The 57,671-nt window shown below is 36.2% G+C and carries 65 protein-coding genes and 3 pseudogenes (1 of these 68 running past the window's edge); 10 read left to right on the forward strand and 58 right to left on the reverse strand.

The genetic code is table 11. The features are described 5' to 3' along the window. The 10 genes from MKY94_RS10695 to MKY94_RS10740 form a co-directional block, all read right to left on the reverse strand. Positions 1 to 376: the 5' portion of an NUDIX domain-containing protein gene (locus tag MKY94_RS10695; protein WP_144536319.1), read on the reverse strand. 47 nt of this gene lie to the left of the window's left edge; the window shows 376 of its 423 coding nt (coding positions 1-376); the start codon lies at positions 374 to 376; its stop codon lies beyond the left edge, outside the window. Continuing rightward, positions 363 to 911, reverse strand: coding sequence for a histidine phosphatase family protein (locus MKY94_RS10700; RefSeq protein WP_191697132.1), 549 nt, complete (start codon positions 909 to 911; stop codon positions 363 to 365). Before MKY94_RS10700 ends, MKY94_RS10695 begins: the two co-directional genes overlap by 14 nt. A gap of 21 nt (positions 912 to 932) precedes the next feature. Next, a complete protein-coding gene (locus MKY94_RS10705; protein ID WP_144536314.1) occupies positions 933 to 1,550 on the reverse strand; it encodes an NUDIX hydrolase in 618 nt (205 codons plus the stop codon). A gap of 558 nt (positions 1,551 to 2,108) precedes the next feature. Beyond that, entirely contained in the window at positions 2,109 to 2,639 is a 531-nt protein-coding gene (locus MKY94_RS10710) for a PadR family transcriptional regulator (protein ID WP_340844442.1), read from the reverse strand. Between the two features lie 64 nt (positions 2,640 to 2,703). Further along, positions 2,704 to 3,444: an ABC transporter permease gene (locus MKY94_RS10715; RefSeq protein ID WP_340844443.1), complete on the reverse strand. Its 741-nt coding sequence runs from the start codon at positions 3,442 to 3,444 to the stop codon at positions 2,704 to 2,706. Beyond that, positions 3,438 to 4,148 (reverse strand): ABC transporter ATP-binding protein, encoded by a 711-nt coding sequence (locus tag MKY94_RS10720; protein WP_340844444.1) that lies wholly within the window; start codon positions 4,146 to 4,148, stop codon positions 3,438 to 3,440. Before MKY94_RS10720 ends, MKY94_RS10715 begins: the two co-directional genes overlap by 7 nt. A 122-nt stretch (positions 4,149 to 4,270) precedes the next feature. Next, positions 4,271 to 5,347: a metallophosphoesterase gene (locus tag MKY94_RS10725; protein WP_144536303.1), complete on the reverse strand. Its 1,077-nt coding sequence runs from the start codon at positions 5,345 to 5,347 to the stop codon at positions 4,271 to 4,273. 84 nt (positions 5,348 to 5,431) lie between these two features. After that, positions 5,432 to 5,986: a GNAT family protein gene (locus MKY94_RS10730; RefSeq protein ID WP_144536301.1), complete on the reverse strand. Its 555-nt coding sequence runs from the start codon at positions 5,984 to 5,986 to the stop codon at positions 5,432 to 5,434. An 84-nt stretch (positions 5,987 to 6,070) separates the two neighbouring features. Next, entirely contained in the window at positions 6,071 to 6,490 is a 420-nt protein-coding gene (locus MKY94_RS10735) for a universal stress protein (RefSeq protein ID WP_191697136.1), read from the reverse strand. Positions 6,491 to 6,504: 14 nt separating this feature from the next. Further along, positions 6,505 to 7,938, reverse strand: a complete 1,434-nt coding sequence (locus MKY94_RS10740; RefSeq protein WP_191697210.1) for a SulP family inorganic anion transporter — start codon at positions 7,936 to 7,938, stop codon at positions 6,505 to 6,507. A gap of 92 nt (positions 7,939 to 8,030) precedes the next feature. On the opposite strand from MKY94_RS10740, the gene MKY94_RS10745 reads away from it, so the two are divergent. Beyond that, positions 8,031 to 8,576 (forward strand): recombinase family protein, encoded by a 546-nt coding sequence (locus MKY94_RS10745; RefSeq protein ID WP_154310763.1) that lies wholly within the window; start codon positions 8,031 to 8,033, stop codon positions 8,574 to 8,576. A 74-nt stretch (positions 8,577 to 8,650) separates the two neighbouring features. Here MKY94_RS10745 and argH read toward each other — a convergent pair whose 3' ends face one another. Next, complete coding sequence (gene argH, locus MKY94_RS10750) at positions 8,651 to 10,024, reverse strand: argininosuccinate lyase (protein ID WP_191697137.1); 1,374 nt, start codon at positions 10,022 to 10,024, stop codon at positions 8,651 to 8,653. Next, positions 10,021 to 11,229, reverse strand: a complete 1,209-nt coding sequence (locus tag MKY94_RS10755; RefSeq protein WP_144536290.1) for an argininosuccinate synthase — start codon at positions 11,227 to 11,229, stop codon at positions 10,021 to 10,023. Before MKY94_RS10755 ends, argH begins: the two co-directional genes overlap by 4 nt. A 204-nt stretch (positions 11,230 to 11,433) precedes the next feature. Between MKY94_RS10755 and MKY94_RS10760 the strand changes: the two genes are divergently transcribed. Continuing rightward, on the forward strand, positions 11,434 to 12,459 hold the full coding sequence (locus MKY94_RS10760; RefSeq protein WP_154310761.1) for an NADH:flavin oxidoreductase/NADH oxidase: 1,026 nt from the start codon (positions 11,434 to 11,436) through the stop codon (positions 12,457 to 12,459). Between the two features lie 146 nt (positions 12,460 to 12,605). Here MKY94_RS10760 and MKY94_RS10765 read toward each other — a convergent pair whose 3' ends face one another. Both MKY94_RS10765 and MKY94_RS10770 read right to left on the reverse strand, forming a co-directional pair. Then, entirely contained in the window at positions 12,606 to 13,058 is a 453-nt protein-coding gene (locus tag MKY94_RS10765; RefSeq protein ID WP_340844447.1) for an OsmC family protein, read from the reverse strand. Positions 13,059 to 13,146: 88 nt separating this feature from the next. Beyond that, a complete protein-coding gene (locus tag MKY94_RS10770; protein WP_191697139.1) occupies positions 13,147 to 13,611 on the reverse strand; it encodes an SRPBCC family protein in 465 nt (154 codons plus the stop codon). 543 nt (positions 13,612 to 14,154) lie between these two features. Between MKY94_RS10770 and MKY94_RS10775 the strand changes: the two genes are divergently transcribed. Both MKY94_RS10775 and MKY94_RS10780 read left to right on the forward strand, forming a co-directional pair. Next, a complete protein-coding gene (locus MKY94_RS10775; protein WP_305076199.1) occupies positions 14,155 to 14,535 on the forward strand; it encodes a MerR family transcriptional regulator in 381 nt (126 codons plus the stop codon). Positions 14,536 to 14,569: 34 nt separating this feature from the next. Further along, on the forward strand, positions 14,570 to 15,871 hold the full coding sequence (locus MKY94_RS10780) for a hemolysin family protein (protein ID WP_151109732.1): 1,302 nt from the start codon (positions 14,570 to 14,572) through the stop codon (positions 15,869 to 15,871). Between the two features lie 123 nt (positions 15,872 to 15,994). On the opposite strand, the gene MKY94_RS10785 is transcribed toward MKY94_RS10780, so the two are convergent. After that, a complete protein-coding gene (locus tag MKY94_RS10785) occupies positions 15,995 to 16,501 on the reverse strand; it encodes a DinB family protein (RefSeq protein WP_340844448.1) in 507 nt (168 codons plus the stop codon). Positions 16,502 to 16,835: 334 nt separating this feature from the next. On the opposite strand from MKY94_RS10785, the pseudogene MKY94_RS10790 reads away from it, so the two are divergent. Next, positions 16,836 to 16,940 (forward strand): annotated as a pseudogene (locus tag MKY94_RS10790) (WYL domain-containing protein); the annotation flags it as partial. A gap of 2 nt (positions 16,941 to 16,942) precedes the next feature. Here MKY94_RS10790 and MKY94_RS10795 read toward each other — a convergent pair. Next, positions 16,943 to 17,227, reverse strand: a pseudogene (locus MKY94_RS10795) (HTH domain-containing protein); the annotation flags it as partial. Positions 17,228 to 17,243: 16 nt separating this feature from the next. After that, positions 17,244 to 17,813, reverse strand: a complete 570-nt coding sequence (locus tag MKY94_RS10800) for a YdeI/OmpD-associated family protein (protein WP_340844449.1) — start codon at positions 17,811 to 17,813, stop codon at positions 17,244 to 17,246. Between the two features lie 188 nt (positions 17,814 to 18,001). Between MKY94_RS10800 and MKY94_RS10805 the strand changes: the two genes are divergently transcribed. Both MKY94_RS10805 and MKY94_RS10810 read left to right on the forward strand, forming a co-directional pair. Continuing rightward, complete coding sequence (locus MKY94_RS10805; RefSeq protein ID WP_151109726.1) at positions 18,002 to 18,811, forward strand: STAS domain-containing protein; 810 nt, start codon at positions 18,002 to 18,004, stop codon at positions 18,809 to 18,811. A gap of 331 nt (positions 18,812 to 19,142) precedes the next feature. Next, positions 19,143 to 19,283 carry a hypothetical protein gene (locus MKY94_RS10810; RefSeq protein ID WP_154310755.1) on the forward strand — a complete coding sequence of 47 codons (141 nt, stop codon included), beginning with the start codon at positions 19,143 to 19,145 and terminating at the stop codon, positions 19,281 to 19,283. Positions 19,284 to 19,292: 9 nt separating this feature from the next. Here MKY94_RS10810 and MKY94_RS10815 read toward each other — a convergent pair whose 3' ends face one another. The 7 genes from MKY94_RS10815 to MKY94_RS10845 all read right to left on the reverse strand — a co-directional run bounded on the left by MKY94_RS10815 (position 19,293) and on the right by MKY94_RS10845 (position 23,945). Beyond that, on the reverse strand, positions 19,293 to 20,144 hold the full coding sequence (locus MKY94_RS10815) for a phosphotransferase (RefSeq protein ID WP_151109724.1): 852 nt from the start codon (positions 20,142 to 20,144) through the stop codon (positions 19,293 to 19,295). Between the two features lie 29 nt (positions 20,145 to 20,173). Then, the gene (locus MKY94_RS10820) at positions 20,174 to 21,061 is read right to left on the reverse strand and encodes an alpha/beta hydrolase (protein ID WP_342577070.1); all 888 of its coding nucleotides are present in this window, start codon (positions 21,059 to 21,061) and stop codon (positions 20,174 to 20,176) included. Further along, a complete protein-coding gene (locus MKY94_RS10825; RefSeq protein WP_342577071.1) occupies positions 21,058 to 21,471 on the reverse strand; it encodes a GNAT family N-acetyltransferase in 414 nt (137 codons plus the stop codon). The genes MKY94_RS10820 and MKY94_RS10825 overlap by 4 nt, the downstream gene beginning before the upstream one ends. Positions 21,472 to 21,657: 186 nt before the next feature. Beyond that, positions 21,658 to 22,368: a class I SAM-dependent methyltransferase gene (locus MKY94_RS10830; protein ID WP_340844451.1), complete on the reverse strand. Its 711-nt coding sequence runs from the start codon at positions 22,366 to 22,368 to the stop codon at positions 21,658 to 21,660. Positions 22,369 to 22,383: 15 nt separating this feature from the next. Further along, positions 22,384 to 22,926 (reverse strand): DUF4825 domain-containing protein, encoded by a 543-nt coding sequence (locus MKY94_RS10835; protein ID WP_151109717.1) that lies wholly within the window; start codon positions 22,924 to 22,926, stop codon positions 22,384 to 22,386. Continuing rightward, positions 22,916 to 23,599 (reverse strand): hypothetical protein, encoded by a 684-nt coding sequence (locus MKY94_RS10840; protein WP_151109715.1) that lies wholly within the window; start codon positions 23,597 to 23,599, stop codon positions 22,916 to 22,918. The genes MKY94_RS10835 and MKY94_RS10840 overlap by 11 nt, the downstream gene beginning before the upstream one ends. After that, positions 23,592 to 23,945 carry a PadR family transcriptional regulator gene (locus tag MKY94_RS10845; protein ID WP_144536262.1) on the reverse strand — a complete coding sequence of 118 codons (354 nt, stop codon included), beginning with the start codon at positions 23,943 to 23,945 and terminating at the stop codon, positions 23,592 to 23,594. Before MKY94_RS10845 ends, MKY94_RS10840 begins: the two co-directional genes overlap by 8 nt. Positions 23,946 to 24,163: 218 nt before the next feature. On the opposite strand from MKY94_RS10845, the gene MKY94_RS10850 reads away from it, so the two are divergent. Beyond that, positions 24,164 to 24,292 (forward strand): hypothetical protein, encoded by a 129-nt coding sequence (locus MKY94_RS10850; protein ID WP_255475378.1) that lies wholly within the window; start codon positions 24,164 to 24,166, stop codon positions 24,290 to 24,292. Between the two features lie 165 nt (positions 24,293 to 24,457). Here MKY94_RS10850 and MKY94_RS10855 read toward each other — a convergent pair whose 3' ends face one another. From MKY94_RS10855 to MKY94_RS10950, 20 genes are all read right to left on the reverse strand, one after another. After that, positions 24,458 to 25,102 carry an SDR family oxidoreductase gene (locus MKY94_RS10855; protein WP_151109713.1) on the reverse strand — a complete coding sequence of 215 codons (645 nt, stop codon included), beginning with the start codon at positions 25,100 to 25,102 and terminating at the stop codon, positions 24,458 to 24,460. A 66-nt stretch (positions 25,103 to 25,168) separates the two neighbouring features. Continuing rightward, positions 25,169 to 26,788 (reverse strand): catalase, encoded by a 1,620-nt coding sequence (locus MKY94_RS10860; RefSeq protein WP_151109711.1) that lies wholly within the window; start codon positions 26,786 to 26,788, stop codon positions 25,169 to 25,171. 130 nt (positions 26,789 to 26,918) lie between these two features. Then, positions 26,919 to 27,335 carry a VOC family protein gene (locus MKY94_RS10865; RefSeq protein WP_144536257.1) on the reverse strand — a complete coding sequence of 139 codons (417 nt, stop codon included), beginning with the start codon at positions 27,333 to 27,335 and terminating at the stop codon, positions 26,919 to 26,921. Between the two features lie 178 nt (positions 27,336 to 27,513). Further along, positions 27,514 to 28,497 carry a 3,4-dihydroxyphenylacetate 2,3-dioxygenase gene (gene hpaD / locus MKY94_RS10870; protein ID WP_151109709.1) on the reverse strand — a complete coding sequence of 328 codons (984 nt, stop codon included), beginning with the start codon at positions 28,495 to 28,497 and terminating at the stop codon, positions 27,514 to 27,516. A 17-nt stretch (positions 28,498 to 28,514) separates the two neighbouring features. After that, a complete protein-coding gene (hpaE, locus tag MKY94_RS10875) occupies positions 28,515 to 30,026 on the reverse strand; it encodes a 5-carboxymethyl-2-hydroxymuconate semialdehyde dehydrogenase (protein WP_340844452.1) in 1,512 nt (503 codons plus the stop codon). 20 nt (positions 30,027 to 30,046) lie between these two features. Continuing rightward, the gene (hpaI, locus tag MKY94_RS10880; protein WP_340844453.1) at positions 30,047 to 30,973 is read right to left on the reverse strand and encodes a 2,4-dihydroxyhept-2-ene-1,7-dioic acid aldolase; all 927 of its coding nucleotides are present in this window, start codon (positions 30,971 to 30,973) and stop codon (positions 30,047 to 30,049) included. Positions 30,974 to 31,010: 37 nt separating this feature from the next. Further along, positions 31,011 to 31,472 (reverse strand): flavin reductase family protein, encoded by a 462-nt coding sequence (locus tag MKY94_RS10885; protein WP_151113656.1) that lies wholly within the window; start codon positions 31,470 to 31,472, stop codon positions 31,011 to 31,013. A 51-nt stretch (positions 31,473 to 31,523) separates the two neighbouring features. Then, the gene (hpaB, locus tag MKY94_RS10890) at positions 31,524 to 33,008 is read right to left on the reverse strand and encodes a 4-hydroxyphenylacetate 3-monooxygenase, oxygenase component (protein ID WP_151109703.1); all 1,485 of its coding nucleotides are present in this window, start codon (positions 33,006 to 33,008) and stop codon (positions 31,524 to 31,526) included. A gap of 83 nt (positions 33,009 to 33,091) precedes the next feature. Further along, positions 33,092 to 33,472: a 5-carboxymethyl-2-hydroxymuconate Delta-isomerase gene (locus MKY94_RS10895; RefSeq protein WP_151109701.1), complete on the reverse strand. Its 381-nt coding sequence runs from the start codon at positions 33,470 to 33,472 to the stop codon at positions 33,092 to 33,094. Positions 33,473 to 33,490: 18 nt separating this feature from the next. Then, positions 33,491 to 34,249, reverse strand: a complete 759-nt coding sequence (locus MKY94_RS10900; protein ID WP_151113654.1) for a fumarylacetoacetate hydrolase family protein — start codon at positions 34,247 to 34,249, stop codon at positions 33,491 to 33,493. Continuing rightward, on the reverse strand, positions 34,246 to 35,028 hold the full coding sequence (locus MKY94_RS10905) for a fumarylacetoacetate hydrolase family protein (protein WP_151109699.1): 783 nt from the start codon (positions 35,026 to 35,028) through the stop codon (positions 34,246 to 34,248). The genes MKY94_RS10900 and MKY94_RS10905 overlap by 4 nt, the downstream gene beginning before the upstream one ends. Before the next feature lie 14 nt (positions 35,029 to 35,042). Beyond that, positions 35,043 to 35,840, reverse strand: a complete 798-nt coding sequence (locus MKY94_RS10910; protein ID WP_151109697.1) for an ABC transporter ATP-binding protein — start codon at positions 35,838 to 35,840, stop codon at positions 35,043 to 35,045. Beyond that, a complete protein-coding gene (locus MKY94_RS10915) occupies positions 35,818 to 36,867 on the reverse strand; it encodes an ABC transporter permease (RefSeq protein ID WP_151109695.1) in 1,050 nt (349 codons plus the stop codon). The genes MKY94_RS10910 and MKY94_RS10915 overlap by 23 nt, the downstream gene beginning before the upstream one ends. Before the next feature lie 17 nt (positions 36,868 to 36,884). After that, entirely contained in the window at positions 36,885 to 37,859 is a 975-nt protein-coding gene (locus MKY94_RS10920) for an ABC transporter substrate-binding protein (RefSeq protein WP_151109693.1), read from the reverse strand. Positions 37,860 to 37,937: 78 nt separating this feature from the next. Beyond that, positions 37,938 to 39,374 carry an FAD-dependent oxidoreductase gene (locus tag MKY94_RS10925; protein WP_342577072.1) on the reverse strand — a complete coding sequence of 479 codons (1,437 nt, stop codon included), beginning with the start codon at positions 39,372 to 39,374 and terminating at the stop codon, positions 37,938 to 37,940. Further along, positions 39,375 to 40,592: a dihydrolipoamide acetyltransferase family protein gene (locus MKY94_RS10930; RefSeq protein WP_151109689.1), complete on the reverse strand. Its 1,218-nt coding sequence runs from the start codon at positions 40,590 to 40,592 to the stop codon at positions 39,375 to 39,377. 12 nt (positions 40,593 to 40,604) lie between these two features. Next, on the reverse strand, positions 40,605 to 41,621 hold the full coding sequence (locus tag MKY94_RS10935) for an alpha-ketoacid dehydrogenase subunit beta (RefSeq protein ID WP_151109687.1): 1,017 nt from the start codon (positions 41,619 to 41,621) through the stop codon (positions 40,605 to 40,607). 3 nt (positions 41,622 to 41,624) lie between these two features. Then, a complete protein-coding gene (gene pdhA, locus MKY94_RS10940; protein ID WP_151109685.1) occupies positions 41,625 to 42,680 on the reverse strand; it encodes a pyruvate dehydrogenase (acetyl-transferring) E1 component subunit alpha in 1,056 nt (351 codons plus the stop codon). A gap of 19 nt (positions 42,681 to 42,699) precedes the next feature. Next, positions 42,700 to 43,839 (reverse strand): Glu/Leu/Phe/Val dehydrogenase, encoded by a 1,140-nt coding sequence (locus tag MKY94_RS10945; protein ID WP_305076190.1) that lies wholly within the window; start codon positions 43,837 to 43,839, stop codon positions 42,700 to 42,702. A gap of 38 nt (positions 43,840 to 43,877) precedes the next feature. Next, on the reverse strand, positions 43,878 to 44,273 hold the full coding sequence (locus MKY94_RS10950; protein WP_151109684.1) for a thioesterase: 396 nt from the start codon (positions 44,271 to 44,273) through the stop codon (positions 43,878 to 43,880). 262 nt (positions 44,274 to 44,535) lie between these two features. On the opposite strand from MKY94_RS10950, the gene MKY94_RS10955 reads away from it, so the two are divergent. Then, positions 44,536 to 45,180, forward strand: coding sequence for a GntR family transcriptional regulator (locus MKY94_RS10955; RefSeq protein WP_151109682.1), 645 nt, complete (start codon positions 44,536 to 44,538; stop codon positions 45,178 to 45,180). Between the two features lie 28 nt (positions 45,181 to 45,208). On the opposite strand, the gene MKY94_RS10960 is transcribed toward MKY94_RS10955, so the two are convergent. Continuing rightward, positions 45,209 to 46,177, reverse strand: a complete 969-nt coding sequence (locus tag MKY94_RS10960) for a DUF561 domain-containing protein (protein ID WP_144536227.1) — start codon at positions 46,175 to 46,177, stop codon at positions 45,209 to 45,211. 129 nt (positions 46,178 to 46,306) lie between these two features. Between MKY94_RS10960 and MKY94_RS10965 the strand changes: the two genes are divergently transcribed. Continuing rightward, positions 46,307 to 46,783 (forward strand): gamma carbonic anhydrase family protein, encoded by a 477-nt coding sequence (locus MKY94_RS10965; RefSeq protein ID WP_225216031.1) that lies wholly within the window; start codon positions 46,307 to 46,309, stop codon positions 46,781 to 46,783. A gap of 103 nt (positions 46,784 to 46,886) precedes the next feature. Here MKY94_RS10965 and MKY94_RS10970 read toward each other — a convergent pair whose 3' ends face one another. From MKY94_RS10970 to paaA, 13 genes and pseudogenes are all read right to left on the reverse strand, one after another. After that, complete coding sequence (locus MKY94_RS10970; RefSeq protein ID WP_144536223.1) at positions 46,887 to 47,081, reverse strand: hypothetical protein; 195 nt, start codon at positions 47,079 to 47,081, stop codon at positions 46,887 to 46,889. A gap of 109 nt (positions 47,082 to 47,190) precedes the next feature. Next, positions 47,191 to 47,835: an NIF family HAD-type phosphatase gene (locus tag MKY94_RS10975; protein ID WP_151109678.1), complete on the reverse strand. Its 645-nt coding sequence runs from the start codon at positions 47,833 to 47,835 to the stop codon at positions 47,191 to 47,193. A 62-nt stretch (positions 47,836 to 47,897) separates the two neighbouring features. Continuing rightward, positions 47,898 to 48,775: pseudogene (gene paaX, locus MKY94_RS10980) on the reverse strand (phenylacetic acid degradation operon negative regulatory protein PaaX). A gap of 319 nt (positions 48,776 to 49,094) precedes the next feature. Beyond that, positions 49,095 to 50,297: an acetyl-CoA C-acyltransferase gene (locus MKY94_RS10985; protein ID WP_151109676.1), complete on the reverse strand. Its 1,203-nt coding sequence runs from the start codon at positions 50,295 to 50,297 to the stop codon at positions 49,095 to 49,097. Positions 50,298 to 50,305: 8 nt separating this feature from the next. Then, entirely contained in the window at positions 50,306 to 51,166 is an 861-nt protein-coding gene (locus tag MKY94_RS10990) for a 3-hydroxyacyl-CoA dehydrogenase (RefSeq protein ID WP_151109674.1), read from the reverse strand. 79 nt (positions 51,167 to 51,245) lie between these two features. Beyond that, positions 51,246 to 52,763, reverse strand: coding sequence for an aldehyde dehydrogenase family protein (locus MKY94_RS10995; RefSeq protein ID WP_151109672.1), 1,518 nt, complete (start codon positions 52,761 to 52,763; stop codon positions 51,246 to 51,248). Between the two features lie 14 nt (positions 52,764 to 52,777). After that, entirely contained in the window at positions 52,778 to 53,551 is a 774-nt protein-coding gene (locus tag MKY94_RS11000; RefSeq protein ID WP_144536211.1) for an enoyl-CoA hydratase-related protein, read from the reverse strand. 12 nt (positions 53,552 to 53,563) lie between these two features. Continuing rightward, positions 53,564 to 54,310, reverse strand: a complete 747-nt coding sequence (locus tag MKY94_RS11005) for an enoyl-CoA hydratase-related protein (RefSeq protein WP_229654066.1) — start codon at positions 54,308 to 54,310, stop codon at positions 53,564 to 53,566. A 26-nt stretch (positions 54,311 to 54,336) separates the two neighbouring features. Then, complete coding sequence (locus MKY94_RS11010) at positions 54,337 to 54,639, reverse strand: EthD family reductase (protein ID WP_144536207.1); 303 nt, start codon at positions 54,637 to 54,639, stop codon at positions 54,337 to 54,339. Between the two features lie 13 nt (positions 54,640 to 54,652). Then, positions 54,653 to 55,153, reverse strand: coding sequence for a 1,2-phenylacetyl-CoA epoxidase subunit PaaD (gene paaD, locus MKY94_RS11015; RefSeq protein ID WP_151109669.1), 501 nt, complete (start codon positions 55,151 to 55,153; stop codon positions 54,653 to 54,655). A 26-nt stretch (positions 55,154 to 55,179) separates the two neighbouring features. Further along, positions 55,180 to 55,983, reverse strand: coding sequence for a 1,2-phenylacetyl-CoA epoxidase subunit PaaC (gene paaC / locus MKY94_RS11020; protein WP_191963853.1), 804 nt, complete (start codon positions 55,981 to 55,983; stop codon positions 55,180 to 55,182). Next, complete coding sequence (gene paaB / locus MKY94_RS11025) at positions 55,980 to 56,327, reverse strand: 1,2-phenylacetyl-CoA epoxidase subunit PaaB (protein ID WP_151109667.1); 348 nt, start codon at positions 56,325 to 56,327, stop codon at positions 55,980 to 55,982. The genes paaC and paaB overlap by 4 nt, the downstream gene beginning before the upstream one ends. 2 nt (positions 56,328 to 56,329) lie before the next feature. Further along, the gene (gene paaA / locus MKY94_RS11030; RefSeq protein ID WP_340845153.1) at positions 56,330 to 57,262 is read right to left on the reverse strand and encodes a 1,2-phenylacetyl-CoA epoxidase subunit PaaA; all 933 of its coding nucleotides are present in this window, start codon (positions 57,260 to 57,262) and stop codon (positions 56,330 to 56,332) included. Between the last annotated feature and the right edge of the window lie 409 nt (positions 57,263 to 57,671).

The following is a 57,671-nucleotide window of genomic DNA, read 5'->3' on the forward strand; positions in this document are numbered from 1 at the left end:
AATCAGGGAATTCATCACTACTTAATATTTGCTCAGTCGTCAGCCAAACTATTTCATCCACTTCTTCTCTGCATTTGACGTAGGGTTCACCAAATGAGTGGTCACAGACAAAGACAATATCAACAACAGATTTTCCAGTATCTGATATAAAGGAAGAACTGTTTACATATTGAAGGTTTGTAACTTCAATACCTACCTCTTCTTTGATCTCTCGGTGCAACGTTCTTTCAAATATGTCAATTGCATCACCCTCTTGATCTACTGTGCCACCCACAAATGCCAAACTTCCAGCAGCATGTTCTTCCTTCTCGCTTCGTTTCACTAAGAGCCACTTTCCCTCTTTGTATATAGCGCCCTCCACATTAACGATGAACATTTAACTCCTCCTTAAATGTGTATATTTTAAATTCTCCGTTGTTTGAGGAATAACATAAGATATTTTTATCTTCAGGTATTCCTTTGAAGTAGGCCCCTATACATCCTGTAGTACAACGATGACCGGTTATAAGTATATTTCCACTATTACTTTTATATTGCTCTTCAAGCTGCACCATGAAATCAAATATACGCCCAACATAGGATTTTATATCCTCCACGCCTTTGTATATAGTTGGATCAGGTATTGCACCTTTTAGTTTTACTTCTTCTTTTTTTGATTGATCTGCCTCTCCTAAGTCAAAAACGTCTAACCTAGAATCTACTATAGGTTCTAAATTTGTTATAATTTCAGCAGTTTGAACTGCTCGTTCTTGGGGAGAAGAAAAAACTAGATCAAATTGTACAGTTTTTAACATTTCTTTCATTTCTCTTGCTTGCTGTTTACCTTTCTCGTTTAAAGGTAGACCCATGCGTCCTTGTAATCTGCCTTCTTTATTTAAATCTGTCTCTCCGTGACGCACTACATAAATCATTCGGAATGCCTCCATATTTGTTTAATCGTATATCGTATCTTTATCCGGATTGTGCAGGTATTCAAACATAGTGATTATTTGTGATTCTGTGTTTCTGTTAGTAGAAAGTGGCGGTAAATTAGTAGGAGAGAAAAATTGAACATTACTTGTCTCGACACCGCTTGCTGGTGTCCCTCCAATTATTTCGCAGCGGATAAATATTTTATAATAATGATATGCTTCTGGTGGATGAGGATGCTTATTTTTGTCCAATAATGCAAGCAATTTAATAGGTTTTACCTCATAACCGGATTCCTCTTTTATTTCTTTTACAATATTTTCAGATGCAGATAACCCAATATCGCAAAAACCACCTGGTAAGGACCATTTGTTGTCAATACTCTCACAAACCATGAGAATCTTGTTATCCTTGAAAACTACTCCACGGACGTCTACTTTGGGAGTTTGATAACCTGTTTCATTAGTAAATAAATCCTGTACCTTTTGAAATTCTATTCCTGTATGTCCCGCTATAATTTCAGCACTTATAGCTCTTAATTCCTCGTATCGTTCGATATCGTATATATCCTTAGAAAAGGCTAATCCAGATTGTGATAAAGCTTGAATCCTCTTTGCCCATTCCAACCATTTTTGGCTCATTTCATAACACTCCTATGTATTAGAGACATTTTAAATTATTGTCTATTACTTTTAAAAAGATAAATAGATGCTTTGTCTAACTTTGCACCTTGCCTCTGTATGATCCAATAGAGAATAATTTATTTAGCTGTGGAGATACATACACTTTTTTAGGGAAGACACTGACTCTGGCAGTTTTACTTTGTAAGTGCTAACTGATAATAATCAATGAAGCATTAAACTTAAAAGTCTAAAAATTCACATTAAATATATCATTATGGCTCGAATAAAGATAGAAAAAAATTAAAAGCTGCCGACATTTGTATGTCACGGCAGCTATCAAGGGGAAAGAACTATTAAACTATTATCAAGCAATTTACACTTTATAAACTCAAATAAATCGTTTTCAAGCGCTATGCTAACCACCGACACGGCCTCAGACTTCTCCCTCTCTACGTTCAGTTCGGGTGCTTCAGGCCAAGAGGATGTCGGTCACAAAGGCGTTGCCAATTGAAAAAGCTCTCCACTTGGACTTGAATCTGACTAATGAATTGAAAAACCTAGATTGTGGAACAAGATTCATCTTTTTTCATAGATTTTAATTAAATCGTCGAGAAGCTGTATTTGTAGTTCGTATTGACTGTACATATTGTGAAAAATAAGTTCTGTAACTTCATCCGCTTTCATATGTTCTTTCTTAACTTGAATACCTCTTTTTTGCTGTTCTAAATCTGTTTCAATTTGTAATTTTTGATTATAGAGAGCTTCTAAAACATCATCTTTTGGAAGGTCTTGTATAAAGCTTAATGCTGTGTATAGATTACTTGGCAGGTTAACAGATTGTTCCTGCAATGTTTCTTTTAGCAATGTTTGAAATTCCTTTTTGCCATGTTCAGTGATTCTATAGATGGCTTTACTTCTGTTCCCAATATTCTCTACTGCTTCTAGCTCTACTAGTTGCTCCTTTTCCATTTTCTTAAGAGCGTGATAGATAGAACCAGCTAAGATTCCTGCCCAACGATCCGCTTCACTTGTTTGAAGTGTTTGTTGAATTTCATAACCACTCATCGGCTTCAATTTTAGTAGGCCTAATACCATCAATCTTGTCATAAATATCTCCTCAATTATAAATAATCAATATTGAGTATTATTATAGCACAAGACGATTGTCAGCCTAGTTAGAAATAGGTTTGTATTCACTACCTATCCGTTCTTCCCATTTAAAGGTAATAACAGCCAATAAAAAGCTAAACAGTGTGTAAATTAACAATATTAGTATAGAGGATCCCATAGGTAACATCATTCCATCGGTTAAGCCTTTCAACGCTTTAACGTAGTGTTCAAAAGGTGATAGTTTGCTGATGAAGTGGATCCAACCGGGTGCTTTACTTAAAGAATAAAAAGCTTCACTTATTAGTATAAAAGGAATTTGAATCAGGTTTGCAATCATATTAATATGGCCCTCATTATTAGCTAAGTTGGCTATTAAAAAACCAAAACTAGTAAAACAGAGTGTTGCTATTGTAACAAGTAGCAAAGTTCCTATGATTGCTTCACTACTAATCGATATTTGAAAAAACAAGACTCCAATAATCCATACACCCATATTTAAGATTACCCCCAAAACAGTTCTAGCGAGCACCATAGCAATGATAAAATGGCCAATCGGTAAAGGAGTTATTTTCAACATTTTATAGACACCTTTGTTTCGTTGATAAAGAATTTGAAAAGCGATTCCTTGCATACCCCAAAATAATGTTCCAATTGCTGTCACGCCTGTTAAAATACGTTCATCCATATTATTAAAATAGAGACCTAATACAATAATCATTCCTATAGGAAACAAAAGAGAATAAAATAAGGTAATTTTATCTCTCAAAGAACTTACAATCATAGAACGAAAAATAATTAACATTCAGAGACCTCCTCAGAGATTAATTTAATATATAGGCTTTCTAAATTAGCTACATTGTGTTCTTCTATCAATAATTTAGGATCACCTTCACAAATAATCCTGCCTTTATTTATAAATATAATTCTGTTCGCTAGATAGTTTACCTCCTCCATGTCATGTGAAGTAAACACAACTGTTCTTCCTTCCTTATTTAATTGGCGAATTAGGGAATGTAATTCTTTTTTTGAAAGTGGATCTAATGCAGCTGTTGGTTCATCTAGAAATATTAGCTTCGGATCATGTATTAACGTAATAGCAATTGCAAGACGTTTTTGCTGACCTCCGGAAAGCTTGGATGCTTCCATATTAGCGCTTTGAGTTAAGTTACATTTTGAAAGGATTTCTTTCATTTCGTACTTATTTACATTCTTTTTGTAAAAGGCTCCAAACAACCTTAAATTTTCAGAGACAGATAACCTTGGGAAAAAGGATATTGATTGTAGCTGTACTCCAATATTGTTTTTAAAATCCTCCATAAAATATTGAATAGTCCCGCCGTCCTCTTCCTTTAATCCGATTAGTAACTCAATACAAGTTGTCTTACCTGCACCATTGGGACCAATTACACCTAGGATTTCGTTTTGGCTAATATTCATATTAATATCCTTAACTACATCTCGGTTACCATATTTCTTTACTAAATTTGTAGCTTGCAAATATAACATTTCACCACTCCTTCTTTTTATTCAACGTTGACTATTCAATGTTAATTAAAATTTATAGTAGTGCTGTTTAAATGTCAATAGAAAAAGGTACAGAGTTTACTCCATACCTTTTGTAAATAAATTTATTGTTCAATCCATCCGATTTCTCCGAGAACATTTTTAACAAGCATGTAACCGGCACACCCGTCATCTACTACCCAAACCTTTTCTCCTCTCATTACTGGGAGAAAGGTAGTACTTAAATCTGTCCTGCAAAAGTTTGTCCCGTTTTTTTCAATAATATATTCATTTTTAATCCACTGTTCTATACCTAGTTTTACATTTTCGCATAAGGTAAAGTATTCTTCTTGTCTTATAATTTTTAATTCGTAATTAGGATAAGCTACAGTACCAACTCTATTTGAGCATCCTCCGAAATCATTGTGTGCAATTATGTATTTAGAAAGATTGTCGACATAGGTATATGAATATGTATCGCCTTCTATGATTAAAGCATTTAATTGTCCATCCTGTTTTATTTGGTTTCCCCCATCAATTGAAATTATGTTTTTATCTATATCTATCATAGGGTTATGGGAGCTTACTGAAGTTGAACGGTAGTTTATAACCGGCCAATGTCCTACAATGACTAGCTTATTGGCTTGATGACCCTTATCTAGAAAAGAGGAAATATTTAATGCGGTTTCTTCATCAGTAAGTTTCCAATCTTTTATAGGATCAATTCCTGCATGAACGACTATAAAATTTTCTGTTTCAAAGGCAATTGGAAGGCCCTCCAGCCAGGCAATCATCTCTGAATAATGCTTTTGATAAAACTTAGATAGTTCGCTTAAGCTAGTATATTCATCCAGACTCTTTCCATGTTGATTGAGCATCTCGTTTAAAACAGATTTTTTACGATTTTTCATATAAGAAATAATGGATTTATCTTCCTGAATTATATATCGATGAACAACATCACAATTACCCTTCGTTATAAATACGTTACTAGAGCTTTCTTGGAGCAACCGAACAAATTCTATGACTTCTAGGCTGTTATCACCTTTCTCACATAAATCGCCGTTTATAAACAAATAATCTTCCGATTGGTAATTGACTTTTTCTAATAAGCTTTTGAATAAATGTAAATTTCCATGTATATCTGAAATTATAATAACTCTTTTGTTATGTTCTAAATTGAGCCTTTTAAAATTTAACATTACTTGATTTCTCCTAAGTTAAGCTTTTTGATTTGAGTTATTTAGCCTAAAAGAGTCTAAACTATAAATACAATCAAATATTATTTAAACCTCAGATTCTGAATCATCGGGGTTAATAATTGCTAATATAAGATGGTCTTGCCATTTTCCGTTAATTTTCACATTTTCTTTAGCAATTCCCTCTTTGTGAAAGCCGGCTTTTTCTAGAACATTTATAGAAGGAATATTGTGAGGCATAACTCCAGCTTCTATTCTATGTAATTTCAACGTCTTAAAACCATAGTCAACCGCTAACTGGACAGCCTTCGTCATATAACCTTTCCCATTCTGATTTTTATCTAAGTAGTAACCAATCATACAGCTTTGAGCCGGACCACGTGAGATATGCGATAATGATACATTGCCTATTAACTCATCCGTACCTGACAAAAAAATTCCAAAAGCATATAAAGTATCATTCGCTGCTCCTTCAATCCCATTTTCGATCCGTTCCTTTATTTTTTCAAATGTATAAAAGCTTGGTTCTCTTAATACTGTGTAATGCTTAAAAAATTCCTTGTTTTTTGTTTCTAGAGCTAATGAGGCTTCAGTGTCCTCTATTTTAAGTAAACGAATATAAATACCTTCTTGAGTCTCCATAATTCTCCTCCTTTTGTTTCTTAAATTATATGAAAATTCGTTCAAAATTAAAAGCCCTGTGAAACACAGGACTTATCAAAAAACCTATTTAACTACTAAAGCTGGACAATTTACGCGTTTAATCACCTTATGACTGACGCTACCTAAAACCATTTCCTGCAAGGAATTTAATCCCCTACTACCTATAACTAAAAGATCTACATTATTCTCATTAGCAAATTTCACAATTTCTGGTCCTGGGATACCATGCAGTATTCTTACTTTATAATAAATCTTTGATTCATTTAATAGTTTTTCTACATTTTTAATTTTTCTACGTCTTTCTAGCTCTAATGCCTCTTTAGAGCTAGAGTGCAATACCTCGGTCTTCGCATTTTCAAAATCCGCAACATACACTACTTCCACTACGCAGTCCTTACTCATAGAAGCTATTTTTATAGTTTCTTTCGCTGCACGGTCAGCATTTTCAGAGCCATCAGCTGCTAAAACGATATGTTTATACATTTGTGATTTCCCCCTTAATGAGATGATAAGCCATCGATCTGTGCAATCATTTTTTGGCTATATGTATCTAAGCCAACTAATTCTACTTGTATAGCTCGGTCACTAAGTAAAACTTTTACTTTAAATAATGCAACTACCCCTGAATCATCCCAGATCCGACTATTAGAAAAATCGATTTGTATACTTTCCGAATGTATGGATACTTTTTTAAAGTAATCCACAAAGCTATCAGTAGAAGCAAAAAATAGCTGTCCTTCTATAATATATCGCTGTTCCTGTTGAATTATCTTTAAGGTTGAAATTTTTACAACAAAGAAAACAGCACTTAAAATTACCCCTGCGATAACTCCCTTAGATAGGTCATGTGTATAAACTACAATAATTACAGTTGTTAGCATGACAATTGCATCGGTTCTTGGGGCCTTAACTAAATACTTAAAAGAATTCCAGTCAAAGGTACCGATACAAACCATGATCATGATTCCAACCAATACCGGCATTGGAATTTTAATAACTAAATCACCTAATACAATAATTAAGAACATAAGAAACAATCCAGCAACTAATGTAGATAGTCTTCCTCTACCCCCTGATTTCACATTGATTACCGATTGACCTATCATGGCGCAACCAGCCATTCCTCCAAAGAATCCATTGATAAAGTTAGCAATACCTTGACCTCTTGCTTCCTTATTTTTATCACTTTCCGTAGCAGTCATATCATCGATGATTTGTGAAGTGAGCAGAGATTCCACTAATCCTACGATTGCAAGTGCGATTGAATAAGGGAATATAATCTGTAACGTTTCAAATTTTAAAGGGACGTCTGGTAAAAAGAAGGAAGGCAAAGTTTGAGTAATGTTACCTAAATCTCCAATTGTTTTTAAATCTAATCCACTGTAAATTGCAATAATAGTCAAAACGACAATTGCAATTAACGGTGCTGGTATTACCTTTACAAAACGTGGTAATGTATATACAAGAATAAGCGTAATGCCTACAAATATATATGTCATGGTTGAAATACCGATGAAATGTGGAACCTGAGCCATAAATATTAAAATAGCAAGCGAATTGACGAAACCGATCATTACAGCATTTGGAATATATTTCATCAATTTAGCAATTTTAAATACACCAAACATTATTTGAATAATACCTGTTAAAATAGTTGCTGCTAATAAGTAATCTAAACCGTATTCCTTAACTAGTGGAACCATTACTAACGCCATAGCTCCTGTAGCTGCAGAAATCATACCTGGCCGTCCGCCTACAAATGCTATAATGACCGCAATACAAAAGGAAGCATACAGACCAACCATAGGGTCGACACCTGCAATAATTGAAAAAGCGATTGCTTCTGGTATGAGGGCTAGCGCGACCACAATACCAGACAGTATATCCCCCCGTATGTTTCCAAACCATTGTTGTTTTATATTTTCCATGATAATCTCCTTCTAAAAAAAATCTTCGATTATCATACCATCTTTATTCCCAAAATGGAACCTTTTTGGGGACAAATGTAAGGAGTTGCTTTTATATGATTTATGGATATGTTAGACCCCTCTATAATGATGTTACTTGCAAACAACAGCTAGCATGTTTAGGCTCTCGAACACAAAATATTTTTCAGGAGAGCCACGGCTCATCAAAAAAACGTACAGAGCTAGAGTCACTTCTAATGAACTTAAAAAAAGGAGACATCATTGTAGTGGAAAGAATGTTTGTCCTTGCCGATACAACAAGACATCTTGTAGATCTTCTTAAGCTTGGTGAAAGAGACGGCGTTGTCATTCAATTCATTCATGAGGGAATACAAAGTGATGAGGTACTTAATCTTTCATTGAGAGTATATATGCAGTATTTAATGGATTTTCAGACAGACATAGTAAAACAGACTACAACAATTGGCATAGAAAATGCAAAGGAACAAGGAAAAACATTAGGACGACCAAAAAAACCGGATACTAATATAAAAAAAGCAATTGCCATGTACCATTCAGGAGATTTCACTCTCCATGAGATTAAAGAAGAAACGGGCATAAGCAAGTCAACACTATATCGCTATCTGGAGTCCGCTGAGTAAAATTAGTAGCTTACTAAATAACATACAAAGAAAACCCGCAGAAATTGTGTTTATCCATTCCTACGGGTTTTACTTTATATTAATCGTTTTTTAGCTTCTTCTATTTGAATTTCAACCTGATTAAAGCCTGTTCCACCGAGCGAATTTCTTCTTCTGACAGCAGCTAATGGTGATAATACCTCGTAAATGTCTTCTTCTATTAAGCTATTAGCTTCTTGTAAATCATTTAAAGGAAGATCTAAAAGGAAATATCCACGTTGAATACATAGGAACACCAGCTTACCAGTCACCTCATGAGCTTCTCGGAACGGAAGTCCCTTTGCTGCTAAATAATCTGCAAGCTCTGTAGCGTTTGAAAAATCCTTATGCACTGTATCATGCAACCGCTTAGTATGTACAGTCATTGTCCGAATCATTCCCTCAAAAATTTTAAGAGATCCAACAATTGTCTCTACAGTATCAAACATACCTTCCTTGTCCTCTTGCATATCTTTGTTGTATGCAAGCGGCAACCCTTTTAAAGTGGTTAAAAGTCCCATTAGGTTTCCAAATACACGACCAGTTTTACCACGGATTAACTCTGCCATATCTGGATTTTTCTTCTGAGGCATAATACTTGATCCAGTAGAGAAGGAATCGTCCAATTCGATAAAGTTAAACTCAGAGCTAGACCATAAAATAATTTCTTCTGCAAAACGTGATAAGTGAGTCATGAGCAAGGAAGAGTTACTTAAAAATTCAACGATAAAATCACGATCACTTACTGCATCCATACTATTAGCATAAACATTACTAAATCCAAGATAATCTGCTGAAAGCTTACGGTCTATCGGAAAGGTAGTTCCTGCAAGTGCACCGGAACCTAGCGGTGAAATATCAATGCGTTTCATAGAATCTAAAAAACGTTCTTTGTCTCTCTCAAGCATCCAAAAATAAGCCATTAAATGATGCGCAAAGGAAATTGGTTGGGCACGTTGTAAATGAGTATAACCTGGTGCAAGTGTTTCGATATGATCCTCTGCTTGATTCACGATTGTTTTTTGGAATACTTGGATCAACTCAATAATTTCTTCTACTCGGTTCTTTAAATACAAATGCATATCTGTTGCAATTTGGTCATTCCGGCTTCTCCCAGTGTGTAACTTTCCACCAACTGGTCCAATTAAATCTATTAACATCTTTTCTAAATTCAGATGTATATCTTCATTAGCAATAGAAAACTCAAGCTTATGTTCCACTGCAAGCTGCTTAAGTTGAACTAGGCCACCGAGAATTATGTCTACATCATCAGTAGATAAAATATTGCAATCGCCAAGCATTTGGACATGTGCAATACTACCATCTATATCTTCCATTACTAACTTTTGATCAAATTCGATAGAAGCTCCAAATTCGTCCACCCATTGCTCGGCGGATTTTTGGAAACGTCCACCCCATAACTTGGTCATACCTGCACCTTCTTTTCTCCCTTGTTTACCATTGCATGTACTTTTGTCGGTAGTCCCCATAACTCAATGAATCCAACAGCTGAAGTATGGTTAAATTCGTCTTCGGACGTATAGGTAGCAAGTTTTTCATTGTATAAGGAGTTTGGGGATTTACGTCCTTCTACAATCGCATGACCTTTGAATAGTTTTACTCGTACAGTTCCATTTACATATTGCTGTGTTTCCTTTAAAAATGCCTCAAGTGCTGTTTTTAATGGCGAAAACCAAAGCCCCTCATAAATAAGCTCTGTTAATTTCTTTTCCATTACCGGTTTAAAGTGAGCGAGTTCCTTTACTAAAGTGATATCTTCAAGTTCTTTATGAGCGAGCAGTAAGGTGTGTGCCCCAGGTATTTCATATACTTCACGGGACTTTATACCAACTAAACGGTTTTCTACGTGATCAATACGTCCAACGCCATGCTTCCCAGCTACATCGTTTAATTTTAGAATAAGCTCATGTAATGGATAATTAACTCCATCAAGTGATACTGGAACTCCTTTTAAAAATTCGATTTCAATAATGTCTGCAGTGTCGGGTGCATTTTCCAATGAAACTGTTAAATCATAAGCATCTTCAGGTGGTGCTGCCCAAGGATCCTCTAAAATACCACATTCATTTGCACGTCCCCAAAGGTTTTGGTCAATAGAAAATGGACTATCTAAGTTAATTGGTATCGGAATATTCTTCTCTTTTGCATAAGCGATTTCTTCTTCACGACTCCAGCTCCACTCACGTACCGGAGCGATTACCTCTAAATCTGGATTTAATGCATTAATAGAAACTTCAAAACGTACTTGATCGTTACCTTTACCAGTACAACCATGAGCTACGGCAGTGGCACCTGTTTTTTCAGCAATTTCCACTAGTTTTTTAGAAATCAGTGGACGTGACAGAGCAGATACTAATGGATATTTATTTTCGTACCACGTGTGAGCCTGCATGGAGATCAATGCATATTCATTTGCAAATTCTTCCCTTGCATCAATCATATAGCTTTCAATTGCTCCAACTTCTAATGCTTTGTTTTTCACAAACTCCAAATCCTTGCCTTCTCCTACGTCTAAACAAACAGCTACAACATCATAGCCCTCATCCTTTAGCCAAGTAATTGCAACTGAAGTATCTAATCCACCTGAATATGCTAAAACAACTTTTTTGCTCATATTAAATTCCTCCAATGTATTTATATACGGTTATTTCGTATTAATATACATAATGTAACATTAAGATTGTATAAATACAACCAAAATTTATTAAATATGCATATTGAAACTTTTCATTTATAAAATCTGTGTTTCTATTAATGCGCATTATTTGAACGAATAGACAAAACAAGCGATAATAACAAAAAGGAGTGATTGATAGAAATGTCCAAACTATTTACACCGTATAATGTGAAAGGTTTAAGTTTAAAAAATAGAATTGTAATGGCTCCAATGTGCCAATACTCCGTAGAAGCTAAGGATGGGATCCCGAATGACTGGCATTTTGTTCACTATGTATCACGAGCGGTCGGTGGCACAGGCTTAATCATTGTGGAGATGACAGATGTAGAACCTGACGGGAGAATTACAGATTATGATTTAGGTTTATGGTCAGATGAGCAGATTCCTGCATATGCAAGAATCGTAACTGAAGTACATAAACACGATGCTAAAATTGGTATCCAAATTGCTCATGCTGGAAGAAAAGCTACAGATGCCGACCAGCCGATAAGCTCCTCCAATTTACCTGTAGAATCTGATGGCACATGGAAGGAACCAAGACCATTAACTATAGAAGAGATAAAAGAAATGGTAAATAAATATAAAGAAGCAGCTCGCCGAGCGGTAGATGCAGGCTTCGATACAATTGAACTCCATGGAGCTCATGGCTATTTAATACACCAATTCCACTCCCCTTCTATAAATAATCGTACTGATGAATATGGAGACAATTATGCTAAATTTGGTGTAGAAGTAATTAAAGCTGTGAAAAGTGTTATGCCTGAGGATATGCCACTATTGTTCCGAATCTCAGCAATAGAGTATATAGATGGTGGTTATGGTTTAGAGCACTCTCTTGAAATTGCAAAACAGTACAAGGAAGCTGGAGTAGACGTATTCCATGTTTCTAGCGGAGGGGAAGCTAACCCTGGAAAAGTAAAGCCTGCAAATACTCCTGGTTACCAAGTACCTTTTGCAAGAGCATATAAACAAGCACTAGATCTACCAGTAATTGCTGTAGGAATATTAGAAGATCCAATTTTAGCCGAAAAAACCATGGCTGAAGAGGATATAGAGCTGGTAGCTATTGGCCGAGGTATGTTAAAAGATCCATATTGGGCATTGCATACTCAAGAAATTTTAGATGGCAAAGCTACCGTGCCAAAAGCTTATAAAAGAGGATTTTAAGATAAGAACAAGAGTCTTTTCTAGGGATCTTCTAAAAAAAGAGGATGGTCGTGACTTAAGTCATTACCATCCTCTAGTTATTTTCGAGAACTCATTTGCTACTATAGAAATTGATATAAAAGCCTCGTTCATTATAGTAAGCACGCTTATTTTTCTGTTTGTTGAACATTTACACCTTGAGATACAACCTTGACACCATTAATTAATGAATCTAATGCTGGACAGTGAGCTTCTACATATGAAATGAATTCTTCGATTTTCTTTTGACGCTCATCGGATATAATATTGACTTTATATCTGATCTCTAAAAAACCAGGTCGAATATCCGAAAGTCCAAGGAACCCATCTGTATCAATATCTCCTTCTAACTCAACAGTTAGATGATGGTATTGGACGCCAAGTTTCTTAGCTGACATTTGAGCGACTATTGTTTGACAAGCACCTAGTGAAGAAAGCAATAATTCTAATGGATTCATTCCTTCATCTGTTCCACCTAAACGAGTTGGTTCGTCGATTATCACTTTATGCCCTCTTGTTTTTACCTCAACTTGTAGCTTTTCAACCAAATCAGCTCTCGAACTCATTGTAGTAATTACCATTATTATCATCTCCAATTCTACAAATATTATATTACAAAACTATTAAAAAGAGTGATAATTGCATGTGTTTAGTGATAACCTAACGGATTTAGATTTGTATTCTTTGACTTTCAGCTATCCTTTTTAATTCATGGGAACGTTGTTTTAAAAAACTTGTCATATATCTTTTAAGAAACAAAACATCTGCTAGTTTCCCTAAAATTCCTAAAGGTGATCTATAGACAAATTCATCCCTGACTAACGTGCCAGTACCTTGTACTTTAAAATGATGAGTATGTGTAAAAGAATGGAAGGCACCACTTACCATGACATCCTTAAATGTATACGGCTTCTCCATTTCAATGATTTTGGCTGTTAGTTTTTGTCTAATACCAAAATGGGTGGCTTCCCAGGTAACACAATCTCCTTTATTTAATAAGCCATTAGTTTTGCCTTCAACAGCCTTTTCCTTTGTTTGTCCGGTTGTTTTTGTATGAATGGTCACATCCCTCGAAAGATCAAAGCAAAGGTCTATTGGAGCATCTATAAAAATTTCACATATGATAGTTGGCATCTGTTATCTCCCTTCTACTTGAAAAATTCACCTTTTAAAATAGTAGAATTCTTTCATATTTCTACTATAAACCATTAAAGTATTCACGAAATGTCTTCTAATAAGAAATTGTCGAAAGAAGTAGATTTATATCCGTTTAGAATTTTTTATGATCGTTCCAAGAGGTTTTATAACCGGATAGAGAAATTTATGACCGTTTCACTCTTTATACGAAAAGACTATATACTCTCGGCTGCTGAGTACTGTCTATCTTCTAAACTATCGTATAACAAGAGATATATTAAGATGATTTATATTCATGTCTAAGTCCCTTTTCCAGCAATTTCTTAAGGCCCTTCTCCTATGAAAAGTATATATTTATGGATAATTAAGCTATGAATTTTGCCTTTTTTCATACACTATACTCTTATTTACATAAAGCTAAAAACTATAAATGAATTTGCTAAACCTTAGTATTATCACTTGCAATTCAATTAAACACATAATATACTAAACCATAACGTTACGGTTAGGAGTGATACAGTTGGGAAAGAGAAACTAAGAATTGGCGAATTAGCTGAGAAAAGTGGCATCACTAAACGTACCATTGATTATTATACTACTCTTGGTCTATTAGAAGCTGAACGTTCTAGTTCCAATTATCGTTACTATCCTTATGATGCGATTGAAAAACTAAGACTAATTGAAGAGAAAAAGTCAGATGGTATGTCACTAGAGCAAATCAAAAGAGAGCTTGCAAGAGATGTTGTTGAGGAAATAGACATTCAAGAAATACGATTACAGATGAAATATTTAGAAAAGGAAGTTTCTCATTTATTGGAACAAATAAATGACAAAGAAGATAACACTAAACATTCTATTAAACAGAAAGTTTCAACAGAAAGTGTTGCGCTTATGCAATCCTTATTACTATTGATCACTTAGGAGGTGAAGTCTTACTTTCGAGTAAGACAACTTATTGACCGCATTGAATTTAACGATATTTGTCATATTAATAGCTTTAACAGCATTCTTCGTTGCTACGGAGTTTGCCATTGTAAAGGTACGACAATCAAGAATAGATCAATTACTTGCTGAAGGACGGAAAGGTTCTAAAGCTGCAAAACAAGTTACTACTCATTTGGATGAATACTTATCGGCCTGCCAGCTTGGTATTACTGTAACAGCTTTAGGTATCGGGATGGTTGGTGAGTCAACTTTCGAGTTTATCCTTCATCCATTATTTGAAGCGATAGGAATCGGCACTGACAATATTCATTACTTCACCATAGGGGCTGCCTTTGTAATAGCTACCTTTTTACACGTAGTAGTTGGTGAACTGGCTCCTAAAACAATAGCAATTCAAAAAGCTGAAGCAGTAACTCTTGTATTCGCTAAACCAATAATGATTTTTTATAAGATACTTTATCCCTTCATTTGGTTCTTAAATGGTTCTGCTCGTTTGCTAGTTGGCCTTTTTGGTATGAAACCAGCATCAGAGCACGAGCTATCTCATACAGAGGAAGAGCTTCGCCTGCTTCTTGCAGAAAGCTATAAGAGTGGAGAGATAAACCAAAATGAATTGAAATATGTAAATAACGTTTTTGAATTTGATGATCGAATCGCACGAGAGATTATGGTACCGAGAACTCAAATAATTGGATTTGAGATAAACGCAACGTTTCATGAGGTCTTAACTACCATCTCTGAAGAGCGGTATACGCGTTATCCTGTATATGAAGAAGATCGAGATAACATAATTGGATTTATCAACATTAAGGACTTCCTAACACAAGGTATTAACAATCGTATAACAGTAGAGAACTTTACTATAAAGCATTTTGTAAATCCCGTGATTAATACTATTGAAACAACCCCAATCAACAGCTTACTGTTAAAAATGCAAAAAGAACGTATTCACATGGCTATATTATTGGATGAATACGGTGGTACTTCTGGACTTGTCACTGTTGAAGATATCCTGGAGGAAATAGTAGGAGAAATTCGAGATGAGTTTGATGACGATGAAGTACCAGATGTTCGTAAAGTAAAAGAAGACCATTATATAATCCATACAAACGTTTTACTTGATGATGTTGCAAAATTATTGAGAATTGACCTGTATAATCCTGACGTAGATACAATCGGTGGATGGTATTATACACAGGATATAGATTTAAATTTGGATAATCAAATTGAGCATGATGGTTTTATGTTCTCTATCCATGACAAGCAAGACAATCATATTCAATTTATTGAAGTACAAAAATTGAGAGCTTAACAATATAAAATAGAACCCATTTTGATGATTGCTATCAAAATGGGTTCTTTTCGCTTATACCTCACTTTTTATCATTTTTTAAAATTTGGCTTGTTAAGCTGTACTTCAATAAGTTAATTTGAACTAACTATGATACCAATATAAAGATAAGTCATTCATTGTCGAAGCGTGCCCCTGTTGTCTTAACATCGTTGTTATGTTACCTCGATGATAAGTTCCATGATTAGCAACATGAAATAAAATTTCTGAGTAAGCCGTTTCTCTAGCACCTGACCAAGGATTATTTAGATTAATTTTTTGTTCTAAATCCTTTTGGCTATCCAACCATTCCTCATAGTCTGAAGCCAGTTCTTCCAATGACTTAACAAATTCATCTTCAGAATATAAATTGGTCTTTTCTAAGAAAGCTATTGAAGCTTCCAATGCTTCTTGCATATCCATTCCTTTAAGTACTTTTAACCACATAACATCTACCACATAAATATGACTAAACGTTTGTGCAATAGTAGGATAAGAACTACTAACTTCTTCATTCAAAACATTCCTTGGTAATTCCTTTAGTCTTTCTAGTAACACCTTATTAGCCCAAACATGATACTCATACATTTTTTTCCGTGATTCATTTAACATCTACTCCTTCTTTTCTTGGTTTTAATAGTTGATACACTTGTATTATAAAAAAAGATATATGACAGCAGTTTGTCATACATCTTTATAAACTTTAATTATTTTTTTTGCCTCCTCTATTAAAATTGATTGTAGTTCTACAGGTTTGATAATTTTAGCCCCACTACCGAAGCTTAAAAGAATAGATTTAAGCTATCCAGCTTGTAGAGGCCTATAAACAGAAATTGTAAATGTCATACTTCCATCACTGTTAAGTTCTTTTGGATAATTTTGGAATTGGTCTAACACTTCTGCTAAGGAATTAGGTTTCACCCAAATTATTACTTCCTCAAAACCTAAAATAGAACCCCTTCGCCTCCATTATAAGTTTCGTAACTGGTATTTATATGGTTATTGCAGAGAACGTAAGAATAATAGAGAATTCCGAATATCCCGTATGATAACTTTCTTATCTTCAAAAATACTCGATAAACTATTTAATACTGTTATTAAATTTAGTATGTCAAAGGAACCCATTAAACTTTTATCAAATTTATAGCCTTGTATTATTCCGAAGCCACCGTTAGTACCTTGGTATGAAACGACTGGTATTCCTGCTGCACAAATAGTTTCGATGTCTCTATAAATTGTCCGGGATGATACTTGAAATTCATCAGCTAAACTAGAAGCTGACAAAATTTCATTATTTAGGAGCTTGAATATGATGGATATCAATCGTTCTATTTTCAATTCTCATTTCCTTCCTTCAATAATTAATTAAGCGACCATTGTCATTCCACTGACCGTACATTTTGTTTTCTCTCGTATTTTCAATAAACTTATCCAACCTTTTATTAAAGATAACAGGTTCATTTTTATAACTTTGAATTGTATCAATTCTAATTCTCCTGTATAGTTCAGGAAAATTAACGAAGTTCTGATATAATTGCTCCTCTTTTTTCAGACAAGTTTCGATTTCTATATCTATAGTAAAGGATTCAGGTTGCATATCAGGGAGAATTCTCAGTCCTTCTTCTTTCATCAAACCTAATTTTTCGAGTCTCCATACTCTTTCTTTATTCAATTCTGTCCAGTTACTTTTTTCCTTTCTTTTGGAAAGCCTTTGAGCTAGTTCAGTATCTGATATTTTCTTCTTTGTACCATCAATCCAACCGAAACATAATGCCTCTTCAACTGCTTCTAAATACAGGATGTCGCCTGATTGTTCAGTCATACTTACTAATACCCAACAAAATGTTTCTTTATTTGAATTTAGCTCAAGCCAATCTCTTAATCCCTGCCTTGTACTAACTCTTATCAAATTATTTATTTCCATTTCACCCTATCCTTTCTACAAGAATATTTGTTACTAGTATAACTTTTTATTTTATTTATTTGAAATGTCTGTGAAATTAATACTGAAAAGCTTACTATATTCATTTATTTCTTATTGCTTAAAACCTTGACTTACAAGAATCAAATTTTTATGATGAATAAGAAGCAATACAAAAAGGGAGAAAGAATATGAGCTCACTTAAAAGCATTTCGAATTATATCTTTAATAACAAGGAATTGTTGGCTAACGAAATAGTTAATGGTGTAGTCCATTCTATAGATATGGAAATTCCGCCTTGGGAGCAAGAGCAAGCGATAAATATGTATATAGAATTTGTAAGCTTTATTGGGGAGTATGTCGTAAGCGGAGAAGAAAAAATTCCTGATTCCTTGTTGGAATGGAGTAAGAGGAATGCGGCAATGGTCTCTCTAGATGGTAATTTATCTATTTTAGTAGTTAGATATCTCCCTACCCGCAATGTTATAACTGAGATACTAACTAATTTAGCTGTTCAGTTCAATCTTAGCTTGCACGAATTAAGTAAAATGATAATTCAAGTTAATAGAATGTTAGATGTTAGCCTTAACGAAACTGTTGCAAATTATGAATTTCTTGTAAGCGAATATAAGAAGACTTCTCAAATGGAAATAGCTAAAGTAGCAACACCAGTTATTCCAGTAAAAGATGGAATAATTGTTTTACCATTAGTAGGCCGCATCGATACTTTTCGAATCAAATATTTGATAGAAAATTCTACTCCTAAAATAGCAAATATGGATGTAAATTACGTAATAATTGATTTTTCTGGCGTCTATAAAATAGACAAAGTAAATATTCGCCTTATAAATGAAATGGTTCAAATGATTCGTTTAATGGGCATTAATGTAATTGCCACTGGAGTCAGTCCTGATCTAGCTAAAATGACTATCATAGAAGGGATAGAAATATCTTCTATAGTATATCCAAATTTAAAAATTGCTTTAGAGAGCATACATTGATCTCTTATGTATTAATCGAAAATCAGTACAAAATAACACTTAAGCAACCACAGCAATATTTTCAAAGCTTGAAAGGCCATTTCTCAAAGATATGGCCACTGACTGTAGACAAACCAGAGAAATTTGAAATTGTCTATAGTCTTTTTTTTTACAATACATATTGAGAAATCGTCGATTTCCATTTCAGGCGCTGCGCTTTCCACGGGCACGGCATCACCCTCCTCCCTCGCTGCGCTCAGTCCGAGCGCTTCAGGCCAACAGGATGTTGGTAACAAAGTCGAATTTCCACACGATGTGGCGTATTTAACCTTTGATCAATCGGAAGGAAGCAGTGCAATCGTTAAAGAAATGGATTTATCAAGATAAGCCTGAAATAATAGAAACTGATATGGGCTACTCAAAATTAATATCGATGATTGGAAATTCCACTATCACACTTATTTTTATTGGATTATTTATCAATCAGATGTAGATAGGGTTTCTAAACAATCGCTTTCCAATAATCCCAGCCTTTTTTGTAAATCGGCCAGTCCTCTGGATGATGCTTGAGGCAAGTAGCCAATCTAAAATATAAACCAATTGCAACCTCTTTATACAGGTTATTAGCCAAATATTCATCTTTTATATTCATCAAGGAAAAGGCATAGTCGATTGTTTCCTTAGATAGGTCATCAGCGGATGAACAAAAGGCGTAAACCAGGTCATACATTGGATGACCTATGACTGGTGAAGCATCAATAACACCTTTAAGTTCTTTACCATTAAATATAAAATTATGTACTCCACAATCTCCATGTAAAAGGAATGGCTTTAAATTCAGATTACTTTGATTTTGGATTAAATCTTGTACGAGCTTGAAGTCATCTTCACCTAAATAATCTGCTAACAAGATTGATGATTCTTCAACTCTTGTTTCCATGAAATCAAACCAGGAGGAAGAAAGATCATCAGCCCATCCCCAACCATTATATTTTTTTGTTATTTTATAATGATTGATGAGCCCCTCAACAAGTAATTTAAGCATTTGCTTTTTATCTATTACTCCGAGATTAGTCTCTCCTTCTATGAAACTATAAACTAAATACTTATGTGTTTTTTCCACATACATAATATTCGGTACAAGGTCAATTTCTTCATATATTTTCAAAAACTCACCTTCTGCATCTATTAAGGCAGGGACATTACTTTTTACTACTATTTTTTCTCCCACTGTGTTTTGTATAAGGTATAATTCACTTACGGTTCCACCTTGCAAATGAGAAACTTGCCATTTTACATCTGCTGGCAATATCCCCTTACTAATAAGCTCATCTAGAATTACATCTATGTTCATTTTCTTATCCTTTCACTTGCTACTATAATCTAAGATTCTAAAAATGCGAGGACTTGATTTACGTACTTATCTGTTTCCTCTATTTCAGGAAAATGTGCACTTTCATTAAACAAAACCCACTTACTCTTTGGTAAATTATTATGTATGAGATTTGAAATGCCTAAACCGCTATTACGGTCATGGACTCCTGTAATGATAAGGATTTCATTGGTAATTTGAGATAATCTTTCATACAATGGAATTTCGCGAGGATTTCTTTGTAACGCTGCCATCATATGACCCGAATTTTTTAAGCCACTTTCAATCATTTGCTTTCGGTAAATATTTGCGTTTTTTATATTATTGAACATAAATTTGTCTAAAGTGTTTTCATTAACAATTTCCCAAATCTTTTTGTGTTTTGTGTGAATGGAGGATGTTTCGGCTAAAACTTGTTCTATTTCGTATAAAAGTCTTGGCTCCGCCACAGAGACAAATCCTGCGATTTGAAGCAAATACTGTGTTTCTAATGAAATAAGGCTTGGACATGAGGTTACTACTTTGTGTATTTTTTCAGATAAGCTAGCAACTATCTCGAGAGCTAACTCTCCTCCAAACGAATAGCCAAGTAAGTCAACTTTTTGAAATCCAGACCACTCTAGTATCTTAGTAAAATCTTCGATTAAGAGCTCATATGAATAATCACTTTGTGATAGAGGTTTTTCACTCCTTCCACAGCCTCGTTGCTCATAATAAATAACCGTTCTGTGATTAGATAATTTTGCTCCTGCAATATGCTCAAATACGTAATGATTACCTCCTGGTCCTCCATGAATAGCTACTAGGGGTATCGTATTATGTTCTATTCCCTCGACTTTAATCCAGTGAAAAATGTCGTTGATCTTAATTTTGTACTCTCCATTGGCTATTAAATTCATCGCTTCAACCTCATTAAAGTACTCCCGTTCACATCAGTTGAGAACCCAAATTGCTCATAATAAGAAACTAATCGTTCAGGACAATAAAGCTCAATTCTTTCCACACTTTGAATAAGGGAATTTTCCAGAAGACTATTCATTAATGTAAAACCTAGTCCTCGATTTCTATCGCTACATTTTACTATTACATCAAAAATAAAGGCTCTGTACATACCGTCTGTAATAGCTCTTGCAAACCCTACTAGCTCATCGGTCTCACTATCAACTAAACCTATAGCTACATGACTTAAATCTAACATTTTTAGTATATCGTCATTTGTTCGATTTTTTGTCCACCATTCATTTTGAAACAAAAGAAATAAGTCATTTAAATGTTTTTCTGTGAATATAGTTACAATTTTTAAGACCATCTAAACCCCTCCAAGAATTATGTATATCAAAACAATAACATAGTTAATGGAATAAAATTGTAAGTTCCGTAAAATAATACAAAAAACCAATAGAAAAAAATTTGAAAAGAAGAGATAGTTTCTTTTCTATATGGAGTACTAACAATCATTGTGTTTGTGTAATTTCTTATTAAACATAGAATAGATCTAGCCATGTTTACTTGCCTGTATTATCAAGAAATGCGGTGCTTTTTTCAGTTTTTGATAACCACTTGAATCCCTTTTCTTAAATTCTTCTGTAGGCTGTGGCTCTATTATTTTTTCTAATTTAAAATATTGTAAGGTTTCATTCAGTATTGTTTGCATAGGCCTTCTGTAAAAAGGGACCACAATGATTTTACCATCACGGGTCCACTCATCAACAATTAGTTCGTGAGAAAAATAGTTCCCTTCTTTTGATAATCTCACGTCCATAGATGGATGATGAACAGAAAATAGCAATTTTCCACCTGGTTTTAAGATTCTATTAAATTCTTTGAATGTAGACTTCCAATCTTTTAAATAATGAAGGACTAGAGAAGAAATAATTAAGTCATAGCTGCTATTCTCAAATGGAAGTTCCTCTGCTAGGTCTAAACAAACAACGGTAGCTTTTTCACCAACTCTTCTTTTAGTAGCGTCAACCATATTTTGACTAATATCAGTAGCTGTAACTATTGCTCCATATCTAATAAGTTCACAGGTGTACCAACCAGCTGCGCAACCCGCATCTAACACGTTTAAGTTACTTACCGACCTTGGTAATTCCTTAATCATGGCAGGTCTTTCATACTCTGTGTTATAAAAGCTTCTTTGATCCACATGATGCTCATAGTCATTGGCAAGTTCATCATATGCTTTTATTACACTTCTATTCAAAATGATTGCTCCTTTTTAGATTGACGTATACTGCACTATCCATTCTTCTAAAACAGCATTGTTCAGTGGAGATTGCACTTGTTCTTCAAATACTTCTGGATCTAAAAGCACCTCCAAATCTCCCAGAACTCTCTCCACATTTTCTCTCTTTACAAAAAATGATTCTGTAGGAAATCGAAGCTCTATCTGTTCTAAATTTTTAATAAGAACAAAAGCAGCGGTTGTATTATAGATGATGGATTTTTGGATATGCTGTTGAGGTAAACCCTCTAAATCCTTGTAATTGACAATTAACAAGTGAATTTTGGAATCCTGCTCATATCCATTCAAATAATTTTGTAAAGGGAGCGATTGAAATAGTTTTGCGTTGTTTGTTAAATTCCCCATATACCTGTTCTCATAAGCTAGAACTTTGCTAAAATCATGCGTTTCAGGATTAAGCTGTTGTATCGTTTCTTCTTCCATTGCCTTTTCTTCTGCTGGTATATAAAAGAGGTTCATCCAACCAAACAGTATAATTCCGATAATGAATAGCACAATGATTATCTTATTCTTCATAAATTCTATGCTTTCCTCCTAAGATTAGCATTTGTCTAAGTCTGTTCATTAATAGGGGTATGATTATTGAAACAAGCGGAGCCAAGTAGCTAGTAACTATTTGTCCAAATTGATATGGTCCATCAAAAGATATAGTGCGTCCAAACCATATGTCACTACCAAAATAAACGGCAGTAATCATTCCCCATTGACCTACGATAAATAACGTCCATATAATCCAAATCACTTTTTGCCATTTCTTTAAAAGCCCGAGGTTAATATTTTTTAAATCATTTGTTAAAAAACCTCCACTAAACTTTAACACGATATAAAAAATGCCAATTATTATTATCAGTATAAACAGAAGCCAGCTAGTAGCCCTTAAGGAACTATAAATATTTAAAGGAATGGAAACTATCCACGAGACCAACAAATAAAGAAGCAACCATTGAGTTATCTCAACCATAACTTTATTTAACTGAATGGTTTGTACCCCTTCTATTACCCCATCCAGTTTATCCATTTTTTCAGTACTGACCTTAAATGCTTGTTCGGCGGAAAATCCTTTATTAATAACTAAGTCTTCCATTTCCGCCTCTAGATTTCCTATTACTTCTTCTTTTAAATCTAATGTTTCTTCGTTTTTGGGGTACCCAGCAAACATCTTATTGACATATTTCCGAACTTCACTCACTCTGTTCGCTCCCTTCTAATACTAATTGATCTATGAGCAATTTCGCTCTATTCCATGCCATTACATTTTCTTGATATACAGATAAACCTTCCTTCGTGATAGTGTAATATTTTCTTCTTCCTCCTTGAGACTGATCTCCCCAATAGGCATTAATAAATCCTAACTTTTCTAATCTTTTTAGACTGCTATATAAACTTGGCTCCTTCAAAATATAAACCCCATTACTATCGTTGGAAATAGCCTTCACAATTTCATACCCATAATTATCTCCACGCTTTAAAATTTTTAAGATAATTGTATCGATATGGCCTCTTATTAAATCGGCACTTACCTCATTTTCCGACAAGCTTATCACCTCCTTTATAATGTAAGACATATTACTATGTGTGTCAATGTACTATACCAGAAGTAAAAAAAATATAATACAATATATTCCTGTTTTAAGAATATACATTAGAATTTCTGAATTTTTATAGACTTCATTTAAAAATAATGTTTAAAATGTATATAATTCAGGAATAATAGATTAGAAACTTTTAACCCAATTAAAAGGAGCTACTTCGAATGAATCTCATATATTTAGAACTAGTTAAGCTAGTAGACGATTACTATAGGTGTGAAAATGATACTTTAAAAAAAGAAATCCTTCATGATATTCAATTACTAACCAGGGCAGTATGTCTGACTGAATAAATAATAAAACCTCCTACTACTAGCATACTATTTCATTTCTATTCGAGTAGTGTTTAACAAAAGAAAAACAGACCCCTAAGAGAATGGAGTCTGCTAATATCATTTTTAATCGTTAAGTAAAACTTAGTTTTATTCATTACATTCTATTAATTAATTTTCAACTTTTTATATATTTTTTAAAGCTTCCGTAATAGAAACTGTACCATTTACGACATTAAAGCTTTTTTGATAAGTACTTGGTTCCTCTAATGACGCTATTAAAATATCCGCCACGTCTTCACGTGTTATCGTACTTGGTTTTGCCTCAATTCCAGCCGTAATTTTACCTTGAGCCTTTTCATTTATTAAACCACCAGGTCGAACAATTGTGTAGTTTAGGCTACTTTGCTCTAGCATTCTATCTGCATAATGCTTCGCCACATAGTATGGACGCATTTCGGCATTCCAGTTTTCTCGTTTGTCAGCATCATAAGCGCTCACTAGAATATATCTTTCCACACCTGCGGCTTCTGCTGCCTCCATTGTTTTCACTGCTCCATCTAAATCAATTAACAAGGTTTTATCCGGACCTGTATGTCCACCTGAACCAGCAGTGAAAATGATAGCTTCGGCTCCTGTAAATGCTTCTGTCAGCGAATCAACCTTACCCTCCAAATCAAGTAATACAGCCTTTATTCCTTGATTATTAAAGTCTTTAACCTGTTCCAGTTTGCGAACAACAGCAGTTACAGTATGCTGATTATCAATTTGTAATTTTTCTACTATCTGTTTACCAATTTGTCCATTTGCTCCTACAACTATTACTTTCATTGAAACTCACTCCTTTTGATGGATGAAATAAAGAACCCCTCCATTTAGCGAAGGGGGTAGAAATTATTAGTAAGGTTTAGATTCTCGGCCAACATCCTCTGCTTTATCTGCTGCAGCATTGGCACCAGGAGAGCTTTGTTGCTCTTCTTGTTTTTTCATTTCTTCCATTTCTTTCATCTTACGTTGAATACCTTCTTTTACACGTCGACCGTAGTCTTCATCTGCCTGCGTAAAATGATAAATCATAGCCTCTTGGATACGAGGATCACAAATAGAAAGTGCTGCAGATAAGTTTTTGATCAATTCTTCGCGTTCCCAATCCTCAAAACTACGATATGTTTCACCTGCTTGACCATAGTTGTTCTCACGATCTATTGGTGCACTTGTTGCTTTTGCATTATATTGAGGTTCGTGTTTTATATGTTCTGTTTTTTCTGCTTCTTGTAATCCACCAATCATAGATGGCTCATAATTGACATGTGGATTGCCTCCAGCTTCATCAGGTCTATGCACATCCATTTGTCCACGATGCTGATTTGTTCTAACTGGAACTTTAGGTGCATTTACGGGTAATTTCAAATAGTTAGCTCCTACACGATAGCGTTGTGTATCGGAGTAGGAGAAAGTACGTCCTTGAAGCATCTTATCGTCTGAAAAATCCAATCCATCAACTAATACCCCAGTACCAAAAGCAGCTTGTTCAATTTCTGCATGGTAATCAATCGGATTGCGGTTTAAGACCATTTTACCGACTGGTAGGAATGGAAACTGATCTGGTGGCCATAATTTGGTGTCATCTAGCGGGTCAAAATCAAGCTCTGGATGTTCATCATCACTCATGATTTGAACAAATAGTTCCCATTCTGGATATTCTCCTCGCTCAATTGACTCATACAAGTCTTGTGTAGCATGTCCCACATTTTTTGCTTGAATAGCATCCGCTTCTTCTTGTGTTAGATTGCGAATACCCTGTTTAGGCTCCCAGTGGTATTTAACTAGTACTGCTTCGCCTTTTTCGTTAACCCATTTATAGGTGTTAACTCCAGATCCCTGCATATGGCGATATGTAGCTGGAATTCCCCATGGCGAGAATAAGAAAGTTATCATATGTGTCGCTTCAGGTGATCGAGAAACAAAATCAAACATACGCTGAGGACTCGGAATATTTGAAGCAGGATCTGCTTTAAAAGCATGTATCATATCAGGAAACTTCATCGCATCGCGAATAAAGAAAATTTTCAAGTTATTCCCGACTAAATCCCAGTTGCCGTCTTCTGTGTACATTTTTACGGCAAATCCGCGAGGATCACGTGCTGTCTCAGGAGAATCCTTTGAACCCGCTACCGTTGAAAAACGAACCATTAATGGTGTCTGTTTTCCAGCACCAGAGAATACTTTTGCTCGAGTGTATTTTTCTACTGGTTCATCTCCCACTTTTCCATACGTTTCAAAATAGCCAAAAGCTCCTGCTCCTCGAGCATGGACTACTCGTTCAGGTACTTCTTCACGGTCAAAGTGCGAAATCTTTTCGATAAAATGATAATTTTCAAGTGTAGCTGGACCGCGATTACCTATAGTACGTATATTTTGGTTATCCGTTACAGGATGTCCTTGGCGAGTTGTTAGAGTCTCTCTTTTCTGCTCACTTTCTTTTGAACCATTTCTCATTTCTTTTTCTTCTGTCATGATGAAGCCCTCCCTTAGAAATAGTGCATTCCTCATTTTTATTTCCCGATTTTATTAATCTTTAAACTTAACAAATCGCTAATTATGAAAAAATAGTCTGTAAAAAAGAGACCATGATAGTCTCTTTTAATTATTGCATATTAAATTTTTCTTTATATGACGGGCTCAGTTCACTCCAAACATCGAATTTGTTACCGTCCGGATCCTCAAACACAAAATTTCTACCTGCATGTCCTCTATTTTCTACTTGTCCTACTTGGACTAGGTTTTCATTTAACTCATTATGTAAAGATATAAGATTATCTAAACCATCAACTTCAAATGTTAACGCAAAACAATCTTGACCATTGTTGTCTATAAAGTTTAAAGTTTCACCCGCTTTGCTCTTAACCAAAAAGATGCTGTGATTTGCTAAATTTAGAATGGCTTTATCCTCATCTTGATAATTTTTTCTAGCTCCAAGTTTCTCCGTGTACCACTCGCTTGAAAGTGCAACATTAGAAACTGGTATATACGTAGTTCCCACTCTTACTAATTTTTCACTCAAAATTATTTCCTCCTTTATTTTATTTTACTATTAATAGATATTATTAATCTATTTTTTCAGAATACTTTTTCTGTTATTTTTTCGCAATTTTTTCAATATAGCCTTGAAGTCACATACTATCATAACTTTCCCTATCCACAAAAATACCACCTAAGCTCTAGTCTCAGGTGGTTATACGTCATACTAAAATTTTAGGTTTTCTCTGTTCAAGCATCGGCTCCTCGCTATTTATTTCTTCTCCTGTTTCAATATCGATAAATGTACTAGTTTCGTTAAACCACTTATCTGGTGCTTGGTGTCCCCAGAATGTTTGACGTAGTGGATCATTTAAGTCCCATCGCTTTGGCTTCATATCAGGATCGCATGTCAAATAATCGCCGGTATACAATTCGATTCGGTGACCATCTGGGTCTCTTAAGTAAAGGAAGAAGGCGTTAGATAATCCATGTCGGCCTGGCCCACGCTCAATGCAATCCGCATAGCCCATACTAGCCAATACATCACAGCAGTCTAACACGCTTAGACGATCTGATAGGGTATAGGCGAAATGATGAAGTTTTGGTCCTGGTCCGCTCATAAATGCCTGATCATGGACGGTGGGCTTTCGGAAGAGCCATGCAGCCCATAAGTCCCCTTCTTCAGTTTCTGTATACTCTGAGCAAGAAAACCCTAGACTGTTTACATAAAAGTCATAGGCTTTTTGCACGTTCGGTACAGCACAATTAACATGATCAATTCGCTGAATTTTTGCTCCCCGGTAATGTTCGTATTTTTGAAGCATTCGTTCGACAATAGGCATTTCAGCAAAAAATTCTAAAGGTATACCTGAAATGTCATGAACTCTTAGCGTTCTACCAATTGCATGCTGTTCACCTTTAGGAATCCATTTTGTTTTAAGTCCCTGAGCAAGAAACAACTTTTCTAAAAAATTAAGGTCCTCTTCTTTCATCACCTTGTAGCTCAGCACTTCTACAACAGACTTTTCCGATTTTTTAAGTGCTAGGCTATGATGGCAATGCTCTTCTAACCCTCTTAAATAAACATGATTTTCATCTCGCTCGGTTTCTATCATTCCTAAGCCATCTACATAGAATTTGCGAGAGAGCTCTAAATCCTTAACATGGAGAACGGTTCGAGCTATACGTATGATGGAAAAATCCAACAGGTTCCTCCTCCTCTCTATAACTTTCCAAATTGCTGTATATGATGGTCGGCAATTGAAACGTGAATAATTTTGTGCTCAGTATAAAAATCAAAGCTGTAATGTCCACCTTCTCGACCAATACCAGAATATTTAGTGCCACCAAATGGTGTTCTTAAATCTCTAACATTCTGAGCATTCACCCAAAGCATGCCTGCATCAATTTTATGAGCGACGCGATGTCCACGTTTAATGTCGTTTGTCCATACATAACCTGCTAATCCGTAATCCGTATTATTGGCTAATGATATGACCTCTTCCTCGTCCTTGAAAGACATTACGATCAGCACTGGTCCAAAGATCTCGTCTTTTGCAACTTGCATGTCATTATGAGCATTCAAGATAAGGGTTGGAGGCACGAAATTACCTTTGGAAAATTCAGTTGGAATCTTACCTGAAATTATTTCGGTACCTTCCTCCTTTGCTATGTCTATATAGCCCTTTACTTTATTAAAGTGTCCTTGATCAATAAGCGGACCAACTTCCGTCTGATCATCTAACGGATCACCAACTTTTATATTAGACACTCTCACCTTTAATGCATTTATAAATTTATCTTTTATACTTTCTTGAACAAATAGGCGTGAGTTTGCTGTACAACGCTCACCATTAAAGGAGAAGATTCCCCATACACAGGCATCTAGTGCACGTTCAAAATCAGCATCCTCAAAAACGATAATAGGAGATTTCCCGCCTAGCTCCATAGAACAACTCTTTAATGTGTCGGCACTATTTTTTATAATAGTAGAGCCAGTGGTAGTTTCTCCTGTAAAAGAAATAAGCTGTACATCTGGATGCTTTACCAATGCATCACCAGCTATTTCTCCTCGACCGTGAACTACATTAAAGACTCCTTTAGGTAGGTCTGCTTTATGAATAATTTCTGCTAATATATTAGCTGTAAGAGGAGAAAGTTCAGCTGGCTTTAGCACTACAGTGTTTCCAGTAGCAAGAGCCGGTGCAATCTTCCACGTTTCTAGCATGAATGGAGCATTCCATGGCGTTATTAATCCTGCAACTCCAACAGGTGCGTGAATCGTATAATTGACAAATTCATCGTCCACCTGATAGACATCTCCTACTAATCTGCTCTCTACCATTCTTGCATAAAATCGAAAATTTTCTGAAGCACGGCTAGCCATTTTCCTCGTTTGGCTAATAGGCAAACCAGTGTCTAAAGCTTCTAAGTAAGCAATCCTTTCTACTTCCTCATCAATGAGATCTGCAATGCGGTATATATATGATAGTCTTTTGCTTAACTTCATCGTTTTCCAGGGTCCGTGTTCAAAGGCATCTCTAGCTGCAGAAACTGCTTTATCAATGTCTGTCTTCTGGCCCTCTGATACTAAATTGATTTGCTCATTAGTAAATGGATTAATGTTAGCAAAGGTGGCCCCTCCAGCTGCAGAAATAAATTCTCCATTTATATAAAGATAGATGCTTTGTTGTGTTTCATGCTTTAATGAGGTTAACTCATGAGATGACACCATTTTAATCACCTACTTTTCTTTTATAGTTGTGGAGCGGTTTCCTTTGGTAGAATATCTAAGCTTATCAATGTTTGTCGCACCTCATCTGTAACTGCCTGTGATGGTGGTCCTAATGGCAATCTTAGCTTAGGATTAATTTTTCCCATCATACCAAGCGCTATCTTAGCTGGAGCAGGATTTGTATCTCTAAACAAAGCATCATTTAAAGGCATTAATTCGAAATGAAGGTCCTGGGATCTTTCTACATTGCCAGCAACCCATGCATTGTAAAGCTCTGCAACTTTAGCAGGCTCTACATTAGCTGTTGCACTGATAAATCCTGCACCACCAATAGCAAGCATTGGATAACAGAGTAGCTCTATACCTGAATAAAGAAGGAAATCTCTTCCACAGTTAAGGAGTACACGGTTTACATGCTCAAAGTCCTTATTCGCCTCTTTTACCCCTACAATATTAGGACAATCCTCTACTAGCCTCTTCATCGTAGTGACTTCCATATTAACTGCAGACCTTCCAGGAATGTTATAAATAATAATTGGGATTTTCACAGATTCTGCTACTATTTTGAAATGGGTATATAATGCATCTTGGTTGGGCTTATTGTAGTAAGGTACTATAACCATTGCTGCATCAGCACCCAGCTCCTCGGCGTATTTAGTAAGCTCCATCGTTTCATCATGATTAGTTGACCCAGTACCAGGAGCAAAAAATACACGTCCAGCAATTGTTTCACTGGCTATCTTCATCACTCTTTTGCGTTCTTCTATAGTTAATGAACTCGGCTCACCACTCGTACCAGTTACGGATATCCCATGACTCCCACTTTCTATTTGCCAATGGATAAGCTGCTGAAAGGTCTCAATATCTATATCTCCATTCTCTAAAAAGGGAGTAATTACAGGACAAATAGATCCTCTAAGCTTCTTTTTTGCTTCTTCATATGCCAATTTCTTCAACTCCTTATAATAGGTTTTTTCATCAACTTCATTCTTTTATTTCTTGATATTTACCTCCAAAAAACAAAAGCGGTTCATGTGGTTCATGCTTTAATCCAGTCACTCTTCCAATGAAAATAGTATGATCACCAGCATCAAGCTGATTGAATAGTTCACAGCTAATGACCGCAAGTGAATTTTTTATAATAGGTTGACCCTGATAGGTTTCAAAGGCAACAACTTCATCAGAGTTTAGCTGACCCGCAAATTGTTTAGAAAGATCTTTCTGATTAGCTGCCAAGATATTTATGGCAAATTTTTTGGATGAATTGATGTAACCAAGCATCTTAGCCTTTTCTCCAATACTTATAGCCACAAGCTTGGGTTGCAGCGAAACTGACATAAAGGCATTAGCCGTCATTCCATGTATTTCATCATCCACCTGTGTAGTAATTACTGTAACCCCGGTAGCAAAGCTGCCCATTATGGTTCTGAATAATTGATCTTCTATCTCATTTTTAAGTTGCTGCATGGAAAAGAAACTCTCCTTTCTTAAATCAGGCTATAAAAGTATGCCTGCTTCTGTTTTGGTTCTATTTAAAAAGCTTGTTACCATATCCTTATATGGTTGTTTATTGAAGCTATCATAATACGCGTTGGACATTCGTACTGGATCACCAAAGAAATAATATTCGTAAAGTGCTTGACGATTTCCAAATGCACTGATAGATATATCCCAAGCTAAACGGAACAGCTGTACACGTTCTTCCCCATTCATGTTAGCCCCTTGTGTGTAGCGATGCACTAAAGGACCCACTTCCCCATTGCTAAAGTCATCTTCGGTAGGAAGCGCCATCAATCCAGAGGCACCCAAAATTTTGATAATTTCATTCATTCTCTGATACATTTTAGGGAACCAGTTACGTGCTGCATTTAAAGGTTCAAAATCTGGAGTCATATTGCCATATTGGTCTATCTTGGCGTTATGCTCTGCACGGTATAGATGAGATCGCATAACTTCAAGTATCACCATGATTTCACTTGCCTTTTCCTTTACATGCATAAACTTATCTATTCCGATAGCCTCCATCATACTTATAACAACACCAAGAATAAATTCAGTTTTCACTACGTTTTTCGAAATTACTTGGTGAGTCATGTGAATAACAGCATTCGTTTCTGCATAAGTTCGATTGCAAATATCCGTACTCTCGCAAACAAAAACTCTTTCCCAAGGAACTAACACATCTTCAAAAGAAATGATTGCATCGCTTTCATCAAATCTGGAACCTAGTGGATGATCCCATTTACTCTTACCATAATCAAAGGATTCACGAGAGAGAAATTTTAAACCAGGCGTATTATTTGGAATGGCAAAAGCAAAGGCAAAGGGATCGTCCACAGTTCCTGGAGTTCTATTTATCGTGGATGGAAATACGACCAGTTCATCTGTAATTCCTCCTAAGGTAGCTAAAAGTCGACAGCCATTCACAATAATCCCGTCCGCTGTCTTTTTAGTAATCCGCGCTGACAAGAAAGGGTCCTTTTGCTCTGATTGAGTTAGCATAGAACGGTTTACCTGCGGGTGAATAAGAGTATGAGTAAGGCTGATATCATTTTCTCTCGCATATTCGTAATAATTTTCGGCATTCTTTGCAAACTGTTTGCTTCCTCCACCTTCTTGTGCAAAAAACTTACTTGCAGTTCCAAATGCCATGATGCTTGTATTCAAATAATCAGGAGAGCGTCCCATCATACCTCCCGAGAAGGCTGCCCATTCACTGTGCATTTCTCTTCTTTTAAATAAATCTTCCTTTGTCTTTGGAGCGATAAAGGAAAGCCCCACTTTATCCCCGGTGGTTGGTGATGTATATAACATTTTTTCTTGTTTTTCATGTTGAAGATCATACAAACCGGCAACACTTTCTACTACATTTTTAAATGCTGCATGAGAAGTCACGTCATCCACTTTATCTCCGTGTATCCATACTTCTGTTTGACGATCCTTTATACCTTGAATATATTCCTTTCCTGTTCTAGCACCCATAATTATTACCACCTTAATTTGAATTTTCTGAATAAAATAAATAAAAATATACGAAATAATATATGATTTTAACTATACTTTTATCAAAAACGACTATGAATATTATTTTGTTTATAAGTTCCTAAATCACTAAATTCAACTAGTTCCATAGAAAGTGCTAGATATCTTTTATTCATTGCAACCTCAAAATGACCTTTAATAACTTCAAATATAGCTTCACAAACCTCTGCCTTTATTTCTTCTGATCTACCCGCAGCAATCTTTAATGTGGCATGTAAGAAAGCATCATCCTCTGTTCCATCAGCAACTCGATAATCCTTTAGCTCAATTGCTCTAGAACGGATTCCTCCAATTGGAAAAACATTTTTTCTAGATATAAGTATTCGATGAACTTCCTCTAATAGTTGAGGCACTTTTATGTCTTCCTTCAAATTATCTGTGTACTCCACAATAAAATGAGGCAAGTAGATCCCTCCAATAATTTATCGTTTTATGAAAACTTCGTCTGCAATTATTGTATTAGTTAAGCGACCAATTCCTTCAATTTCGGTTACAACTACATCCCCCACTTTAGTGTCCACTGATCCTTTTGGTGTGCCCGTTAGAATGACGTCATTTTCACTCAATGTCATAAAACTGCTTAAATATTCTATAAGTGAGGGAATATCAAAAATCATATCTTTTGTAGAACCTTTCTGGACGAGTTTATCATTTACATACGTATATATTTGGAGATTCATAGGATCTCGTATATCCATCGCATCCACTAACCAAGGTCCAAGAGGTGTGCAAGCATCTCGATTTTTAACTCGTAAATTTGGCCGATAATAATTCTCTAGATAATCCCTTATCGCATAATCGTTTGCGATACTATATCCTTTGACATATTGGTACGCGTCTTCTTTTTTAATATTTTTGGCCTTCTTACCGATAACAACAGCAAGCTCACATTCGTAATGCATGTACGAAACATCGGACGGTCGACAGGTGTATCCATTGTGACCAACAAACGTATTCGGTCCCTTTAAAAAAATCAGAGGCTCAGAAGGTGCATCAAATGCCAATTCTGTAGCATGATCAGCATAGTTTAGACCTAATGCAAAAGAAGTTCTTGGAATAATAGGCGTTAGCCACGTCACTTCATCCTGCCGGACAACTCTGCCGTCCTCCAGCTTTATATGAGCGTCACATTCTATTGCGTAATGAATAGCTCCACCATATGCAACACGCGCTTTTTTTATGGCAGCCACCCCTTTTCTTCTTCCACGATATAATTCTCTAAAAATCCTATTTGATCTATATGAATTCTCACCTTATCTCCAATGATCACTTGGGGAGAATTAGTGGAGATTCCTACAAGCAAAGTGTCACCGATGTCTAATGTCATAAATTCGGTGATATCAGCTAACAATTTTGCAATCGGACGAACTAATGTATAGTTGTGCTTTTCTAGTTTTAGCTCCTCGTTAACGAAAATCTTAATAGTAAGTCGATTGGGGTCTTTAATCTCCTTTGCCTCTACTATCCATGGGCCAATCGGACAAAAACCATCTCTTGTTTTGTACGGGACAGCTGGACGAAAAAAACTCTCGTGAGGAATGCTGACATCATTCACTATTGTGTACCCAGCTATATAGTTAAAAGCTTCGCCTTCTTTTATAGCTACTGCCCTCTTACCAATAACTACCCCTAAGGATGCACCAATTTCTAGGGTTTTGATTTCTTTTGGCATTAAAATAGGTGCGCCATTGTAGCTGATTGTATTTGCTGGCTTTATATATAGAATTGGTGCATTGGGAGGAGCGTCATATGGCTTTTGAAGAAACTTCTCCTCCATTTGCAACAAATCTTCCTGGTAGTTAAGCAAGGTTCCATATACAGTTCCACTAACGGGGGAACCAATAGGAAAACTATTGATATCATAACTTTTACCATTTAAATAATACGAATTAGTAAGTGGGTTAGCTTTCACTGTTATTAGTTCGTTAACATGTTGATGCTTAATATTTGCTAGACACATCTGCCTCGCCCCCCTTAGATGGATAACAAAGCTTTGTCGCTCGTTAACTTCTCTCCTCGAATTCGCTGGAATTCTTCCATTAGTTTGGTTATCGTTAAATTTCTTTTTTCCTCATCATCCACCTCTAAGATGATTTGGCCTTTATCCATCATAATTAGTCGATTACCTAAATCTAAAGCCTGTTGCATATTGTGGGTAATCATTAGTGTTGTCAATTTATCCTTCTCCACCAGCTGCTTTGTCAAGCTTGTTATTAGTTCCGCTCTGGACGGATCTAATGCTGCTGTATGTTCATCCAAAAGCAATATTGAGGGTTTCGTAAAGGTAGCCATCAACAAAGAAAGTGCCTGCCTTTCTCCTCCAGATAACAATCCAACTTTTGCATTTAATCTATTTTCAAGATTGAGGTGTAAAGTTTCTAGGGAAGATCGAAAAAATTCCCGTCTTTTCTTATCGACGCCAATTTTGAAACTTCTTTTTTTGTTTCTCGAATAAGCCATTGCGAGATTTTCTTCAATTGTCATCGTCGGCGCAGTCCCTGCCATGGGATCCTGAAAGACCCTTCCAATCATTTGAGAACGTTTATATTCGGGCATTTTCGTTATATCCTTGTCAGCAATTTCTACCACACCAAAATCTGGAGCCAGGGCTCCCGAAATCATGTTGAGCATAGTTGATTTGCCTGCTCCATTACTGCCAATCACTGTCATAAAGTCACCGGGATGCAGTTCAAGATTGATTTGGTCTAATGCTACCTTCTCATCTGGAGTTGCTTCATTAAAAAGCTTATTAATCTGATTGAGCTTTAACAATGGGAGCCCCCTCCTTCCTTATCATTGATTGGCTCTCTTTTAATCTTTCAGTATGCCGCCTTGCCTTTCTATTTTTCTCTCTCTTTTTCTCAAGCAACTGAGGTAATATTAAAGCACCTATGACGATTACTGCCGTTATAAGCTTCATATCACCTGTATCTAGAAAATTTACTCGAAGCGCTAATCCAAGTACTATTCGATAAATAATTGCTCCTGCTATTACCGCAAAGGTTGTTCGGACGATAGTTTTTGTTCCAAAAATGGCTTCACCAATAATAACGGAGGCAAGACCAATCACAATCATACCTATACCCATGCCTATATCGGCATATTTAGCGTATTGGGCTATTAATGCACCCGAAAAAGCTACAAGAGCATTTGAAAAACCTAGTCCTACTATTATTAAAGTGTCGGTATTTGCAGACAGGCTACGAATCATTTTTTTATTGTCACCTGTTGCTCTTATAGCTAATCCAATTTCCGTTTTTAAGAACCAATCCACGATAAATTTTATACACGCCACTGCAATCAGCATTAGAAATAAAGTTCCCCAAGTGGATGGCAACCTCTCAATACCAAACAATTGAAAGAAGCTTGTAAATGCAGAATCGATTCCGAATTTACTCCAAAATGATTGAAACTGAATGAAGAGAGTCTCAGCATTTAACAACGGAATATTAGGCCGGCCTATAGAACTTTCAGAGGTTAGACCCATAATTCTTAAATTTATCGAATAAAGTGCAATCATCATTAATATTCCGGATAGAAGCGGATTTATTTTACCTTTTGTATGCAATATACCTGTCATACAACCTGCGATAAAACCGACTACAATTGCCATAGCTGTTGCCAAAATAGGATGATAACCAAAAATGATCATTGTTGCTGCAGTGCCAGCTCCAGTTACAAAACTACCATCGACCGTTAAATCAGGAAAATCTAGCACTCTGAATGAAATATACACTCCAAGTGCCATAATCGCGTATATGATTCCTTGTTCCATTGAGCCGAATATTGCTGAAAACATAAAGAATCACCCCCTAGTTATTCGCTCAATTCAGCTTTCCATTCGTCTTTTATCTCAACGCCAATAGTATCTGCTGATTCCTTGTTCATGATTAGTTTAAGCTTTTGTGGCACCTGTACAGGTATATCTGCTGGTTTGCTTTCGCCCTTTAATATTTTGACTGCCATCTGCCCCGCCTCATAACCTATATCGAAATATTCGAAGCCATAAGCCCCTAGTCCGCCACGCTTCACAGAGTCAAATTCTCCTACCATGACAGGAATTTTATTGTCATTTGCCACTGAGATTACGGATTCTAATGCAGAAACTACAGTGTTATCAGTAATAATATACATAGAATCTACTTTTCCTAGGAGTGATTCAGTTGCTTGTTTAACATCAGCAGTTGTAGCTACAGAGGCTTCTACAACAGTCATATCCATGTCTTGCAATAGTTCCTTAACAGAATCCACCTGGGAGCGTGAGTTTTGTTCTCCTGAGTTAAACACCATTCCAACCTTTTTTGCTCCAAGCTCTTCTTTCAAAAATTTCATCGTATTGGATATAGCATCTGGATGAGCATCTATCGTGCCTGTAACGTTACCTCCAGGCTTCTCCATCGAGTCTACTAGTTCTGCACCAACTGCATCTGTAACAGAAGTGAACACGATTGGAATATCTTGAGTAGCACTCAGCGCTGCTTGGGCACTGCCAGTTGAGTTAGCAAATATTAGGTCTACATTGGAGCTAACTAGGTTCGAAGCAATGGTGGTGTTATTACTGTTATCTCCTTGTGCTATTTGATAATCATATTCTGCTTCAATACCTGCATCCTCTAATGCCTTTTGAAAGCCATCATAAGCTGCATTTAATGAAGGATGCTCCACAATTTGTGTTACACCGATTTTGTATGTCTTTGAGGCAGAAGCATCTTCTCCTGAGTCTCCACAGGCAGCAAACAATAAAGTTGAACTCAACAACAATGCTGAAAACCCTTTCCAGCTATTCTTCATTTCTTATCCCTCCAAATCTTTTTTGTTATTAAATGAAATATAAAATACCACAGTAAATTTATACTGTAAGAAAAGCCGTTAACTAATGGTAGCTTCTTTTTTTAGAGGTGAGAGATGAATCGCTTGTCCAAGCAATCCCTCCACAGACTCAAGAAGTGCCTCATTGAACCCAGGGTGTGTGTAGTTAGGAAATTTAATATCTTCCTCTTTAGCCGACATCTCTAAAAGTTGCAAGAAGGATCCGGACATTTCCAATGCTCCCTCACCAATCATATGAATTCCTTCTATCAAATCATTTGTATTATTAGAAATAACTTTAATAAATCCATCTTTTTTTCCGGTTATTGTAGAATATCCATTACTAGCAAGCGGAAACTTGCTTACTCGTATAGATAGACCTAATTTTAGGGCCTGATGCTCTGTTAAACCAATTGATGCTACTGGAGGAACAGTATGAGCACAGTTAGGTACTATTGTTAAATCGACCTCGGGTTTTTCTCCCACGATCGAAGAAACTACTGCTTTTCCTTGTTTGATAGCCTTCCAAGCAAGCATCGGACCTTCCGTTACATCTCCTATTGCATAAACGTTTGAGATGGAGGTTTCCATATAATTATTTATTTGGATAAATCCATTTAAACTTAATTTCATACCTAGGCGTAAAATTCCCAGTTCCTCCAGTTTTGGTTTTCTTGTCTCTGGAACTACAAAATAGGATCCCTCTAAAATCACTTCCTTTTGTTGATCGGTTAGTAGGTTAATAGAGATACCATTTACATTTTCCTTAATCGTAAGAATTTCTTTTTTAGCAATCACTTTTATCTTTCTTTTTTTAAATATCCTTAATAGTTCTTTATTAATATCCTCATCAAAAGGCATTCCAGTATTAGTTTCTATTAACAAAGTTACCTCAGAGCCTAATGCTGCAAAGCTTGATGCTGCTTCAAGAGCTATATAATCTTGGCCATCTATGATCAACTGCTCTGGTAGCTTTTTAAGTTGAAAAAGTTCGAAGGGGTACAAAATCCGATTTTCTTTAGACCTAACGTAATCCGGTAAGATATTTTTACTTCCTGTAGCAATAATTATTTTGTCGAATTCATAAATATCAAATTGATGTCCGTTTTCTACTCCAATTTTGTTTTTCCCTATGAAGGAGGCTTTGCCTTGAATTATCTCCACTTTATTGGCTTGACAAAGTCTTTCTACACCTGTTTTCAGCTGACCTATTACTTTGGTTTGGTATTCCATTAGCTTGTATAGGTCTATTTCTTTAACGATAGTATCGACCCCAAACATCGCTAACTGTTCAGCTTCAGTCCGCCTCAACCCAACATAGGTATAAACCTTAGACGGTATGCATCCTTCGTTTAAACAAACTCCACCTATCTCTTTTTGCTCTATCAGTGTCACGGAAAGACCAAGTTGAGCTCCACGAATTGCCGCACTATAGCCCCCTGGACCACCTCCAATAATGATAAGATTTCTTTGATGGCTAATTTCTCCTACTACCATCTATATCATCTCCAAAATCAGTTTATGTGGATTTTCTATTAAACTTGAAAAACGATTAGAGAAAGCAATAGCTGTTGCACCGTCTGCAACACGATGATCGAATGACATCGATAGCGTCATAATATGCCCTATAACAATCTCATCATTTTCATTAACAATAGGTCGCTTTTTGGTTTTATGAAAAGCAATTAACGCAGTCTCTGGAAAATTGATAATCGGTGTTGCTGCAATGCTACCTAAAGGTCCAACATTACTAATTGTAATAGTGCTATTTTGCATTGCTGACAGATGTAGAGAACCAGCTACAGCTTTTTGGGTTAAGTCTTTGATTTCGTGATTTATTTGCTTGAGAGATTTTTTATCTGCATCATGGAGTACAGGAACAATAAGTCCATTTTCTGTGTTGGTGGCTAGGCCAATATGATAGGTTTTCTTGAGGAGTATCCGACTGTTTTCTTCATCAAGTTCGGCATTGAATATCGGAAAATCCTTTAATGAAATGACAAGCGCTTTCAAGAGAAAAGCAGAAACACTTATAGAATTACCCGCTGCTTTTAATTGTTCTTTCATTTCTAATAGATTAGTCATATTCACTTCGTCAAAATGGGTTACATGTGGGATTGTAAAGAGTGATTTCTTCATATTTTCTGCAATTTTTTTTCTGATTCCTCTATAAGGAATTTCTTCTGAGTGAGATGGAGCATTAAGTTTTTCAGCTATAAGCTGTTTTGGTTCTATCTTCTTGTTGGTATTATCTAGGAAACTAATAACATCCTCCTCTGTAATTCTTCCAGAAGGATCTGAAGGGATTATATCCTCTAGGTTTATATTATGTTCCCGGGCAATTTTCCTTGTATAAGGTGTAGCAAGTACTCTCTTATAAGTAAATTCAACCGAGTTCTCTTCTATTTTTGAAGGATTACTGCTGCCGTTTTCTTTAATTAAACCCTTTACTGGCTGACTTTTCTGTGAATGATCTCCACCGGCACTTTCTAAGGAAAGAAGACTTGTTCCTACTTTTACCGTCTCACCCACAGCAATTTGAATCTCTTTAACTATACCTGTACAGGGAGAAGTAAGTTCAGCGACCATTTTATCAGTTTGAACTTCCACAAGAGGCTGGTCAGTTTGCACCATGTCTCCGACTTTAACTAAATAGTGGGTGACTTCCCCTTCAGTCATTCCCTCTCCAATATCATGTAACTTAACATCAATCATTCATTTCCCTCCTTAAAAATGAATTACTTTCTCAATCCCCTCAAGCACTCTTGCAGGGGTAGGTAGATAATGTTCTTCTAAAGTAAAGAAAGGAACCGGTACATCAAAACCTGTAATTCGCTCAATTGGTGCTCTTAAATAAAGGAATGAGGTATCATTTATAATGGTCACTATGTCATTGCCTAACCCACCTGTAGGATGAGCCTCATGAATGATTACCGCTCTGGTTGTTTTTTGTACGGAATCGGCAATTGCTTTCCTGTCTATTGGATAAAGTGTCAGGAGATCTATAATTTCACATTGTATTCCTTGTTTGTCTGCTAGCTCAGCAGCTTTTTTTGCAACAGATACCATTGCTCCCCATGCAATGAGTGTAACATCTGTCCCTTCACGTATAATCTTGGCTTTACCAATTTCCACCTTATATTTGTTTAAAGGAACTTCTTCTCTTATGGAGCGATAATTTTTCATTGGTTCTAATACAAGCACTGGATCGGGATCTTCCATCGCTGCTATCAGTAAGCCCTTTGCATCATAGGGACTTGATGGGCACACAACCTTGATTCCCGGCATATGAGTAAATAAAATCTCTGTGCTATCAGAATGGATTTCAGGTGCACGAATACCAGCTCCATAAGGTGCTCTGATTACCATAGGAACTGTGAAACGCGACATAGATCTCATTCGAATTCTCGAAGCATGGGTCATTATTTGCTCGTATGCTGGATAAATAAAGCCTAAAAATTGAATTTCTGCTATAGGTTTAAAACCATTTACAGCTAAGCCGATAGAAGCTCCTATTATTCCTGACTCAGAAAGTGGTGTGTCTATTACTCTATCAACACCAAACATTTCTTGTAGGCCCTCTGTAGCACGGAAAACTCCTCCATTTTTCCCGACATCCTCACCAAGCACAATTGTCCTTTCATCCTCTTCTAAAAGGACTCTCATTCCATCGTTTATAGCTTGAATTAATGTCATCTGTTTCGCTGTTTCCTTAGTAGCACTGGTTTGTCTTAGTTGCGTCATAAATTATTGCCTCCCTAAATATGCAAGATATGCATCTTTTTGTTCTACTAATTGATCAGGCATTTCAGCAAATACATGATTAAACACATCTTCAACATTAGGTGGCGGAAAGTTTTCCATTTCTTCTATTGCAGCGTCTATTTCGTTGCTAATTTCCTCTTTAGTTGCTTGTATCCATTCTTCATTCCAATAGTCATAGTTCTTCATAAATAACTCAAATCTATATATGGGATCTACTATATTTTCTCCTTGTGAAGCATTTCTGTATTTAGAGGGATCATCTGCAGTAGTATGGGCCCCTTTTCTCCAAGTCACCGCCTCTATTAGAGTAGGCCCATGACCTGCTCTTGCATATTCAATTGCTTTTTGCGTCTCAAAATAAACGGCGAAGCAGTCGTTCCCATCAACTCTAACACCGGGCATACCATATGCCATTGCTTTTTGAGCAATAGTTTCGGAATTCATTTGTTTCTCAGTAGGAACAGAAATTGCAAAACCGTTATTTTGATTGAAGAAGATGGCAGGTACTTTAAAAACAGTAGCAAAGTTCAAACCTTCATGGAAATCACCCTCGGAAGTAGCCCCATCACCAAAGTAAGCAATAGCAATATTTTGTGTACCCTTTCTCTTTTCTGCCCATGCAGCACCTGCTGCGTGAGGAAGCTGAGTAGCAATCGGCACTGCTGGAGGGAAAATATTCCTTGTTTTAGGTGATACACACCCTTCCAATCTCCCATTCCAATAAAGGAATGTTTTCGCCATACTTTTACCAAATGTTAAAGTTGCTCCATGATCTCGGTAGGTGGGAAAAACCCAATCTTCTTCCTTTAAAGCAAGTGCACTTCCTACCTGTGAAGCCTCTTGCCCCTCGAAAGGAGCGTAGGTTCCTAAGCGGCCTTGTCTTTGCAAGTTAATTGCTTTTCGATCAAAAGTTCGAATTCTGAGCATATGAAAATAAAGTTCCTTTACCAAACCTTCCTCGATTTGCTCATTAAAGCTTTCATTCAGAAGATGGCCTTTTTCATCTATTATTTTCTTCATAGGATAATTTTGGTTCACTTAACTTCCCTCCAATCACTTATTTACGGATACTCCACTTTGGTTTAAGTGGTGCTGAATAAAAGTTATTGCGAGTTTTTCTATTCTCAATACGCTTTTCACACATAGCATTTGCCGCTTCATCTGTTGTATTTCCGGTAAGGGATGCCTCCTTAAATACTTCTAATAAGGTATGATATATTTGCTTCGTTTTTGCTAGAACACGTTCATGATTAATGCCATAAAGCTCGTCAGCAACTTGAATAAGACCACCTGCATTTACAATATAGTCAGGTGCATATAATATTCCTTTTTCTTTAAGCATTATGCCATGGCGATCTGCTAGCAATTGATTGTTCGCTGAACCTGCAATAGCCTTTACTTGCAACTTAGGAATGGTCATATCATTAATAATGCCCCCTAATGCACACGGCACAAAAATATCGGCGTCAACCGAGTAAATTTCTTCATTAGGTACAATTTTCAATGTTCCCTTTAAATCAGATGAAGCTAGTTCAATAGCATGGAGACTTTCATTATTTATGTCAGAGACAAAAATGTTAGCGCCCTCCTCGAGTAAGCTTATAGCAACTTTATAGCCTACTTTTCCTAAACCTTGAATTGCATAAGTTTTAGTGCCGAGTTCTTCGTTTCCAAAAAGCGTGAAATTAGTTGCTTTTAATCCATAGAGTACTCCGGATGCTGTAGGTATCGAGGAATCACCACCACCACCATAAGCCTTGGGGAGTCCATTTACGAAATTTGTTTCTCTCATCGCATGGATAAAATCTTCCATAGTAGTTCCCATGTCAGTTCCTGTAAAAAACCGTCCTCCAAGTGAATTTACAAATTGACCAAAAGCACGGAACAACTCAGGTGATTTATCTTTTTTAGGATCACCAATGATAACTGCTTTTCCTCCGCCAAAGTCTACATCAGCTGCAGCACATTTATAAGTCATACCCTTTGAAAGTCTAAGAACATCTTCTAATGCTTCCTCCACACTGTTGTAGGGTTGCATACGACAACCACCGAGCGCCGGCCCAAGTGCAGTATTATGAATAGCAATAATTGCTCGTAAGCCCGTAGCAGGATCATTACAAAACACAACCTGTTCATGGGAAGCCATTCGATCGAAAAGCTCAAATTCTTTTGTCATTGATAAGCTTTCAGCTAGCATTAAATCCGTTCCTCCTTAGGAATCTTTAGAATGTATCCTCAAGTGGAAGCCTCTTTCCACTTTGTTTTTATCGTATCTTTTAACAAAATTACTTGAATTACCTCACCAAGACCAACAGTACCTTTTTCGTTCTCTGCAACCACGGTGGTTATGACCTTATTGTCTCGAAGTTCTGTAACAGTTGCCGTTATAATAATAGTGCTTCCGAATGGAGCAGCTGAAGTATGCTTTATTTTTACTGCGGCTCCCATTCCTTCCTCATTTGCATTTAAATAGGGTAAAATGATTTTCCTCGATACCCATTCCATATGATATGTCATAGCAACAGTCGAATAGACAGGATGGACTACCTCTCCTTCAAAAGCAGCAAACATCCTCTCTGAAACTGTTATTTGTATTTTTTCTTTCCTCCCAATCTCTAATCCTTTTAACAAATTGTTCACCTTCTCTGTAAGTTGTTTAACTCAAAAAGAAAACAGCCTTAATGGAAGCGCTTACACTTACTAAAAAATAAATCTCCTTTCTTTAAACTTATTTAGGAGAACTTGCGTTAAATATTTACAAATATCATATATCATTTTATATATTATTACAATATCTTATCTGAATTTTATATATTATCTGATTATATAATTATCTGAAATATCTTTTTTATTTATTGATTTCATATATCAAATGATATACAATTCGTTTATTATGGATACTATTATGAATAAACGTCAATACGCGTACAAAGTGATTAGAACAAGAATTGTAGATGGTACTTACAGCCCTGGACAACGAATCGTCATTAACCAAATTGCAAAGGAGGTCGGCTCTAGTCATATCCCAGTTAGGGAAGCAATCCATCAACTAGAATCAGAACAGTTACTTGAATTCAGGCCAAATGTTGGTGCAATAGTAAAAGGAATTGATAACCGACTATATCAGGAATCTTTGGAGGTACTCGCATTATTGGAGGGCTATGCTACTTCAATTAGTGCAACCAATATCACTGCTCATGGCCTTTCAAAATTAAAAGAAATAAACCTTGAGATGCAAACTATGCTTGAAAACTATGAATTGGACAAACTAGGAGCACTAAATAGAGAATTCCATTTTCATATTTACTCGTTCTGTCCAAACCAATTACTAATCAAGAATATCGAAGAGACTTGGGGACGTTTAGATATAGTAAGACAGGCAGGCTTTACCTTCTACCCTAAGAGAACACCTCAGTCAATCGAGGAACATGCATACCTTATAAAATTAATGGAGAGCAATGCAAGCAGCTTGCAAATTGAGGAATATGCAAGGAATCATAAACTAAAAACACTTGAGGCCTTTAAACAGAGAAATTAACAACGTCGACTTCATATTGTCGGCGTTTTTATCTTTCCCTTGTTAGCATTTTAAGTTCCTCTAATGCTTCTTGCCATTTATGTTCTGCTTCTAGTATCATTTTATTGAACAGCTCTTCAACGGAAGGTATGTTATCTATTAAACCAGCGATTTGACCACTGTTTAAAAAACCGTTTTCCAGGTCTCCCTCTATTGCACCCCGTTTATGATGCGACTCCGTCATGCTTTTCTCATAATCCTGAATAGTCATCCCACGTTTTTCAAGATCAATAATTTTACTAGCATATGGAGTTTTTAATACTCTTCGTATCCTCCCCACACTACGACCAACCAGTATTGTATCTACATCCCCAGCTTCAAGCAGTCGTTTTTTATAATTTTCATGAAATGGAGCTTCTTTTGTTGTAATCAATCTAGTTCCAAGCTGTACTCCACTTGCACCAAGCGATATCGCTGCTGCTAACCCCTTTCCATCCCCGATCCCCCCTGCTGCTATAACAGGTAATTTCACTTGTTTAACTATTTGGGGTACCAAGGTAAAAGTAGTCAGCTCTAAATTAGAATTAATACCTGCTGCTTCAAATCCCTCAGCAATTAAAATATCTGCCCCTGCCTGTTCTGCTTTAAGTGCGTGTTTAACAGAAGCTACTAAGGCCATTACTAAAATACCGTGTTTATGCAATATAGGTATATAAGGGGCAGGGTTTCCGGCAGAAAGAGTAACAATAGGAATTTTATGTTTTATAACAAGTTCAATAAGCTGAACCACATAAGGAGAAACATTAATTGCAATATTGACTGCAAAATTTTTCGAAGTTCTTTTCTTTGTTTCTAAAATTATTTCTTCTACTTCACTTGGAGACATCGTTCCACATCCAATGGTCCCTAATCCCCCTGCCTCAGTCACTGCAGATGAAAGCTGTGCATTGCTTATGTTCCCCATTCCGCCTTGAATAATAGGAAAAGTAATATCTAACATCTTACAAACGTATATCATTTTTTATCCACCCCTATTAAAATATGTTATATTATAATTAGTAGAATGACAATTGTTAAAATTAAAAAAGGAGTGAATTATTTGATTATTTCGTTTAAAGGGCACACCCCAAGTATAAGTGGTACAGCCATGATTGCACCAGGAGCTAAAATAATTGGAAATGTACGAATAGGAGATGAGTCTACTATTTGGTTCAATGCCGTATTACGGGGTGACGAGGCACCTATTACTATTGGTAAGAGATGTAGCATACAGGATAATTCGACAATACATTTGTATGAAGACGCGCCAGTAATTATAGAAGATGAAGTAACTGTCGGACATAATGTTATTCTCCATGGATGCAGGGTTGGTAAGCGATCTATTATAGGAATGGGCTCTACTATTTTAGATCATTCCGAGATTGGTGAAGAATGTATTGTAGGGGCAAACACCTTAGTTCCTTCTGGCAAGAAATTCCCTCCACGCTCTTTAATCGTTGGCTCGCCTGGAAAAGTAGTAAGAGAGTTAAATGACAAAGATATAGAGCTAATTCAGCTATCTATAGACACCTATGTACAAAAAGGCTATGACTACCGAGAAATATTTGAAAATAATTTGGTATAACTAGTTATCAAATTATTTTCAATTAAAGTTGCATAAAAAACAAGGTCAGTTATGAGTTAAAACTAAAAGCAGGGGATTTTTTTCCCCTGCTTTTAGTGCGCCGTTATATTCCGTCAAAAAGATTCCCTAATGCCCTAACAAGACCTCGCAGTATCCAAAACAATAAACGAAAAGGTAAAAAAAATAGTTCAGGAATCCAGAAAAAAATGTCCCCAAAAACATCTGCCCAAGTATATTTATCTTGTTGACGTTTTCTTTCTGCTCTCTTTTCTTTTTTACGCTTCCATCGCTCACTCATGTAAAATACCCTTCTTTCGTAGGCCCTTATATTTTAAATTAATTTACGAACTACTATTAAAAAAGTTTCTAACAAACGTTATGTATTTTAATTAGTCATAGCTTCGGAATTATAAAGTAAATTCAAGAACCTCTCTAAGATCCTTTACAATATAGTTTGCTTTCTCCAGTTCCTCTGGCTGAGAGAAGTCAAATTCAACTCCAATTGCGATCAAGTTATTATCTTTCGCTGCATTTATATCCGATGAGCGATCACCAATTACATATCCTGATGTAATTTGATTTTCTTTCAATACTCTTTCTACTAGCTCCGATTTATTGCCGGATGCAACAGTTTGTATACTATACACTTTCTTAATATACTTTTCCAGATCATATGTTTCGACTATTGCCTTCAAGTATTCTTCCTGTCCATTGCTAGCGATGAGCACCTCGTAGTCCTTGCTTAAAGTCATTAAAAGCTTTTCTGCATGTGGATAGAGTGCACCCTCGTTGTTTTTGATCAAGGCGATTAGTTGTTTATGAAAATATTCATTACTCTTTTCTCGAATTTCGTTAGAATGCTTTGGGCAAAGAGTTTTCCAAACGGTAGGAAGTGTAACGCCCATAATTTCTCGGTACTTTTCTATTGGCGTATCTTCGTTCCATAAATCTTGCTCTCTTAACATATTAAAAGTTTTTTCTAATGCAGGCTCTAATATTAAGTTTGTTTGAAATAACGTTCCGTCCATATCAAAAATACAGCATTTTTTCATTATTCTCCTCCTCATATCTTATATAACTAAAACCGAACCTATTAAGATTCGGTTTTCAAGCACTATTCCTTTAAAAGTGGGTGGTAGTTAGCATCATATTTTACATCTTTTCGTTGAAGGTCATTATCTGCTTGAAAAACTTCTTCAAAAAATTCGCTTGCTGAAGGTGCCAGTAATTTATAATATTGCTCGAATAAAAGTGCAGCATGATTACCACTCCATATTTCAGGTAACAGGTCCTTTGGAAGACCCGGATCAATAAATAGGAACTTCCGATATTCATGAACTAATCTAGTCCTTTCTACAAAACATTCAGCTAATGACATTTTCTTATCATTCATCATACTTTGATGAACTATATATTGTTGGCTATAAGTGGTTATAAACTCTTTATATCTTGCTTCTATTTCTAAGAGTGGCCAGCTTTTTTCCACCAAAGCCTTGTTCTCTTTTGGACCTTTATATTCTGAAACAAAAAAATCAACATATTCATTTATATCATACTTCTCTATTAAAAATTCTACTTCATTATCTAGATTATTAGGAGATATCCAACAACCATTTGGAAGCTGCCAAATCCGCTCCACAACAACTCCTTACGAAGCTCATCACGTATCTGCCTTTTTTCTTCAGGAATTGTATACATTAATATGCGCCATTTACCATCCCATTCATTGGGCATCAGCTTAAAGATTCGATTCGCAGCTTCTTCCATTCTTAATTTACCTCGTTTGGTAAGAAAATAATAGCTTTTGTTTCCTACTTTCTCAGATTCTAACCATCCCTGTTTCATCATTCTAGAGACAGCTACGCGGACTGATTGTTCATTATGTCCAAATTCCTTGAGAAGGCGAATAAGGCTACCGATCCATATTTTATTGCCATAGTGTCTTATATAATCGCCATATATCGTAAAGATCATTGACTGTGTGTTAGACATACTATCATTCACTCTTTTCTAATTTACCTACTAGAAATATATCACAAATTCTAAATTATTTCACTATTTTGTTATAAGGATATACTAATTATTTCCCTGAAAATAATTTAATTTTCTGTATTTATAAACCTCATATAGATTAAACAAATTTTATTGTTAAAGCATTTAATCTAGAAATATACTACATATTTTATAGTACGAATTATTGTTAGGGTGAATATAAAAATAAAATCATTAGTTTATTTAGGCATTAGAAAAACATCTCTTACAAACGGTACGTCAAACGCACATAGAGATGTTCTTGTATTTTTATTCGGACTTACTGAATACCTTCAAATATTGCTGAAATTCCCTGACCTACACCTACACACATCGTAGCGAGGCCGTATTTTGTTTCTCTTTTTCTCATCTCGTAAATAAGTGTGGTCACAATTCTTGCTCCACTAGCACCTAAGGGATGTCCGAGTGCAATTGCACCTCCGTTTACATTAACGATTTGTGGATCTAGCCCTAGTTCCCTTATACATGCCAGTGATTGAGAAGCAAATGCTTCATTCAATTCTATTAATCCGATATCCTCTATTTTTAAACCTGCACGTTTCAAAGCCTTTCTTGTTGCAAATACGGGTCCAAGTCCCATGAGAGCTGGTTCTAGACCGATAGTTGCAGCAGCAACATATCTTGCAATAGGCTTTAAGTCTAATTCCCTTGCTTTATCTGCACTCATTAGAAGTAACCCAGCCGCACCATCGTTAACACCAGATGCATTTCCTGCTGTCACAGTACCACCCTCAAAAAGAGGAGCTAATTTTTTTAACTTTCCTAAGCTTGTTTCTGGTCGGGGGTGTTCGTCGGCCACAACCAATACTTCTTCTTCTTTATGATTTGTAAACCTCACAGGAATTATCTCATTTAAAAAACGATTATCCTCCATCGCGTTTTTAGCTCTTTGTTGACTTTCAAAGGAGAAGATATCTTGATCCTCCCTAGATATTCTGTGCTTCACAGCAACATTCTCAGCAGTCTTTGGCATTGAATCAGTTCCATACAACTCTTTTAACAATGGATTTATAAATCGCCATCCAATCGTTGTATCTACAAGCTCCATATCTCCTCTTGGAAATTCTTTCGTAGGCTTAGCCATTACGTAAGGAGCACGAGTCATACTCTCTGTTCCGCCGGCAATATATATATCACCATCTCCTACTGCAATTGCTCGAGCTGCATAAAGTATTGCATCTAAACCTGAACCACAAAGTCTATTAATTGTAGTGCCACCAACCTCTAACGGTAGTCCTGAGAGTAACGAAGCCATCCTCGCTACATTACGATTATCCTCCCCAGCTTGGTTGGCATTTCCTAAAATAACTTCTTCTATTTGATCGACTGGAAGTCCTTTATTTCTTTCTATAAGTCCCTTTATAACAAAGGATGCTAAATCATCTGGCCGTATACTTTTTAAACATCCATTATACCTACCGATAGGAGTGCGTACAGCATCTACAATTACAACTTCTCTCATTTCTTATTTCACTCTCCCTCTTCTGTATAACTATAAACACCCCTGCCCGTCTTTCTTCCAAGCCGGCCAGCTTTAACGTATTGTTCAAGTAAAGGCGCTGGCCGATATTTTTCACCAAGCTTTTCATGTAAATACTTTAAATTATTTAGTCGAGTATCTAATCCAACAAGATCACCGAGTTCAAAAGGTCCCATTGGGTAATTCAAGCCTAATTTAATGGCTTTATCAATTTCTTCCGGAGTACCTAAGCCTTCCTGAAGCATATAGAATGCTTCATTACCAACAAGCGCACTTATTCGACTAGTAATAAACCCTGGAAACTCTTTAATTACCACCGTTTCCTTGCCCATCTGCTTAGCAACTTTTTTTATAATTTCCACGGTATCATCACTAGTTTCTAGCCCCCTCACTAGTTCTACCAATGGCATTTTATGTACTGGATTAAAAAAGTGCATAGCAATTGTCTTATCGGGACGTTTAGCGAAGGATGCAATTTCTGTTGGGCTCATAGTAGAGGTATTAGTCGCAAAATAACATTCTGCTTTAGCATGTTCTTCTATTGTCTCAAACACTGTTCTCTTAATTGCAGCTTTCTCAGGAACAGCTTCTATTACTAAATCAGCTCCTTGCACCGCTAAAGTAAGTTCTAATTCATAACTAAGGTTACATAAATATCTTTCTGCCATTTCAGTAGTTAGTTTTTCTTTTTCAATACCTTTTTCAAATAAAGCCTCGATTTCTTGCTTAGCTTGTTCTAAGGCTACTTGATTGTTGTCGACAACTGTCACCTCATAATTAGACAGAGCTGCTACATAGGCAATTCCTCGTCCCATTACACCGGAGCCTACAACAACTATATGTTTAACCAAAAACAGCACCTCCCCATTTTGTTTATGTAGAAAAAAGACAGGAACCATCTTTAAGCTCCCGCCCTTTTAATGTATTTCTTTAAAGCCCCAAAGGATTTAATGGACGGCTTCCATAGTAAGATAAGATACTCTTAGTTTCTGTGTACAGATCTAACGTTTCGATGCAAAGCTCTCGTCCAAAGCCTGATTGCTTGTATCCGCCAAAAGGAGTTCCTGGAAATGCTGAAAACGGACAATTCACCATTACTATACCTGCCTTGATCTGATTAGCAACTCTTGTAGCTCTTGCTCCATCCTTTGACCAAATAGCAGAGCCAAGTCCAAAAGTAGTATCGTTAGCTAATTTAATCGCTTCTTTTTCATCTTTAAATTTCATTACGACCACAACCGGCCCAAATATCTCTTCTTTTACTACGCTCATCTCGTGATTTACGTTAGAAATTATAGTCGGCTCAAACCAAAAACCATTCTCAAATCCTTTTGGAGAACATGTATGGCCTCCTGCTATAATCTCTGCCCCATCCTTTATCGCTGATTGAACATATCCATTTATCGTATCCAACTGTGTTTGGTCTATAATAGCACCAACATTTGTTCCTTTATCAAAAGGATCTCCTAATTGAAGTCTTTTTGTCTTTTCTAGAAACTTACTTACAAACTCTTCATAAATATCTTCTTGCACATACAAGCGAGAACGAGCTTCACAGGATTGACCTGAATTATAAAAAATCCCAAATAAAGAGCCATCAACAGCTGCATCAATATCCGCATCAGCAAACACTATACTGGGGGACTTTCCTCCAAGTTCTAGAGTTACCCGCTTCAAGCTTTCAGAAGCTTTTCCCATAATGTCTTTCCCTATAGGGGTAGACCCTGTAAAAGCAACCTTATCCACTTCGGCGTGCTCTACTAAATAATTTCCAATTTCTGAGCCTGAACCAGGGACAATGTTGACAACTCCTGGTGGAACACCTGCCTCCAAACAAATTTCACCTAGTATTATGGCGGTTAATGGAGTTAAAGATGCTGGCTTCACGATAACAGAACAGCCTACAGCTATTGCTGGCGCTATTTTCCATGCAGCCATCATCAGTGGATAATTCCAAGGTATAATTTGTGCACAAACTCCAACAGGTTCTTTTTCTGTATAGTTATGAAACTGACCTGGCACATTATTGACAGAACCTCGGTGTCCAACAATTGCACCCGCATAAAACTCAAAATCCTCAATAGCTTGGGTTACTTGACCTTGAGCAGCGTGAAGCGTCTTTCCAGTATCTAAAATCTCTAGCTCCACTAACTCATTGAAGCGAGAGCGCATAATTGCAGCAATTTTATTTAAAATCTGTGCTCTGCGACCTATAGGATACATTTTCCACTTACCGTGATCAAAAGAGTTACGCGCTGCTGCAATTGCCTTTTCTGCATCTTCCTTGGTAGCCTTAGCAACCTCAGCTACAAGTTCTCCGTTAGCTGGGTTAAAGGTTTTAATTGTTTCACCCTTCGAGCCTTTCATCTTTTCTCCATTTATTATTAAATGATAAAATGCTCTTTTTAGAGACTCTTTTTCGGTTTTATCGTCTTTAATAGTTGTCATGAATAAGACACTCCTTATTTTCCTGAAAAAACAGGTTTTCTTTTTTCTAAAAAAGCTTCGATACCCTCCAGATGATCATTGGTTTGTCCTGCTATTCGCTGTGATTGTGCTTCAAATTCTAGATACTCCTCTAAAGGCATTTCTGTAATCGCTTTCATTGAACGTTTTATAAGGGCAACTGCTTTAGAAGGCAAGCTAGCTAAATGTTCAGCAAAATATGTTAACTGATCTTCCCACTCCTGAACCTCAATAATTTTATTGGCTAAACCTAGGTTAATTGCCTGCTGAGCTGAAACTTTTTCACCTAAAATTGAGAGTTCTAATGTTTTAGCTACGCCTATTAACTGAGATAAGTAATACATATTCCCACAGTCTGGTACGAGACCTACATGGATAAAAGCATTTAAATAGCTACCTTTTTCGGAAATTAGACGGAAATCACAGGCTAAGGCCAAACTAAAGCCGGCACCAGCAGCCACCCCGTTTACCGCTGCAACAATTGGCTTTTCGCATAAACTAATCTGTCTTAGCATCGGATAATACGATTCTCTTAATAGGTTTCCATAATCCATCTGAGCATCCACTTCAGTTAGATCCTGTCCAGAACAGAAGGCTCTACCTTCTCCAGTCAAGAGAATACTACGTACTTCTTCCGAAGAAGACGCGGTTTTAAATGCAGCTTTTAACTCTTCATTCATCTTAGCGTTAAATGCATTGAGCTTATCTGGTCTGTTTAAGACAATCCAAGCTACATTATTTTTCACAAAATATTTAATGGACTCGTACATATTCACTCCTCCCTATTTCCCTTGGTAATTTGGTTTTCTTTTTTCAACAAACGCACTCATTCCTTCTTTTTGATCCTCTGTGCCAAATAGTAAATAAAAGTTTTTTCTTTCATACTGCATCCCTTCATGGAGTGAGTAATCTATTGCCTTGTTCACAGAATCTTTTATAAGTCGCAAAGAAATAGGTGGTTGTGAAGCAAGAATGGTAGCCAACTTCATTGATTCTTCCATTAGTAGCTCACTCGCTACAATTTTATTGATAATGCCATTGTTCAAAGCTGTATTTGCTGAGATCCGCTTTCCGGTCCATAGCCATTCCAAGGCTTTTGTTCTTCCTACTAACTTAGTAAGTCTTTGCGTACCTCCAGCGCCAGGCATTACTCCAAGCCCTACCTCAGGAAATGAAAACTCTGTCCCAGCTGCAGCTATTAAGAGATCACATGCTAGAGCAAGCTCGAATCCACCCCCAAAGACATAGCCCTTTACTGCCCCAATAATCGGTTTTTTAATAGTTGCTAATCGATCCCAATCAGAGAATTGATCTAATAATTCTAGACTAATAGGATTATCGCCCATCATTTCTTCAATATCAGCACCAGCTGAGAAGGCCTTCCCATTTCCAGTAAGGACTATAACTCGAATGTCTTCATGACTTTCAAACGCTAGTAATGCTTCTAATATTTCACTAACCATTTTTCTATTTAAGGAATTAAGCCGTTCGGGTCTATTCAATTCAATTATCCCAACTTGGTTCTTCATTCTAGTTTCAATGAATCGGTAAACCATTAAGAATCCTCACCTATCATAAGAGTTACCAAGTTTCCTGCAAACCCCATTAAATCTTTACCTGATGCTTTTCCTTCAGGAGAATTTAATCCTGCTTTCAAGGAATCTAAATCATCATATATCATCTCGCACATTAAATAATATTTAGGGTCTCCACCCATTGGAGAATTCGTAAATTTTGTGACCTTCATCTCCTTTAAGCCTGGAATTTGTTCTGTAATAGGAGCATGAACCTTAAAATAGTGGTCATCAAACTCCTGTTTGTTCTCTGGGTGTTTATACATCGCTATCAATTTAGCCATTGGATTTCCTCCTTTACATAAATGTAGAAATAGGTTTCATTGCTTCAAATACATTTTTGCAGCTTTTACAATATAAGATGCTTCTGCAGGCGGTTGGACCAAATATATTTTCCATGGATATATAAGTAGATCCGCAATAGGCACATTCAACCTCCCATGAATTTTCCCCTTCCTTAAATAGTGGAGGAGGTGATATTCCAAACTTCCTTAAGTTGGCATGCCCTTGCTCTGTTATTCGGTCCGATGTCCAAGGAGTATGAAAAACAAAATCTACTTCAGTCTTTCCTACTCCAGAAATATTCTCTAAAGCAGCCTTTGTATTTCCTTTGATGATATCTAAAGCAGGACACCCTAAAAATGTGGGAAGTAAATGGACCTTTACTGCTTCTTCCTCAATAATAATTTCTTCAATCATACCGAGATCCACTATGCTTACAGAATCTATTTCTGGATCCATTACTTGATATAGAACTTCCAATATGGACTCTTTAGTAACAGTTGAGCTTTTTAACACATTTGTCACCTCTCTCCATTTAATCCTTACCAAGATGCTGCTGGATCAATACTATATACTTCTGAAAGAGTTTTAAGCGCTTCATCCAAGTCTTTTAAATGTTCTCCATTTCGCCCGTTCTTCTTAGGTATAATCGGAATATTAGGCTTTTCAATCTGAAGAGACTCAAAAATGGGAGATAATCTCTTGTTCCATCTTTCCTTTAAAATTTCCTCAGTTTCAATTAGGTGATGTTTTTCTATAATCTCTTTATCTATGCCATATGAAAAAAAATCGGAAAAGTCATCACTCACTTGTAAGATTGCATGCATCATTTTCTTTTTGGCAACATCCGTTGAGGATAATAATTGTTTGAACCATATTTCCCAGTGTAACAGGTGATAAAAAATTTCCATTTTTACCTTCAAGGCTATATCTGCTAACGGTACATATGAACTTGCACACAAGGAATCTACTTTGATTTTTTTAGCCGATATATAAAAATAACTTCTAACAACTTGTAAGGCCCAATCGTATTGTGGGGTTTCCATGTATGTTCCCTTACCGTTAGCTCTTTCTGTAAGAACACTATTTTTCCTAGTGGAAGTAGGCCGAAGGTGAGCAAGAAGGTCTGCATTTCCTACTCCGAAATCTTCTAAAAGTTTATAATACATGGCAGCATGCCCCATGCTGTCCTGGCTAATAGAAGAGGAGGCAACGTCTTCTTCTATGTGAGGTGCGAGGCCTAGCCATTCAGAACCACGATAGGCAAACATAAAATCATCATCCGCCAGTTGAAAAAGAAGACTCTGCGTAGCGTCCTTATATTCCTGGCTCATCTCCTCACTCATTTACGATCTCCTCCCCACGATAGTATTTCTTTTTCATCCAAAATTTGTTGCTCGTATTGGCGCCATTTTTTCTTTAGATAACCATAGCCTTTTGTTGTGCGATATTCTTTATTGTCCAATCTGGCTAGTGTTTGCTTCTCTTCATTTTCTATCTTGCGAATATGCTTTCGATTGACAATCCAAATGTCTGCTACAGGCTCCCGTCTCATGAAGTTTTCCTGAGCCATTATAAAAGCCATTTGTTCATTAGGAGCTAGCAGACTAAATTGGTGTTGAAATGCAGAGCTTGAAGTACGTTTGCTAAAGATTTCATATTCTTGATAAAAGCTCTTTTCTTCGTTCATTGTTATTTGTTCCTCCCATAGCTTACCGTAGCACTTAGCGCCTCTCTTACCCAGGCGTTATTTTCGTAAGAGGTTCTTCTAAGATTAAGACGTGCCTCTGATCTAGGACCACCATTTTTTATGACTTTCTTAAATTCGTTCCAATCAGGTTGTTGATATATCCAATTGTTGCTCTCTCTATCAAATCTTAACGTTGAATCAGGTACAGTTAATCCCAACGATAAAATACGAGGAATGTATTTATCAAAAAAAAGTTGTCTGAATTCTTCATTTGTTTTAGTTCTTATTTTGTATTTAATCGTCAAATCCTGTTTAGAGGATCCAGTGGTTTCTTTAGAGGCCGGGCCAAAAAACATAAGAAGTGGCTCCCACCACCGATTTAGTGCCTCTTGAATCATTTCTTTTTGCTCGGTTGTTCCTTCAGCGAGGGCCATAATTATAGATTCTCCGTGCTGAGCATGGAATACCTCTTCAGCACAAATCCGCTGTAACGCTCTAGCATAAGGGCCGTAGGAGGCATTAAGCATATTGGTTTGAGTTATGATTGCAGCTCCGTCTACAAGCCAGCCGATAATTCCAGCATCGGCCCATGTCTTGGTTTCCATATGAAATACATTATGAAACTTCAAGTCTCCATTGAACAAATCTTGCATCAAATCAGCTCTATTTTTTCCATAGGGTTTTAGCAAATCCTCTGTAACTCGAAGTAAGAGCTGACCATGCCCCATCTCGTCTTGCACCTTAGCCATAATACCAAGTTTTCTAGACAGGGAAGGTGCTCGCGGAACCCATTCCTTTTCAGGTAATGCTCCCATTATTTCACTCATTCCATGCATAGAAATTAATTTTATTAAAGTTATTCGATATTCCTCTGGCATCCAATCGTCTGCTTCAATTTTATCTCCTGAATGAATACGCTCCAAAAACTGAAACATTTTTTGTTGTTCTTCTTCAGAAGTTAGCACTACGTTCAACTAAAATCCTCCTTTATTCAAGCTATGCTTATCTAAAACTAGTCATAACAACGTTAAAACGTTTTCTTAAAATCAGTTACAAATAACAAGCAAACTACTAAACTTATCTATATTAAAAGTAAAGAAAATTAAATCCTCCTTTTATAAAAGATAGAGACGAAAACATATAACCATTTTTAAACGTAAAACTAAAAATAGTAATGTATTTATTACAGATTAATATTTTTGTAAATTTAAGTCAACGAAAAATTCTGAAAACTAAAAGAAAAAATTATGTTTAGACCATAAGCGCAAGAAATAAGACGATTCTTACATAATTATTTGATATGGTAAAACAAATGAAGATTACTTTTGGAAAAATTTAAATGGT

The sequence above is a fragment of the Psychrobacillus sp. FSL K6-2843 genome, from assembly GCF_038626375.1.
Taxonomy (GTDB): Bacteria; Bacillota; Bacilli; order Bacillales_A; family Planococcaceae; genus Psychrobacillus; species Psychrobacillus faecigallinarum.

Bases quoted from the DNA above. Each gene is read 5' to 3' on its own strand.
- MKY94_RS10700 (WP_191697132.1), bottom strand. From the start codon at position 911: ATGATTTATGTAGTGCGTCACGGAGAGACAGATTTAAATAAAGAAGGC.
- MKY94_RS10705 (WP_144536314.1), bottom strand. From the start codon at position 1,550: ATGAGCCAAAAATGGTTGGAATGGGCAAAGAGGATTCAAGCTTTATCA.
- MKY94_RS10710 (WP_340844442.1), bottom strand. From the start codon at position 2,639: ATGACAAGATTGATGGTATTAGGCCTACTAAAATTGAAGCCGATGAGT.
- MKY94_RS10715 (WP_340844443.1), bottom strand. From the start codon at position 3,444: ATGTTAATTATTTTTCGTTCTATGATTGTAAGTTCTTTGAGAGATAAA.
- MKY94_RS10720 (WP_340844444.1), bottom strand. From the start codon at position 4,148: ATGTTATATTTGCAAGCTACAAATTTAGTAAAGAAATATGGTAACCGA.
- MKY94_RS10725 (WP_144536303.1), bottom strand. From the start codon at position 5,347: ATGTTAAATTTTAAAAGGCTCAATTTAGAACATAACAAAAGAGTTATT.
- MKY94_RS10730 (WP_144536301.1), bottom strand. From the start codon at position 5,986: ATGGAGACTCAAGAAGGTATTTATATTCGTTTACTTAAAATAGAGGAC.
- MKY94_RS10735 (WP_191697136.1), bottom strand. From the start codon at position 6,490: ATGTATAAACATATCGTTTTAGCAGCTGATGGCTCTGAAAATGCTGAC.
- MKY94_RS10745 (WP_154310763.1), top strand. From the start codon at position 8,031: ATGATTTATGGATATGTTAGACCCCTCTATAATGATGTTACTTGCAAA.
- argH (WP_191697137.1), bottom strand. From the start codon at position 10,024: ATGACCAAGTTATGGGGTGGACGTTTCCAAAAATCCGCCGAGCAATGG.
- MKY94_RS10755 (WP_144536290.1), bottom strand. From the start codon at position 11,229: ATGAGCAAAAAAGTTGTTTTAGCATATTCAGGTGGATTAGATACTTCA.
- MKY94_RS10760 (WP_154310761.1), top strand. From the start codon at position 11,434: ATGTCCAAACTATTTACACCGTATAATGTGAAAGGTTTAAGTTTAAAA.
- MKY94_RS10765 (WP_340844447.1), bottom strand. From the start codon at position 13,058: ATGGTAATTACTACAATGAGTTCGAGAGCTGATTTGGTTGAAAAGCTA.
- MKY94_RS10770 (WP_191697139.1), bottom strand. From the start codon at position 13,611: ATGCCAACTATCATATGTGAAATTTTTATAGATGCTCCAATAGACCTT.
- MKY94_RS10785 (WP_340844448.1), bottom strand. From the start codon at position 16,501: ATGTTAAATGAATCACGGAAAAAAATGTATGAGTATCATGTTTGGGCT.
- MKY94_RS10800 (WP_340844449.1), bottom strand. From the start codon at position 17,813: ATGGAAATAAATAATTTGATAAGAGTTAGTACAAGGCAGGGATTAAGA.
- MKY94_RS10805 (WP_151109726.1), top strand. From the start codon at position 18,002: ATGAGCTCACTTAAAAGCATTTCGAATTATATCTTTAATAACAAGGAA.
- MKY94_RS10815 (WP_151109724.1), bottom strand. From the start codon at position 20,144: ATGAACATAGATGTAATTCTAGATGAGCTTATTAGTAAGGGGATATTG.
- MKY94_RS10820 (WP_342577070.1), bottom strand. From the start codon at position 21,061: ATGAATTTAATAGCCAATGGAGAGTACAAAATTAAGATCAACGACATT.
- MKY94_RS10825 (WP_342577071.1), bottom strand. From the start codon at position 21,471: ATGGTCTTAAAAATTGTAACTATATTCACAGAAAAACATTTAAATGAC.
- MKY94_RS10835 (WP_151109717.1), bottom strand. From the start codon at position 22,926: ATGAAGAATAAGATAATCATTGTGCTATTCATTATCGGAATTATACTG.
- MKY94_RS10850 (WP_255475378.1), top strand. From the start codon at position 24,164: ATGAATCTCATATATTTAGAACTAGTTAAGCTAGTAGACGATTACTAT.
- MKY94_RS10855 (WP_151109713.1), bottom strand. From the start codon at position 25,102: ATGAAAGTAATAGTTGTAGGAGCAAATGGACAAATTGGTAAACAGATA.
- MKY94_RS10860 (WP_151109711.1), bottom strand. From the start codon at position 26,788: ATGACAGAAGAAAAAGAAATGAGAAATGGTTCAAAAGAAAGTGAGCAG.
- hpaE (WP_340844452.1), bottom strand. From the start codon at position 30,026: ATGGTGTCATCTCATGAGTTAACCTCATTAAAGCATGAAACACAACAA.
- hpaB (WP_151109703.1), bottom strand. From the start codon at position 33,008: ATGGGTGCTAGAACAGGAAAGGAATATATTCAAGGTATAAAGGATCGT.
- MKY94_RS10905 (WP_151109699.1), bottom strand. From the start codon at position 35,028: ATGTGTCTAGCAAATATTAAGCATCAACATGTTAACGAACTAATAACA.
- MKY94_RS10915 (WP_151109695.1), bottom strand. From the start codon at position 36,867: ATGTTTTCAGCAATATTCGGCTCAATGGAACAAGGAATCATATACGCG.
- MKY94_RS10920 (WP_151109693.1), bottom strand. From the start codon at position 37,859: ATGAAGAATAGCTGGAAAGGGTTTTCAGCATTGTTGTTGAGTTCAACT.
- MKY94_RS10925 (WP_342577072.1), bottom strand. From the start codon at position 39,374: ATGGTAGTAGGAGAAATTAGCCATCAAAGAAATCTTATCATTATTGGA.
- MKY94_RS10930 (WP_151109689.1), bottom strand. From the start codon at position 40,592: ATGATTGATGTTAAGTTACATGATATTGGAGAGGGAATGACTGAAGGG.
- MKY94_RS10935 (WP_151109687.1), bottom strand. From the start codon at position 41,621: ATGACGCAACTAAGACAAACCAGTGCTACTAAGGAAACAGCGAAACAG.
- MKY94_RS10945 (WP_305076190.1), bottom strand. From the start codon at position 43,839: ATGCTAGCTGAAAGCTTATCAATGACAAAAGAATTTGAGCTTTTCGAT.
- MKY94_RS10955 (WP_151109682.1), top strand. From the start codon at position 44,536: ATGGATACTATTATGAATAAACGTCAATACGCGTACAAAGTGATTAGA.
- MKY94_RS10960 (WP_144536227.1), bottom strand. From the start codon at position 46,177: ATGATATACGTTTGTAAGATGTTAGATATTACTTTTCCTATTATTCAA.
- MKY94_RS10965 (WP_225216031.1), top strand. From the start codon at position 46,307: ATGATTGCACCAGGAGCTAAAATAATTGGAAATGTACGAATAGGAGAT.
- MKY94_RS10970 (WP_144536223.1), bottom strand. From the start codon at position 47,081: ATGAGTGAGCGATGGAAGCGTAAAAAAGAAAAGAGAGCAGAAAGAAAA.
- MKY94_RS10975 (WP_151109678.1), bottom strand. From the start codon at position 47,835: ATGAAAAAATGCTGTATTTTTGATATGGACGGAACGTTATTTCAAACA.
- MKY94_RS10985 (WP_151109676.1), bottom strand. From the start codon at position 50,297: ATGAGAGAAGTTGTAATTGTAGATGCTGTACGCACTCCTATCGGTAGG.
- MKY94_RS10995 (WP_151109672.1), bottom strand. From the start codon at position 52,763: ATGACAACTATTAAAGACGATAAAACCGAAAAAGAGTCTCTAAAAAGA.
- MKY94_RS11000 (WP_144536211.1), bottom strand. From the start codon at position 53,551: ATGTACGAGTCCATTAAATATTTTGTGAAAAATAATGTAGCTTGGATT.
- MKY94_RS11005 (WP_229654066.1), bottom strand. From the start codon at position 54,310: ATGAAGAACCAAGTTGGGATAATTGAATTGAATAGACCCGAACGGCTT.
- MKY94_RS11010 (WP_144536207.1), bottom strand. From the start codon at position 54,639: ATGGCTAAATTGATAGCGATGTATAAACACCCAGAGAACAAACAGGAG.
- paaC (WP_191963853.1), bottom strand. From the start codon at position 55,983: ATGAGTGAGGAGATGAGCCAGGAATATAAGGACGCTACGCAGAGTCTT.
- paaB (WP_151109667.1), bottom strand. From the start codon at position 56,327: ATGAACGAAGAAAAGAGCTTTTATCAAGAATATGAAATCTTTAGCAAA.
- paaA (WP_340845153.1), bottom strand. From the start codon at position 57,262: ATGTTTCAGTTTTTGGAGCGTATTCATTCAGGAGATAAAATTGAAGCA.